54 protein-coding genes and 1 tRNA gene (1 of these 55 running past the window's edge) are annotated in these 57,189 nt (G+C 49.9%); 30 read left to right on the forward strand and 25 right to left on the reverse strand.

Translation table 11 applies throughout. The annotated features are described in order from the left end of the window. The 3 genes in view from ABD836_RS01085 to ABD836_RS01095 are tightly spaced (at most 23 nt apart) and all read left to right on the forward strand, a layout consistent with a single transcriptional unit that may run on beyond the window. Nucleotides 1-440, forward strand: partial view of a TOL_0244 family TonB-dependent receptor gene (locus tag ABD836_RS01085; RefSeq protein ID WP_344931860.1) — the 3' portion only. It extends 1,525 nt beyond the left edge of the window; the window shows 440 of its 1,965 coding nt (coding positions 1,526-1,965); its start codon lies beyond the left edge, outside the window; it ends in the stop codon at nt 438-440. Continuing rightward, nucleotides 428-1,003, forward strand: coding sequence for a TOL_0243 family YfiR-like periplasmic protein (locus ABD836_RS01090; RefSeq protein WP_344931861.1), 576 nt, complete (start codon nt 428-430; stop codon nt 1,001-1,003). Before ABD836_RS01085 ends, ABD836_RS01090 begins: the two co-directional genes overlap by 13 nt. 23 nt (nt 1,004-1,026) lie before the next feature. Continuing rightward, nucleotides 1,027-2,595: an ATP-binding protein gene (locus ABD836_RS01095; RefSeq protein ID WP_344931862.1), complete on the forward strand. Its 1,569-nt coding sequence runs from the start codon at nt 1,027-1,029 to the stop codon at nt 2,593-2,595. 70 nt (nt 2,596-2,665) lie between these two features. On the opposite strand, the gene ABD836_RS01100 is transcribed toward ABD836_RS01095, so the two are convergent. Both ABD836_RS01100 and gpt read right to left on the reverse strand, forming a co-directional pair. After that, nucleotides 2,666-2,742, reverse strand: a tRNA-Arg gene (locus tag ABD836_RS01100). 74 nt (nt 2,743-2,816) lie between these two features. Then, a complete protein-coding gene (gene gpt, locus ABD836_RS01105; protein ID WP_344931863.1) occupies nt 2,817-3,281 on the reverse strand; it encodes a xanthine phosphoribosyltransferase in 465 nt (154 codons plus the stop codon). A gap of 174 nt (nt 3,282-3,455) precedes the next feature. Between gpt and ABD836_RS01110 the strand changes: the two genes are divergently transcribed. Next, complete coding sequence (locus ABD836_RS01110; RefSeq protein WP_344931864.1) at nt 3,456-4,829, forward strand: sigma-54 interaction domain-containing protein; 1,374 nt, start codon at nt 3,456-3,458, stop codon at nt 4,827-4,829. Between the two features lie 14 nt (nt 4,830-4,843). On the opposite strand, the gene ABD836_RS01115 is transcribed toward ABD836_RS01110, so the two are convergent. Next, entirely contained in the window at nt 4,844-5,191 is a 348-nt protein-coding gene (locus tag ABD836_RS01115) for a translation initiation factor Sui1 (protein WP_344931865.1), read from the reverse strand. A gap of 91 nt (nt 5,192-5,282) precedes the next feature. On the opposite strand from ABD836_RS01115, the gene ABD836_RS01120 reads away from it, so the two are divergent. Further along, on the forward strand, nt 5,283-5,504 hold the full coding sequence (locus ABD836_RS01120; protein ID WP_344931868.1) for a SlyX family protein: 222 nt from the start codon (nt 5,283-5,285) through the stop codon (nt 5,502-5,504). Between the two features lie 62 nt (nt 5,505-5,566). Here ABD836_RS01120 and ABD836_RS01125 read toward each other — a convergent pair whose 3' ends face one another. Beyond that, nucleotides 5,567-5,827, reverse strand: a complete 261-nt coding sequence (locus tag ABD836_RS01125) for a cold-shock protein (RefSeq protein ID WP_344933549.1) — start codon at nt 5,825-5,827, stop codon at nt 5,567-5,569. Between the two features lie 384 nt (nt 5,828-6,211). Between ABD836_RS01125 and ABD836_RS01130 the strand changes: the two genes are divergently transcribed. After that, complete coding sequence (locus ABD836_RS01130; protein ID WP_344931869.1) at nt 6,212-8,917, forward strand: PAS domain-containing sensor histidine kinase; 2,706 nt, start codon at nt 6,212-6,214, stop codon at nt 8,915-8,917. A gap of 8 nt (nt 8,918-8,925) precedes the next feature. Here the strand turns inward: ABD836_RS01130 and ABD836_RS01135 are convergent, their stop codons facing one another. The 5 genes from ABD836_RS01135 to ABD836_RS01155 all read right to left on the reverse strand — a co-directional run bounded on the left by ABD836_RS01135 (nt 8,926) and on the right by ABD836_RS01155 (nt 14,770). Next, nucleotides 8,926-9,135: a cold-shock protein gene (locus ABD836_RS01135; protein ID WP_344931870.1), complete on the reverse strand. Its 210-nt coding sequence runs from the start codon at nt 9,133-9,135 to the stop codon at nt 8,926-8,928. A 308-nt stretch (nt 9,136-9,443) separates the two neighbouring features. After that, nucleotides 9,444-12,311 carry a valine--tRNA ligase gene (locus tag ABD836_RS01140; RefSeq protein WP_344931871.1) on the reverse strand — a complete coding sequence of 956 codons (2,868 nt, stop codon included), beginning with the start codon at nt 12,309-12,311 and terminating at the stop codon, nt 9,444-9,446. Between the two features lie 154 nt (nt 12,312-12,465). Continuing rightward, entirely contained in the window at nt 12,466-12,855 is a 390-nt protein-coding gene (locus tag ABD836_RS01145; protein WP_344931872.1) for a hypothetical protein, read from the reverse strand. 7 nt (nt 12,856-12,862) lie between these two features. Next, nucleotides 12,863-13,285 (reverse strand): DNA polymerase III subunit chi, encoded by a 423-nt coding sequence (locus ABD836_RS01150; protein ID WP_344931873.1) that lies wholly within the window; start codon nt 13,283-13,285, stop codon nt 12,863-12,865. A gap of 3 nt (nt 13,286-13,288) precedes the next feature. After that, nucleotides 13,289-14,770, reverse strand: a complete 1,482-nt coding sequence (locus ABD836_RS01155) for a leucyl aminopeptidase (protein ID WP_344931874.1) — start codon at nt 14,768-14,770, stop codon at nt 13,289-13,291. 203 nt (nt 14,771-14,973) lie between these two features. On the opposite strand from ABD836_RS01155, the gene lptF reads away from it, so the two are divergent. Both lptF and lptG read left to right on the forward strand, forming a co-directional pair. Next, a complete protein-coding gene (gene lptF, locus ABD836_RS01160; RefSeq protein ID WP_344931875.1) occupies nt 14,974-16,086 on the forward strand; it encodes an LPS export ABC transporter permease LptF in 1,113 nt (370 codons plus the stop codon). After that, nucleotides 16,079-17,140 carry an LPS export ABC transporter permease LptG gene (lptG, locus tag ABD836_RS01165; RefSeq protein WP_344931876.1) on the forward strand — a complete coding sequence of 354 codons (1,062 nt, stop codon included), beginning with the start codon at nt 16,079-16,081 and terminating at the stop codon, nt 17,138-17,140. The genes lptF and lptG overlap by 8 nt, the downstream gene beginning before the upstream one ends. A gap of 13 nt (nt 17,141-17,153) precedes the next feature. On the opposite strand, the gene ABD836_RS01170 is transcribed toward lptG, so the two are convergent. Together ABD836_RS01170 and ABD836_RS01175 are read right to left on the reverse strand one after the other, a co-directional pair. Then, nucleotides 17,154-17,633, reverse strand: coding sequence for an RDD family protein (locus tag ABD836_RS01170; protein ID WP_344931877.1), 480 nt, complete (start codon nt 17,631-17,633; stop codon nt 17,154-17,156). Nucleotides 17,634-17,693: 60 nt separating this feature from the next. Further along, on the reverse strand, nt 17,694-18,182 hold the full coding sequence (locus ABD836_RS01175; protein WP_344931878.1) for a hypothetical protein: 489 nt from the start codon (nt 18,180-18,182) through the stop codon (nt 17,694-17,696). A gap of 193 nt (nt 18,183-18,375) precedes the next feature. Here ABD836_RS01175 and ABD836_RS01180 point away from each other — a divergent pair, with 193 nt between their 5' ends. Continuing rightward, nucleotides 18,376-19,053, forward strand: coding sequence for a winged helix-turn-helix domain-containing protein (locus tag ABD836_RS01180; protein WP_344931879.1), 678 nt, complete (start codon nt 18,376-18,378; stop codon nt 19,051-19,053). Then, nucleotides 19,040-20,428 (forward strand): sensor histidine kinase, encoded by a 1,389-nt coding sequence (locus tag ABD836_RS01185; RefSeq protein WP_344931880.1) that lies wholly within the window; start codon nt 19,040-19,042, stop codon nt 20,426-20,428. The genes ABD836_RS01180 and ABD836_RS01185 overlap by 14 nt, the downstream gene beginning before the upstream one ends. Before the next feature lie 20 nt (nt 20,429-20,448). Here ABD836_RS01185 and ABD836_RS01190 read toward each other — a convergent pair whose 3' ends face one another. Beyond that, nucleotides 20,449-21,078, reverse strand: coding sequence for a hypothetical protein (locus ABD836_RS01190; protein WP_344931881.1), 630 nt, complete (start codon nt 21,076-21,078; stop codon nt 20,449-20,451). 121 nt (nt 21,079-21,199) lie between these two features. On the opposite strand from ABD836_RS01190, the gene ABD836_RS01195 reads away from it, so the two are divergent. The 4 genes from ABD836_RS01195 to ABD836_RS01210 all read left to right on the forward strand — a co-directional run bounded on the left by ABD836_RS01195 (nt 21,200) and on the right by ABD836_RS01210 (nt 26,402). Further along, complete coding sequence (locus ABD836_RS01195; RefSeq protein ID WP_344931882.1) at nt 21,200-22,255, forward strand: AraC family transcriptional regulator; 1,056 nt, start codon at nt 21,200-21,202, stop codon at nt 22,253-22,255. Between the two features lie 166 nt (nt 22,256-22,421). After that, on the forward strand, nt 22,422-23,621 hold the full coding sequence (locus ABD836_RS01200; RefSeq protein ID WP_344931883.1) for an acetyl-CoA C-acetyltransferase: 1,200 nt from the start codon (nt 22,422-22,424) through the stop codon (nt 23,619-23,621). An 81-nt stretch (nt 23,622-23,702) separates the two neighbouring features. Continuing rightward, nucleotides 23,703-25,865 (forward strand): 3-hydroxyacyl-CoA dehydrogenase NAD-binding domain-containing protein, encoded by a 2,163-nt coding sequence (locus ABD836_RS01205; protein ID WP_344931884.1) that lies wholly within the window; start codon nt 23,703-23,705, stop codon nt 25,863-25,865. A 111-nt stretch (nt 25,866-25,976) separates the two neighbouring features. Continuing rightward, complete coding sequence (locus ABD836_RS01210; protein ID WP_344931885.1) at nt 25,977-26,402, forward strand: gamma-glutamylcyclotransferase family protein; 426 nt, start codon at nt 25,977-25,979, stop codon at nt 26,400-26,402. A 5-nt stretch (nt 26,403-26,407) separates the two neighbouring features. Here the strand turns inward: ABD836_RS01210 and ABD836_RS01215 are convergent, their stop codons facing one another. Together ABD836_RS01215 and rlmC are read right to left on the reverse strand one after the other, a co-directional pair. Further along, nucleotides 26,408-27,379, reverse strand: a complete 972-nt coding sequence (locus ABD836_RS01215) for a 2Fe-2S iron-sulfur cluster-binding protein (RefSeq protein WP_344931886.1) — start codon at nt 27,377-27,379, stop codon at nt 26,408-26,410. Between the two features lie 42 nt (nt 27,380-27,421). Beyond that, nucleotides 27,422-28,552 (reverse strand): 23S rRNA (uracil(747)-C(5))-methyltransferase RlmC, encoded by a 1,131-nt coding sequence (gene rlmC, locus ABD836_RS01220; RefSeq protein WP_344931887.1) that lies wholly within the window; start codon nt 28,550-28,552, stop codon nt 27,422-27,424. 159 nt (nt 28,553-28,711) lie between these two features. Between rlmC and ABD836_RS01225 the strand changes: the two genes are divergently transcribed. From ABD836_RS01225 to ABD836_RS01270, 10 genes are all read left to right on the forward strand, one after another. Further along, on the forward strand, nt 28,712-29,395 hold the full coding sequence (locus ABD836_RS01225; RefSeq protein WP_344931888.1) for a class I SAM-dependent methyltransferase: 684 nt from the start codon (nt 28,712-28,714) through the stop codon (nt 29,393-29,395). Nucleotides 29,396-29,505: 110 nt separating this feature from the next. After that, a complete protein-coding gene (locus ABD836_RS01230; RefSeq protein ID WP_344931889.1) occupies nt 29,506-29,904 on the forward strand; it encodes a TM2 domain-containing protein in 399 nt (132 codons plus the stop codon). 119 nt (nt 29,905-30,023) lie between these two features. After that, entirely contained in the window at nt 30,024-31,211 is a 1,188-nt protein-coding gene (locus ABD836_RS01235; RefSeq protein WP_344931890.1) for a glycosyltransferase, read from the forward strand. A 199-nt stretch (nt 31,212-31,410) separates the two neighbouring features. Continuing rightward, the gene (locus tag ABD836_RS01240; RefSeq protein ID WP_344931891.1) at nt 31,411-32,166 is read left to right on the forward strand and encodes an amidohydrolase family protein; all 756 of its coding nucleotides are present in this window, start codon (nt 31,411-31,413) and stop codon (nt 32,164-32,166) included. A 167-nt stretch (nt 32,167-32,333) separates the two neighbouring features. Then, complete coding sequence (gene cbiB / locus ABD836_RS01245) at nt 32,334-33,272, forward strand: adenosylcobinamide-phosphate synthase CbiB (RefSeq protein ID WP_344931893.1); 939 nt, start codon at nt 32,334-32,336, stop codon at nt 33,270-33,272. Then, nucleotides 33,269-34,315, forward strand: a complete 1,047-nt coding sequence (locus ABD836_RS01250) for an aminotransferase class I/II-fold pyridoxal phosphate-dependent enzyme (protein WP_344931894.1) — start codon at nt 33,269-33,271, stop codon at nt 34,313-34,315. The genes cbiB and ABD836_RS01250 overlap by 4 nt, the downstream gene beginning before the upstream one ends. Before the next feature lie 41 nt (nt 34,316-34,356). Continuing rightward, nucleotides 34,357-34,713 carry a TfoX/Sxy family protein gene (locus ABD836_RS01255; RefSeq protein ID WP_344931895.1) on the forward strand — a complete coding sequence of 119 codons (357 nt, stop codon included), beginning with the start codon at nt 34,357-34,359 and terminating at the stop codon, nt 34,711-34,713. A gap of 79 nt (nt 34,714-34,792) precedes the next feature. Continuing rightward, a complete protein-coding gene (locus tag ABD836_RS01260; protein WP_344931896.1) occupies nt 34,793-35,122 on the forward strand; it encodes a BolA family protein in 330 nt (109 codons plus the stop codon). Between the two features lies 1 nt (nt 35,123). Continuing rightward, nucleotides 35,124-36,062 carry an oxygen-dependent tRNA uridine(34) hydroxylase TrhO gene (trhO, locus tag ABD836_RS01265; protein WP_344931897.1) on the forward strand — a complete coding sequence of 313 codons (939 nt, stop codon included), beginning with the start codon at nt 35,124-35,126 and terminating at the stop codon, nt 36,060-36,062. Nucleotides 36,063-36,297: 235 nt separating this feature from the next. Next, nucleotides 36,298-37,932, forward strand: a complete 1,635-nt coding sequence (locus tag ABD836_RS01270; RefSeq protein WP_344931898.1) for a WS/DGAT/MGAT family O-acyltransferase — start codon at nt 36,298-36,300, stop codon at nt 37,930-37,932. Nucleotides 37,933-37,989: 57 nt separating this feature from the next. Here ABD836_RS01270 and ABD836_RS01275 read toward each other — a convergent pair whose 3' ends face one another. The 6 genes from ABD836_RS01275 to ABD836_RS01300 form a co-directional block, all read right to left on the reverse strand. Then, nucleotides 37,990-39,516: a GGDEF domain-containing protein gene (locus tag ABD836_RS01275; RefSeq protein ID WP_344931899.1), complete on the reverse strand. Its 1,527-nt coding sequence runs from the start codon at nt 39,514-39,516 to the stop codon at nt 37,990-37,992. 127 nt (nt 39,517-39,643) lie between these two features. Further along, complete coding sequence (locus tag ABD836_RS01280; protein ID WP_344931900.1) at nt 39,644-41,032, reverse strand: multicopper oxidase family protein; 1,389 nt, start codon at nt 41,030-41,032, stop codon at nt 39,644-39,646. A gap of 19 nt (nt 41,033-41,051) precedes the next feature. Beyond that, a complete protein-coding gene (locus ABD836_RS01285; RefSeq protein WP_344931901.1) occupies nt 41,052-42,152 on the reverse strand; it encodes a DUF1513 domain-containing protein in 1,101 nt (366 codons plus the stop codon). A gap of 47 nt (nt 42,153-42,199) precedes the next feature. Next, nucleotides 42,200-43,330: an imelysin family protein gene (locus tag ABD836_RS01290; protein WP_344931902.1), complete on the reverse strand. Its 1,131-nt coding sequence runs from the start codon at nt 43,328-43,330 to the stop codon at nt 42,200-42,202. Beyond that, nucleotides 43,330-44,703 (reverse strand): di-heme oxidoredictase family protein, encoded by a 1,374-nt coding sequence (locus tag ABD836_RS01295; RefSeq protein ID WP_344931904.1) that lies wholly within the window; start codon nt 44,701-44,703, stop codon nt 43,330-43,332. The genes ABD836_RS01290 and ABD836_RS01295 overlap by 1 nt, the downstream gene beginning before the upstream one ends. A 3-nt stretch (nt 44,704-44,706) precedes the next feature. Next, nucleotides 44,707-45,978: an imelysin family protein gene (locus ABD836_RS01300; protein WP_344931905.1), complete on the reverse strand. Its 1,272-nt coding sequence runs from the start codon at nt 45,976-45,978 to the stop codon at nt 44,707-44,709. 81 nt (nt 45,979-46,059) lie between these two features. Between ABD836_RS01300 and ABD836_RS01305 the strand changes: the two genes are divergently transcribed. Further along, on the forward strand, nt 46,060-47,016 hold the full coding sequence (locus tag ABD836_RS01305) for an HpcH/HpaI aldolase/citrate lyase family protein (protein ID WP_344931906.1): 957 nt from the start codon (nt 46,060-46,062) through the stop codon (nt 47,014-47,016). A 7-nt stretch (nt 47,017-47,023) separates the two neighbouring features. Here the strand turns inward: ABD836_RS01305 and ABD836_RS01310 are convergent, their stop codons facing one another. After that, nucleotides 47,024-48,034 (reverse strand): YheT family hydrolase, encoded by a 1,011-nt coding sequence (locus ABD836_RS01310; RefSeq protein ID WP_344931907.1) that lies wholly within the window; start codon nt 48,032-48,034, stop codon nt 47,024-47,026. 283 nt (nt 48,035-48,317) lie between these two features. Here ABD836_RS01310 and ABD836_RS01315 point away from each other — a divergent pair, with 283 nt between their 5' ends. The 5 genes from ABD836_RS01315 (at nt 48,318) to ABD836_RS01335 (ending at nt 54,112) form a co-directional block, all read left to right on the forward strand. After that, nucleotides 48,318-48,728 (forward strand): nuclear transport factor 2 family protein, encoded by a 411-nt coding sequence (locus tag ABD836_RS01315; protein WP_344931908.1) that lies wholly within the window; start codon nt 48,318-48,320, stop codon nt 48,726-48,728. Between the two features lie 337 nt (nt 48,729-49,065). After that, nucleotides 49,066-50,508: a hypothetical protein gene (locus tag ABD836_RS01320; RefSeq protein ID WP_344931909.1), complete on the forward strand. Its 1,443-nt coding sequence runs from the start codon at nt 49,066-49,068 to the stop codon at nt 50,506-50,508. A gap of 309 nt (nt 50,509-50,817) precedes the next feature. Beyond that, nucleotides 50,818-51,705, forward strand: coding sequence for an OmpA family protein (locus ABD836_RS01325; protein WP_344931910.1), 888 nt, complete (start codon nt 50,818-50,820; stop codon nt 51,703-51,705). Between the two features lie 25 nt (nt 51,706-51,730). After that, nucleotides 51,731-53,437, forward strand: a complete 1,707-nt coding sequence (locus tag ABD836_RS01330) for a ShlB/FhaC/HecB family hemolysin secretion/activation protein (RefSeq protein WP_344931911.1) — start codon at nt 51,731-51,733, stop codon at nt 53,435-53,437. A 315-nt stretch (nt 53,438-53,752) separates the two neighbouring features. Beyond that, nucleotides 53,753-54,112: a hypothetical protein gene (locus tag ABD836_RS01335; RefSeq protein WP_344931913.1), complete on the forward strand. Its 360-nt coding sequence runs from the start codon at nt 53,753-53,755 to the stop codon at nt 54,110-54,112. A 92-nt stretch (nt 54,113-54,204) separates the two neighbouring features. On the opposite strand, the gene ABD836_RS01340 is transcribed toward ABD836_RS01335, so the two are convergent. From ABD836_RS01340 to ABD836_RS01355, 4 genes are all read right to left on the reverse strand, one after another. Beyond that, a complete protein-coding gene (locus ABD836_RS01340; RefSeq protein ID WP_344931914.1) occupies nt 54,205-55,479 on the reverse strand; it encodes an ATP-binding protein in 1,275 nt (424 codons plus the stop codon). Between the two features lie 62 nt (nt 55,480-55,541). After that, complete coding sequence (locus tag ABD836_RS01345) at nt 55,542-56,225, reverse strand: response regulator (protein ID WP_344931915.1); 684 nt, start codon at nt 56,223-56,225, stop codon at nt 55,542-55,544. Nucleotides 56,226-56,244: 19 nt separating this feature from the next. Next, nucleotides 56,245-56,550, reverse strand: coding sequence for a PepSY domain-containing protein (locus ABD836_RS01350; RefSeq protein ID WP_344931916.1), 306 nt, complete (start codon nt 56,548-56,550; stop codon nt 56,245-56,247). 21 nt (nt 56,551-56,571) lie between these two features. Next, nucleotides 56,572-57,084 (reverse strand): glycine zipper 2TM domain-containing protein, encoded by a 513-nt coding sequence (locus ABD836_RS01355; protein WP_344931917.1) that lies wholly within the window; start codon nt 57,082-57,084, stop codon nt 56,572-56,574. Between the last annotated feature and the right edge of the window lie 105 nt (nt 57,085-57,189).

Raw genomic sequence — 57,189 nt, forward strand, 5'->3', positions numbered from 1 at the left:
TGCCGGTTCGCTTTGTGAATGATGGTGCCGGTAGAGCCCACGGTGTTGAACTCACATTACGTTGGGAGCCAGCGCCTGAGGTAAAGGTTTTAGCGAGTTACGTCTATATGGATATGGATATTGCTGCAAAATTTGGTAGTGGCGATGTGAATATCGAGCAAAATGATGAAAATGACCCAAATAGTAAACTTAGTCTAAGGCTAGATTGGGATATCCGGCCTAATTGGTCTTTACAGACCCGGGCACGGTGGGTTGATAGCCTCGATGACCTCGGCGTTGACGCCTACACAGCTGTTGATCTTACCAGTATTTGGCGAGTAAGCCCCAGCGTGGAACTCTCAGTGGTGGGTAGCAATCTTTTCGATCCACAGCATTCAGAGTTTAGCGGTGGTTATGAGGTTAGTCGCAGCGTACATGGGCAGTTTACATGGCACTTCTGAATCAGGGAATCCGCTTGCGGATGCGCACAGTTAATACGGCAATTCGATCATACCTAGTCGCAATGCTAGTCGTGTTCAGTCATTCGGCCGTGAGTTATGCTGACGCTACAGAATTGGAGTACCGTGTTAAATCAGCATTTTTATATAACTTCACCAAATTTATTGAATGGCCTAGTGCTAGCCAAACGAAATCAGATTTCGTTATGTGTGTTGCAGGGAATCCGGAATTACACGAAAAATTAGTTGAAACGATCGGTGATAAACAAAATGGCGGTTTGCCGATCAAATTTAGTCGTATTCAACATCCTGGTGAAGCGCAAAATTGCCAATTGCTGTTTCTAGGGTTTTTAGAAGCGGAGCGCTTAAACGACTGGGTAGGTGCTCTCTCGGATGAAGCGGTGTTAACCGTAAGTGACGATTCTGGTTTTATTGCTATGGGCGGTATGATTCAGTTTGTAATTGTTGATGGCAAGATTCGTTTTGATATAAACCAATCTGCGGCCAACCGCTTGAGTATTAAAATGAGTTCGAAATTACTGGGGTTGGCGCGCAATGTCATTTAATTCCTGTGTAGGGAAATATCATTATGCGGGGAGCTGATCTTCCAATCCGCTCGAAATTATTGGCCGCTATTGTCGGGACCACATCTATATGCTTGGTGATCACCGGTTTGGTATTTGTTATTTATAGTTGGTTTAATGTCCGCGAGAGTTTAGATAACAATTTGTCCGCAGTTGCTGAAGTTTTTACTCTCAATACTACAGCGGCTCTTAGCTTTAATGACGCACCGGCCGCTACGGAAATCCTTTCGTCCTTGCGGGCAAAGGACGAGGTGCTGCAAGCTTGTATTTATAAACTTGAGGGCGTAGGCGCTGAGCATTTGTTTGCACGCTACAGCCGTGATGGTAGTGTACGAGAGCGATGTCCGGAAACTCCGCCAAATCAAAACACCTACAGCCATAATCATCTAATAGTAGTGAGCCCTGTTTTATTAGGTGACGAGAAAATAGGAAGCGTCTTTATTGAACGCGGCTTAAATGATCTCTGGGAGTCAACGCGGCTAGACAGTATGGTCGTTGGCTTAATGGTGCTGGCGAGCATTGCAATCGCCTCTATTTTGTCCCTTTTTTTACAGCGTTTAATTTCAAAGCCGATCTTAGGCTTACTTGAAACCACCAAAAAAATCTCGGTCGCGGGGGATTATTCTCAACGGGCAATACCCACGGGTAAAGATGAGATTGGCGAGTTGATTTCGGGTTTCAACAATATGCTAACGCAGATTGAAAGCCGCGATATTGATTTGGAAGCGGCTCGCACGGAATTGGAACTGCGTATTGAACAGGCGGATATTGCCAATGCGGAGCTTGAAGATGCGCTATCGCGGCTAAAAGAAACTCAAGAGCAATTGGTGAATAATGAAAAAATGGCGTCCTTAGGTGGTTTGGTCGCTGGTGTCGCGCACGAGATCAATACCCCTGTTGGTGTTGGCGTAACCGCCGCAAGTACCCTGCGTGAAGACACCAAGGCAACAACTGAACTCTATGAAACAGGGGAGTTAACCAACTCTGCACTCAAACGGTATTTTTCAACGTGTATGCAGGCGACCGAGATTATTTTGGGGAATTTGCAGCGCGCCGCCGATCTAATTCATAGTTTTAAGCAGGTCGCTGTAGATCAGACCAGCAGCGAATATCGCATGTTTGAACTCAAACGTTATATTGATGAAACCCTGCTGAGTCTTAAACCGAAACTGCGTAGCACCGATTTGAAGGTAGACGTTGAGTGTGATCCAAATTTGGCAATTAATTCTGTGCCAGGGGCAATGTCACAGATTATAACCAACTTGGTAATGAACTCGGTGCAGCACGGTTTTGATGAGGGTGATAAGGGCTGTTTGCGGATTGTGGTGGAAGAGCAGCCAAGCAAAATTCTTATTCATTACAGCGATGACGGCAAGGGTATGCCTCCCGAAGTTGTTAAAAAAGTATTTGAACCATTTTTCACCACCCGCCGAGGTTCTGGTGGCAGTGGCTTGGGCATGCATATTGTCTTTAATTTGGTCACCCAGCAGTTAAAGGGCAAGGTGGAGGTAAAGAGCACTTTGGGCCAGGGCACGACGGTTGAAATTGCATTTCCAAAGAAAGAGATAGATTGAACTCAAAGCAGAGCGTCGCGCTAGTTTTTGTTTATAAAGGGCGTGTGCGCGAACTGCGCTATTAGAAAAATGGTGTCCCCGACAGGATTTGAACCTGTGACCTGCCCCTTAGGAGGGGGCCGCGCTATCCAGCTGTGCCACGGGGACATCAAGTGCGCTGACGTCATTAGTCTGCGCGCCGGAGATTCTATAGTGAATGACGCTGTGAATCAAAAAAAGCCTTATTTTACCAGCGGTTCGCTGTATCTCGGCTCGCTGTCCCAAGGGAAGTGGATCCAGGTATCTTGGCTAAACTCCCGCACAAAATGCTCGGCCAAGACTTTGGCTTGGGGTTTGGCATAAATGGTGACGAAGCAGGCTTTTGGCAGAAGCTCTTTGGCTATTTTGGCCGTTCCGCCGGTGTCGACAAGGTCGTCAACAAGTAAATAGCCGTCACCGTCACCTTCGACGGTTTTCAGTATGTTGATCTGACCTTGTTGGTCGTGGTCATAGCTGGCGATACATAAGGTGTCGACCACACGCAAATTTAATTCTCTTGCCAATATCGCGCCCGGTACCAGGCCACCTCGAGCAATACTGATGATGCCTTTCCATGAGCGGTCAGTCAGTTTGCGGGCAAGGTCGCGGGTGTCGCGGTGCAATTCGTCCCAGCTTAAGTAATAGACAGGTGTATTGGTGTCCGGCATGGCGGTGACCTTTGGGCTTTAGGCAAAGGTGGCAGATTGTGCCGGATGGGCGCTTTCATCGCAAGACTTGGCTGATATACGGAGGGTTGTTATGTCGATAAATTGACAGTTTTGAGGTGAGGGTGCGCGTCATAAATGCTATAGTCAAAAAACTGACTTTTACGTGGTTTGATCATGCACTCAGAATTAAAACTACTCATCATGGCACCGGAGGAAATTGCACAGCGTGTGCAGGCGGTCTTGACGGCCTTGGGTGAATCAACGGTCAGTGCCGATTGGCGTTCAGCCAAGCTCAGTGAGTGGCATGCGGTTTTTTGTGCCGATCTAAGCTCTGAACAGCGTGATTGCTTGGCACTCGCGGCCTCGAGTTCTCTGCAAATAGTTGAAATGACTGACAATGGTATTGACGTTGCTGACGCGGAGTACGACGCGCACTTTGTTTTGGACCGCCGTTGCTATTACCTTGATGTATTAGAAACTTTGTATCGGCTTAGATCGCGGTTGTCAGTCTCGGGCGCGCTGCTAAGTGATGCGGTTTTAGGTGATGAGGTGGTCGGCAGCAGTCCAGCCATTTGTGAGCTTCGGCGTTTAACGCGCCAAGTTGCCGATAAAACAGTCACAGTGCTTATTACTGGCCCCTCTGGTGCGGGTAAAGAGCTGGTAGCGCGCAGTTTGCATAATCAATCTCGGCGTCATAATGCGCCGTTTGTGCCGATTAACTGCGGAGCCATTCCGCGAGAATTATTAGAAAGTGAGCTTTTTGGTCATGAGCGGGGCGCTTTTACCGGGGCAATTTCGAGCCGTGCTGGACGGTTTGAACTCGCCGAGGGCGGAACCTTGTTTCTCGATGAAATTGGCGACATGCCCCTTGATATGCAGGTGAAGATATTGCGGGTACTGCAGGAGCGTCAGTTCCAGCGGGTAGGCTCCGAGAAGACCCGCGCGGCCGATGTGAGGATTGTGGCAGCGACCCATCGTGATTTAGAAGCAATGATTGCGGCTGGGGAGTTTAGGGAAGACCTTTTTTATCGTTTGAATGTGTTTCCCTTGCAGGTGCCCCCGCTGGCGGCGCGTCCTGAGGACGTTCCGCATTTAGTGCGGGTACTGTGTAAGCAATTGGCAGCTGACGGCCTCGGTGAATTGCGACTGGCGCCCTCGGCGCTGGCGTCACTATGCCAGCATCATTGGTCTGGGAATATTCGTGAGTTGGCTAATTTACTGGAGCGGCTTGTAATCATGTTTCCAGACTCCGTAGTGGGACTTGCTGATCTGCCCGAAAACTACCGCTATGGCGAGGAATCGTGGCGCGACACTGGTGATGACGCAGCGCCTTCATCCGCGGCGGTTACGGAGCCCGTAGTGGGCCTTGGGCGGGAATTGCCGCCGGAGGGCATGGATATGAAAGCGCAATTGCTGGCGCTAGAGAAAACGTGGATTGAGCAAGCCTTGGCCGCGCATGGTGGGGTGGTGAGTAAGGCCGCCCAGCATTTGGGGCTGCGTCGCACGACCTTAATTGAGAAAATACGGAAACTTGCTATTCAAACTTAGTGTTAGAGCCCGAACTAACCACCAGAGAGTTTTACTTGAAAGCCTTTGGCTTCGAGCAGGCTTTTTAAGGTTTGGCGGTGGTCCCCCTGAAATTCCATCTCGCCGTCTTTGATTGCGCCGCCCGTACTGAGCTTTTGGCGTAATTCTTTGGCGAGGACTTTTAGCGCCGCGTCGTCTAAGAGCACACCGTTCACAATGCTAACCCCTTTGCCTTTACGGCCCTTGGTTTCGCGACGAATACGGGCAATACCGTCGCCCTCGGGCACCCCGGCATTGCGGGTTTTACACTGGCACTGGTCGTTTGCTTGCTGACACTCTGGGCAGAGGCGGCCTTGGTCGGTGGAATATACAAGTCGAGACACGATTTTCTCCTATTTTGCGCTGTGCTGATTATAATGGCAGCGCGCTGCAAGCGGCGCATTTCTCGTAAAATTTATCAGCGGAGTATAGGCAATGGCCAGTGATGTATCTGCCCAACTAATTGATTTGCAAAGCCAGTTTGCTTTTCAGGAAGATCTTCTTGCGGCTTTGAACGAGCGAGTGGTTGCCCAGGACCGGGAATTGCAGAATTTGCGTAATGCGATCAGCCAACTTAATGAACAAATGCGCCAGCAAAGCATGGCGTCAGACGGTGCCAATCAGGCTATTGAAATAGACCGTCCGCCCCATTATTGATGGGTGTTTAGATCAGCTAAAGAAAACCTTGGGACGTTTGGCCCCAAGGTTATTTTCGGGGCCTATTTTAAGACTGAAACTTCTTCTGCCTGCGGGCCTTTTTCGCCCTCACTCAAGACAAATTCAACGAGTTGACCTTCGTTTAAACTGCGGCGACCGCGACCTTGGCCTCGAATCGAGCGAAAGTGCACGAAAACATCCCCGCCTGCATCGCGAGTAATAAAGCCGTAGCCTTTACTTACGTTAAACCATTTTACGGTGCCGCGTTCGCGCTGACTTTTAAACTTGTCGGCTAAGTTGGGTAAGCTAGGAGATAGCAGCATGGTGAGGGTAATGCCGATGCCAACAATGGCTGCCGGTAGTACTTGCAGTGTGTCTAATCCGAGAAGTTGGAGAGCCCAAAGGCTGGCGAAACTTAAGGTGGCAATAAAAATAATTCTAATTATCAGTAACATATGAATCCAAATATAGCTGAGATGAAATGGCGTAAAGTGCTGTTTATGGGTCGTTTAAGTATAAACCCGGCGCGGATCATAGCATTTTTAGTCACTAACGTCGCGGGGTAGTGGTAGATCCTCATAAGGGCTTCCGTAGGGCTAGGATTTAGCGTGGAACCATACGCTAAAGGTGTGGATTTCCTAGCTTCTTAGGCTAGGCTTTAGGGTAGGTATTTATAGTCGAGTGCGGTGATTTAGTGGAAATTACGCATGGTGGCGAGCGCGGCTTGCGGGCATTCTTATCGGGTTATAGTCGGTTGGGGTAGTAGCGTGCGCGATTGGGTGAAATCTAAGGATGGAATAGTCGACGAGAAAAGGAATCGTGTAACTCTCAACGCGTCTATTGTTTTGCTCTTGGCACTAATGGTATTAATTACTGCGACTGAAGTCCTGCGTTTTATGGATGCAACAGCGAAAGTTGATAATACCCTGTATTTTACTTCTCAGCTCCACACTCAAGAGGATGCGCTATTCGCATTAGATGCCGCGACCAGTCGTGGCCTCATTATTAAAGAGTTTACCGAAACGATTGATACCGGTGATTTGTTTGTGGCCGATAGTATACGCACGCGCTTAGTCTCAGCGCGTCAGCTTTTGCTCAGCGAGAGTATGCTGGGCTTCCCTAAGGAGACGAGAGTTGATCTTGCGCGCTTGTTGGGGGTGTATTTAAGTTATGAGCCAAGTAGGTCTGAACTAAATCAGTTTGAAAATCCTAAAGCGAATGTCATTCCTTTAAGCCCAGAAGTCGATACCGAGACTTTAATTAGCTACTTGCAGAGTTTAAGGATATTTCAAAAAAACTGGATCGCCAATTTGGCGTCAGAAGGATTGACTGAACGCCGTTCGCTGTCGTTTCATTCTTTGCTGGTTTTGATTTTTATCCTGTTGGGTTTTATTCCCTTATCCACCGGTATTGTAACGTCGCGGCATTTTGCTCGTGAGCATAAGCAGTTGCTGAATACTCAGGGATACTTTGATCGGCTGATAAGCAGTTTACCTGGCGTTGTATTGCTAACGAATCGCAGCGGCGAAATCATTGCAGCAAGTGAGACTGCGTCGCAGTTTTTGGGACATCCCAAAGACTGGTACCTCCAAGCGACTATGGCGCAGGTGCTGCCGAAGAGATTCTTGCAGCAATATCAGCTGTACAGCCAAAATCACCTTGATTTGAAAGCTGATATGGCCAAAGGGCGCGAACTTTTAGTTGTCGATGCCAACGGCAAAGAGTTACCCGTAGAGCTGCATTTTGGCAATTTTGAAACTGAAGAGGGTGATGTTCTGGTCGTTTGCTTACAGGACGTAAGTGATCGACGTGCTGTAGACCAGCGTTATCAGCGGGTCCAACGACGCTTTGATATGGCAATGACTGCGTCTCGAGATGGCCTGTGGGATTGGGACCTTGCGAGTAATAAAGTGAATTTCAGCGAGTCCTGGTTGGAGATGGTGGGTATTGTTAATGGGCACCCCCTCGATAGTCTTGAGGTATTTGAAGACTGTGTGCTGCCTGAAGATCGTTCACATGTAAAAGCACAATTTATTACGTTTTTGCGAAGCAAGGACACTTTGCTTCGGATGGAACACCGCTTGCGCTGTCGTGACGGTCGCGTCATCGATATTTTTAGCCGCGCTTGTGCGCAGCGTGACAGCAAGGGTAAAGTTTTGCGGATTGTCGGGGTGCATTCCGATGTTACTTCCTTCAAGGTGGCCGAACGCGAGGTATTGCGCTTAAATCGTAACTTGGAAGACCGCGTGCGTTTGCGTACCCAGCAACTGGAAAATGCCTTAGCCAGTGCAGAGGCTGCGAATAGTGCCAAAGCGGTTTTTTTGTCGGTTATGGGCCATGAGATTAGAACACCAATGAACGGTGTGATTGGCATGACTGATTTGTTGGCCAAATCAAAGCTGGATGGTGAACAAAAAATGATGGTGGACACTGTTCGCCGTTCCTCGCAGAGTCTGCTGGCAACCCTCGATAATATTCTCGATTACGTAGCACTTGAGTCGGGAAGTGCGGTGATAGCGCCAGCTGAGTTTCAGCTTGTGGAATTTGTTGAAGGCGTCGCCGATAGCTTTGGTCAGCAAATTGCTCGAAATAAGCAGCGATTTATTCTGCATATCGATCCGGCGGTCCCTGCTACCGTGGTTGCTGATTCAAGTTACCTACGCAAGGTGTTATTAAACCTGCTCGATAATGCGATTAAGTTCTCTGTATACACTTCACCTCATGGCGTTATTCAATTGCGATTGGGCCTAGCTGCGGATCAGTCTGACGTAGTGGTCGGGCAGCAGCGATTGGAAATAAAGGTCATTGATAATGGTATTGGTATTTCCGGTGAAGAACGCACTCAGCTATTCGAGCCCTTTGTGCAAATTGAGAGCACTCGGGCCAGGCGTTTTGGCGGCACCGGCTTGGGATTAGCGATTACCGCAAAAATTGTCCATTTAATGGGTGGGCAAATTGCATTAACAAGTAGCTCTGGTGAAGATACCTGTTTTGCTGTGCAGCTGTTGGTTGAGGTGCCCGAAGTGTCGGCGGTAGTTCGAGAGGATCGTGATTGTGCCGTATTTACCTGTATTCCTGATAAGACCTTACGCAGTGCGGTACTCGGCAGTCTAGAGGCGAGTGGCTATGAGGTTGAGTCGTTAGAGTCAGTTTCTGAGGTAACGGCAAAAACGAAGGACATAAGCCGACCGGTGATTGTTTTGGCTATGGAGGATGACGATGAAATGCAGGATTACTGCGATAGACAAAAAATTAACATGCTGAAGCTATGGGCGCGGCCACGTGATAAGGCAATTCTTAGGGTAGACCGTGTGTATACCGATCCTCTTCTGCCTTCTGCACTTCTTCGTGCCTTGGAACGCGAGCAGCGTGTGGTCAGTCCCGGTTTGGCGGGCGGCGATACTGGTTTATAAGTGCTGTTTCAGACTTTAATAACGTCTTCAGCCTGCAAGCCTTTTGGGCCACTGATTAAATTAAACTCCACAGCTTGGCCCTCGTCTAAAGTGCGGTAACCTTCGCCGCGAATCGACCGAAAATGCACAAACACATCACTACCTTCTGTGTGGCTGATAAAACCAAACCCTTTGGCGTTGTTAAACCATTTAACAGTGCCAGAGACGCGTTCACTCATCGTTGTACCTCGCTGTATTGTTTGTGGCAGGGGATAAGTAATTTCAAAAATTGCGGTAAAGGATCGCGGCGTTGCCGATTCCTGGCACATATAGATCTGGGATTTATTGAAAGCTTAGGGAAAGCGGGGGCGTTGCAGCTACTGCTAAATCGGAGGCGCGCGACTAAGGGCTGCGCTTGGTAAATACGTGCAAGCATCACTATACGGCGGGGTATCGGGCCAGTGTTAGGCCCTACTATAACTGCTTCAGCGTATTTGTCTACGGTTTGCGCAGTAACGGTAGGGCTATACCTGGTTTTGCGAGCTTTCTAGAGCGCTTGGATGCTCTTTATTTGCTCCGATAGGGTTTGCTGCGCAGCTTGTTGGGCAGCGAGCTTCTCTTGCTCCTTGGTCACAACGTCGGCAGGCGCTTTGGCCAAGAACCCAGCATTGCCTAGTTTGCCTTGAATCCGCTGAATATCTTTGTCGAGCTTTTGTACTTCTTTCTCAAGGCGAGCAATTTCTGCGACTTTGTCGATTAAGCCCGACATCGGGACCAAAACTTCCATGCCGCCAACTAATTGGGTGGCTGACATGGGGGCTTCGTCACTGGCAGTTAGCCATTGGATGTCGTCTAGTTTAGCGAGTTTGGCCAGTGCTTGGCGGTTGCCGTTGAGGCGACGCAAGTCTTCATCGCCGCCGTTTTTCAATATCAAACTGAGTGCTTTACCCGGTGGTACGTTCATTTCACCACGAATATTACGGATGGCGAGAATGACACTTTTTAACCACTCGGCGTCAGCTATTGCGTCATTGTCGACTTTGTCTAATGCGGCGATAGGGTATGCCTGCAGCATAATCGTATCGTCGCTGTTTGCCTGGCTTGCCCCGGCAATTGGTGCGACTCGCTGCCAAATTTCTTCGGTAATAAAGGGCATGAAGGGGTGGGCCATACGCAAGGTGGCTTCTAAGACCCGAATTAATGTGCGGCGCGTGCCACGCTTGGCTTCAACGCTGGCATTGTCGTCCCACAATACGGGTTTAGAGAGTTCTAGGTACCAATCGCAGTACTCGTTCCAAATGAATTCGTAAATCGCTTGGGAGGCGTGGTCAAGACGGTAGGCGCTCATGGCCTCGGCGACGGTTTGCTCTGTTTGTTGCAAGCGCGAGATGATCCAGCGGTCTGCCAAGCTCAGTTCAACAGCTTCGCCATTGACACCGCAATCTTGCTCTTCGGTGTTCATCAACACGTAGCGGGCGGCGTTCCAAATTTTATTGCAGAAGTTGCGGTAGCCTTCGAGGCGTTTCATATCCCAGTTGATATCGCGGCCCGTTGATGCCAGCGAAAACAGCGTAAAGCGTAGAGCGTCGGTGCCGTGAGCACCAATGCCCTCAGGGAATGTGTTGCGCGTGGCCTTGGCGATTTTCTCGGCCAGCTGCGGTTGCATCATATTGCCGCAGCGCTTGTCGAGTAGCGCGTCCAGCTCAATACCGTCGATCATGTCCAGTGGGTCTAAGACATTGCCCTTAGATTTGGACATTTTCTGACCCTGCTCATCGCGGATCAGGCCGGTGACGTAAACGGTTTTGAAGGGGACTTGTGCCTCGCCATTTTCGTCTTTATTAAAGTGCATGGTCATCATGATCATGCGCGCCACCCAGAAGAAAATAATGTCGAAGCCGGTAACCAGAACATCTGTGGGATGGAAAGTTTTTAGGCGCTCAGTCTGTTCCGGCCAGCCTAGGGTGCCGAAGGTCCAGAGTGCGGAGCTGAACCACGTATCCAGTACGTCGTCATCTTGTTTGAGCTTAATGCTGTCGGCCAGTTGGTATTTCTCTCTTGCCTCAGCTTCGTTGCGGGCAACATAAATATTACCCTCCGTGTCGTACCAAGCGGGAATACGGTGTCCCCACCACAGCTGCCGAGAGATACACCAGTCCTGAATGTCGCGCATCCAGCTGAAATACATGTTTTCGTATTGCTTGGGTACAAATTCGATGCGGCCGTCTTCTACGGCTTCTATCGCTGGCTTGGCGAGGGCTGCCGTGGCAACAAACCACTGATCGGTGAGCATGGGCTCAATAACGAGGCCTGAACGGTCGCCGCGCGGTACTTTGAGGCCGTGATCGTCGACTTTTTCCAGCAGGCCGGCGCTGTCTAAATCTGCAACAATAATTTTGCGCGCCGCGTAGCGGTCTAAACCGACGTAGCTGGCGGGCAGGGTTTTATCAATGTCGGTATTTTCTGAGCTGTCGCTATTAAATATCTCGGCTTCTGTGCGAACGGCTGCGTTTTGGTCGAGGATGTTGATCATCGGCAGTTTATGGCGCTGGCCAACGGCGTAGTCATTAAAATCATGGGCTGGGGTTATTTTCACGCAACCCGTGCCGAATTCCCGGTCTACGTAATCGTCGGCGACAATGGGGATGAGACGACCGACCAGTGGCAGGGTGATGAATTTACCGATCAGCGAAGCATAACGCTCGTCTTTGGGATTTACCGCAACGGCGGTATCGCCAAGCATGGTTTCGGGGCGCGTTGTCGCAACGACTAAATAGGTCTTGCCATCGCTGGTGGTGGCGCCGTCGGCAAGTGGGTAACGGAAGTGCCACATAAAGCCTTTTTCGTCAGTGTTTTCGACTTCAAGGTCAGAGATGGCGGTGTGCAGCTTTGGGTCCCAATTAACAAGACGCTTGCCGCGATAAATGAGCTTGTCGTCATAGAGGCGAACAAAGACTTCTTGTACAGCTTTGTAAAAACCGTCGTCCATCGTGAAGCGTTCGTGGTTCCAGTCTACCGAAGCGCCAAGGCGGCGCAGCTGGCGGGTGATGGTGCCGCCAGACTCCTCTTTCCACTCCCAAACCTTGTCTAAAAAGGCGTCGCGGCCAAGATCGTGGCGAGTTTGACCGGTTTCGGCGGCGAGCTTACGCTCGACCAACATTTGCGTGGCAATACCTGCGTGGTCGGTACCCACCTGCCAAAGTGTGTTTTTACCCTGCATACGGTGGTAGCGGGTGAGGGCATCCATGATGGAGTCTTGGAAGGCGTGACCCATGTGCAGACTGCCGGTGACATTCGGCGGCGGAATCATGATGCTGTATGCGTCCCCTTTGCCCTGGGGTGAAAAATAGCCTTTTGCTTCCCAGTTTTGGTACCACTTGGTTTCGATGTCGGCCGGCTGAAATGTCTTGTCCATGGTGTCTCGTTAATCTGTGGTAGCGATAAATGACGCCGCCTGAGCCACGGTTTATAACACGGGCTAAATAAGGATGCGGCGATTAAAAAGGGAGCAAGTATACTGATTTTTAACCGCGCTGGCTAAAGCTCTAGGGGATTTATATAGCGGGCTTTTAGTCGTTGCGGTGTGCTTGCTCGTACCAGCGTTCGAGTAGTGATGCGTCTAGGCTGAGCAGGCGTTTGCGTAATTCGGCTTCGATGTTGGGCATCATGGAATCAATGACGTCTTGAATTAATAATTCACGTGCGTAGTCGCCGTCATCTGCGCGCGTGGGCTGTCGATAGGCTTCTGCTGTCGCAGGGGGCTGCGGTGCGCCCTGAAACGCTATGCCGGCATCGCTAAAGCGCAGTTCATCATTTTCTAGTGAGGCGTAATCCGAGCGAGGTGCTGGTTCAATGATGTCTTCTAATAAAGGTATTGACGCGGGGTCAATGCCATTGGTATCGAGCAGTACTGCTTGCAAGGCCTCGAGTTCCCCAAGTAGGGGTTTGTTTTTTTCCATAGTCTTGTCAGCTGTTAATCGTGTGAGAGTTGAGAGGGTAGCCGCGATTTTTGTAGTAGCTATAGCGTTGCCGAGACGCTTGTAAGCTGCTCTCTTCGTGGCTAACAATCTCGGCGAGGCGCTGAAAGCGACTAAAGAAAGTCGGCATTTCGCGAGCGGTGTTAATTAACACATCGCAATGCTCGCCGGCGTATTCGCCGCAGCCGACTAACACCGGATTATTGTCACCGGGATGGCAGCTGTGCGGAATAAAGCTTTCGTCGCGTAAATTCCATAACAGTGTATTAACCGCGTCTGCGGTATCGCTGTCATCGCAGTGCAGATAGACGTCGTGACCGCTTCGATAGGCTTTCTCCGCCAAGCGGCAGGCGTAGTGCATTGCCGCCGTGACGGTGTCCAATTTAAGGATGTAAAAGTCTATCTTAGTCATGTTTTAAGCGTCGACCTTGCTCATCAAATAGTGGCAAAGCAAACTCACCGGACGGCCTGTTGCACCTTTGTTGGCGCCACCGATCCACGCTGCGCCGGCGATGTCTAAGTGTGCCCAGCGGTAAGCTTTGGTAAAGCGCGATAAAAAGCAGGCGGCGGTTACGCTACCGGCTTCGGGGCCACCGATATTGGCGATGTCAGCAAAATTGCTGTCGAGCTGGTTTTGGTACTCATCCCACAATGGCATATGCCAGGCGCGGTCTTGGGCGAGGCGGCCCTGTTCGAGTAGTTCCTGTGCGAAGCTGTCCTCGTTGCTGTACAGGCCGGAAGCGTGTTTGCCCAACGCAACGACGCAGGCGCCGGTTAAGGTGGCTATGTCGATAACCGAGGCTGGTTTGAAACGTTCGGCGTAACTGAGTGCATCGCACAGTACTAAACGGCCTTCCGCGTCGGTATTGAGTATTTCAATGGTTTGGCCTGACATACTGGTCACTACGTCACCGGGTTTGGTGGCGCCACCGCTTGGCATATTTTCAGCTGCAGCGACGATGCCGACCACATTGAGCTTTAAATCCATTTCAGCGATAGCGTTCATGGTGCCAACCACGCTCGCGGCACCGCACATATCGTATTTCATTTCATCCATTTTGGCGCCGGGCTTTAAGCTAATACCACCGGTGTCGAAGGTGACGCCTTTGCCAACCAGCACATGTGGCTGTGCGCTTTTTTTGCCCCCCTTGTATTCAATAACAATCAGGCATGCGGGCTGGTCGCTGCCCGCGCTAACAGACAGCAGGGCGCCCATGCCGAGTTGCTTCATTTTTTTCTCATCGAGCACGCTTACGGTGACCGATTCAAACTTGCGGCCGAGGCTGCGGGCTTCACTGGCGATGTACGTGGGCGTGCAGATGTTTCCTGGAAGGTCGCCTAGTTCGCAGGCGGTGTTTATGCCCTTGCCAATACTGCTGCCGACTTGGATCGCCTGGCGGTTACTCTCGGTGTTTCCGCCTTGAAGGGTGACACGGCGAACCGATAGCGCAGGCTTGGGCTTGCTGACGGTGGCGGTATAACGATAGCTTGAGCTAACTAATAATTGGGCAATGCGTTGATGCTGCCAGTTTGGTTTGCGATCGCTGACGCTAATATTGTCGAGGAGGTAGCTAGTGTCTTTGCAATCTGCGGCCGCTGGCGCGGCAAAGCTGGCTTGAATGATTTTGTCGAAGTCACTGTCGCTGAGTTTGTCCTTGTCGCCTTGGCCGACAACTAGTAGGCGCCGGGCTTTAAGGCCACTGAGGCTTGGTAAGTATAAAGTTTCAGCTAACTTAGCCTTAAAATCACCGCGCTTAATCATTTGGCTGAGGACGCCACCGCTCGCCGAGTCCACGGCTTTTGCGAGCTCGGAGCTAAGTGCGGCATCCGTGATAAGAATCAGGCAATCGGTATTAACGGTGGTAACATCTTTACAAGGCTTAAGGCTAATTTGCATGGATACTCTCGCAGACAGTGGGCGGATTGATGATAATGCAGCCATTATTATGGACTGACCGCGCGGATTGGCAACAGCGCGGCGTAAATGCAGTGTTCTGGGCTTAGTGTAAAGGGTATCATCTGCGCGTGAAATACTTAGACGTAAAGACACGACGCGCTTTGTGCAATTGATGACGAGCTGGGCGGTGGAGAAATGGCTGTTTGATTTTATTTAGATACCTTGCCAGCGAGATGCTGAAGACAGTGTTTGCGGTAACGCTTACCTTGCTGGTTATTATCATGAGCGGGCGTTTTGTTAAGTACCTCGGCCAAGTGGCGTCGGGCGACTTTGCGCCAGATGTTCTCTTGTTAGTCATGCTTTATCGCTTGCCAAACTTTTTGGAAGTTGTGCTTCCTCTTGGCCTGTTTATTGGCATTTTGCTGTCATATGGTCGTCTATACGTTGACAGTGAAATGACGGTGATGAGTGCCTGCGGTATGAGCCGCCGCCGTTTATTGATCTATACCATGATTCCCGCGACATTTACCGCCGGTATAGTCGCTTATATTAGTTTGATTTTGACGCCATCGGGCATTCAGGCCTATGTTGATTTGCTGGCCGATAGCAAGTCAGAGATCGGTGTTAAAGCCGCCGTAGAGGGGCGCTTTCGTCTAGATAAAGCCTCTGGTCGGGTGACGTATATTGAAAAAGCCAATCGCGACAACCAGACAATGACCGGGGTGTTTATCGCGCAGCCCGAGCCGGTGCAGGCGGATGGTCGGCCGTTAATGTCGATTGTGACCGCCGAGCAGGGGCGTTTCCAAGTTGATGAACGCACCGCAATGCGTTATTTAGTACTCGATAGCGGGGTTCGCTATGTTGGTCAGTCTGGTGATATGGACTACCAGGTTACCAGTTTTAACCGCCTTGATCAGTTATTGCGCGACCCCGAAGAAAAGACGTATCGGCAGGAGCTGGATGGCAAAGACACTTCTGAGCTCTGGGGTAGTCCGGCATTAGAGGATATTGCTGCAGTGCAATGGCGAGTGTCACTAGGCTTGTTGGTGCCCATTGCAGCGCTGATTGCCGTGTCATTGAGTAAAACTGACCACCGCCGCGGTCGCTTCGGTAAAATGTTTCCCGCGTTTATGATTTATATGGTGTATTTGGTTTGTCTCAATGCGGTGCGTGATGCCATTGCCAAAGGCCAGTGGCCGGTATTTCCTGGTATGTGGGCGGTTCACGGGGTGTTCTTAGTTTTGGGCCTGTTATTGCTATACCGTGACAGTATGCACCGCCATTGGGTGCTTAGCTGGAGGCGTCGGCGTGGGTAAACTCAATCGTTATATTGGCCGCACCGTTGCTGGGGCTATTTTTTTGGTCTTGCTGGTGATCGTTGGCTTGGATCTCCTTTCTGAATTGGTCGACGGGCTCAAGGAAATTCGTGGTGATTACACTTTTTTCTCCGTCTTGAAATACGTGGCCATGACCTCGCCGGGCAGTTTTTACGACTATTTGCCGTTTGCAGCACTTGTTGGCTGCCTCTCGGGTTTGGGGTCTTTGGCCAGCAGCAGTGAATTAGTCGTTATGCGTGCGGCCGGAGTGTCTACTTGGCAACTGGTCGCAGCGGTACTTAAACCAACTGTTTTGTTGACCTTAGTGGGTTTGTGTGTGGCCGAATTTGTTGCACCGGTATCACAACAAATCGCTGAAAGTCAGCGAGCGGTGGCCCTACAAAAAACCGCCAGTATCCATTCGCGGCACGGTATGTGGCATCGTGAAGGTAAGCAATTTATGCATTTTAATGCAGTGCAACCTAACGGGGTGTTGTTTGGGGTGAGTATTTTCCGCTTCGATGAAAATCGGCGGCTTGAGCAAAATACTTTTGCTGAGCGCGCCTATTTTATTGATGGTCACTGGACCTTGGAAGATGCCAACGTTGTCGATTTGAATGATAAAGGCGCCAAGAAACAGCATTTTAGTCAGCTAGATTGGGACTCGGGTTTATCGCCGGATCTACTCAATATCTTGGTGCTAGACCCTCAGGATTTATCTATTACGGGCTTGTGGCGTTATGCAAGTTACTTAAAAAAGCAGGGCTTAAATGCGGGTGATTACGAACTGGCGTTTTGGAATAAATTACTTCAGCCGCTAACAATCATGGGTATGGTGTTGGTTGCAATATCCTTTATTTTTGGGCCTTTGCGCAATGTTACCATGGGCTTTCGGGTCTTTGTTGGTGTTATGGTTGGGATTGTCTTTCGTACTACCCAGGATATTCTCGGCCCTTCAAGTATGGTGTATGGATTTGACCCGATCTATGCCAGCGTGCTGCCGATAGCCCTGTGCTTTATGGCGGGCATTTATATGCTTACCCGGCGAACATAGGGCCGCCAGGCTATTATTTTTTCGCGGCTTTAGGAATTGAGCGCAGGCGCGTGTTTGATGCACGGTCATGCCATGCAAGGCCGTCTCGGTCTAGCCAAATCCACCAATACCCGAGTCCTGCCAAGCCTAGTGAAGGTATTGCAACCACGAGCCGAATCAGGCATTGCGACCAGCTGGGTTGATCACCACTGCTACTTTCGAGTTTGATGCGCCAGGCTTGCATGCCCAAGGTTTGGCCACTTTTACGCCAGAACCAGCCGTAGAATATAAAGATTAAACTCACTAGGTAAAACCGATATAAACTACCTTGAAGTGGGGAGTTTAGTTCGTGTACCACGCTATTATTGGCGGCGTCATTACTCATTATTTCCGGGCTTAGCAGGAGTGCTGGGATCAAGCTAGCCACAAATAAGATGGCGAATAACAAGAAACAGTCATAGACAATCGCGGCGAGGCGGCGAAATACGCCTGGGGCAGGGAGGTCAGTAGTCATTCAGTGGCGGTCCAAGTGAGAAACCGCCGTATTGTAGCAGAGCGAAAGTGGCTTGCCTGCTTAAAAGGCCATGGCGACGCCGAGGGCCACGGAATCACTGCGTAAGTGCAGCCTGTAATCGGTTTCGTATTTACTGAACTTGGGTACGGCGATACTACCTTCTTCGTTAGGAAGATAGCGCTTGGCGCCGCTGCTACGGGCGTAGAATGATTTGTATAAGCGTTTTATACCCATCTTGATCAGCGCGTGGACAGCATCGCTGCCTTGCTTAGCATTATTTTGGTCCATCCATACTTGGTTAAACCGGGCTTGATTGGCGTTGAACGCTTGGTAGTTACCGGTCTCGGTATCGCGTTCAATACAAAAACTTAGGGTGGGTTGGTAGCCAAGTTTCTGATCGTGGGGAAGTGTTATATCATTCGGTGTCTGCACACCCCATTCTTGGGCTAGGCAGTTACCAGAAACAATGCTTAAGGTAAGTAAAACAAGGCGATAGAAGTACGCTAAGGGCGATTTAATCTGCTGACAGGCATTTTTTATATTATTCATTGCTGTTAGGCTCCATTGCTAGCTCTGTAGCTGTTCAATTAAGTCTACTTAGCTCTGCGTTTGGGGTGAATAAGTAGATCTACCATGCGTGCTGGGGAGTTGTCGCAATAGGACTAGGCGGTGTCCGAAGCTCAGCTGCGATTGGCGGCAATAAATATCGGTAAATAATAAAATCGGAAGGGAAATAAGCTAAATGCGGGTCTTATTGATAGAAGATGATGCTAGTGTGGCTGAGTATATAGTTAAAGGTCTGCGAGAAAGTGGCTATCAAGTTGAACACGCCGCTGATGGTAAGACCGGGCTTGTTCAGGCGACGACTGAGCAATACGATGCGCTTATTGTCGATCGTATGTTGCCGCACGTTGACGGACTGACCATTATCCAGACTTTGCGCGCAGCCAATGACAGTACCCCAGCGCTGATTTTGAGTGCACTGGGGGAGGTTGACGATCGCGTTAAGGGGCTTAAGGCGGGTGGCGATGACTACTTGGTCAAACCCTTTGCTTTTGCGGAGTTATTAGCGCGTATCGAGGTCATGCTGCGCCGCCAAGAAGCGGGTTCGGCTGTGACACGTCTTAAAGTCGCCGATTTAGAAATGGATTTACTGGCGCATAAAGTTTCGCGCTCTGGTCAGCCTTTTAACCTGCAACCACGCGAATACAAATTACTTGAGTATTTAATGCGTCACGCCGGTCAAGTGGTAACACGTACCATGCTGTTAGAAAATGTTTGGGACTACCACTTTGATCCACAAACCAATGTTATAGATGTGCATATCAGCCGCCTACGTCAGAAAATTGATAAGGGTTTTGACAAGCCTCTGCTGAATACCGTGCGCGGTGCTGGATATATGTTGGATGATTCTCAGTAAAATATTCACCAGTTTTACCTTTCGGTTTTTGGTCAGCTATGTGGCTTGGCTGAGTTTAGCCGTTTTTATGGTATTAGCGCTGATCTATGCCTTTATTGCTTATGACTTCTTTGCTGAGGTGCATCACTCAGTTACTGAAGAATTGGGGTCGTTAAGCGAAGCCTATCAAGAGGGCGGTGAGTCGGCCGTCGCCGATTTTGTGAAAGTGCACAGCGGTCCAGATCGGCTGATTCGGTTTTTCTATTTTGTGGGCGACGAGCACCTCAATAAAATTGCCGGCAACCTAGAAGAGTGGCCTGACAGCGAGGAATATCGTGATGGCTGGCTGGGCTTTAATTTTGAGTCGATGTTGGACGATGCGGACTCTGTTGGTACAGAGTTTATCGCGCGCTCCAAGCAGCTGCCTGGCGGTGAACATGTCTTGGTCGCAAGACACTATGCCGATGTGCTTAACAGTACCAAACTGGTCGCGGGTGCCTTAACACGGAGTATGGTCGCGACCATACTGTTAGGTACCATCGGGGGTACCATAGTTGCTGCGCTGAGTTTACAAAGAATAGACCGTATTAATATTACGCTGCGCAGGATCATGACCGGCGACCTTACTGAGCGAATTGATATTCACAGCAGCACCGGCGATTTTTTACGCCTCTCAGAAAACGTCAATCAAATGCTCGATCGAATCGAGGCCCTAATGACCGGAGTAAGGCAGGTTTCAGACAATATTGCCCATGACTTGCGGACGCCATTAACCCGCTTGCGCAATAAGCTGAGTAATTTACATGAGAATTGCGCAGACCCGAATAATAGGGACGAAGTCGAAGCACTCATTGAAGAGGCGGATGGTCTCCTGGGCACCTTCAGTGCCTTGTTGCGAATTGCTCAGGTGGAGTCGGGGAATCGACGGTCCGGTTTCGCCAGCGTCGATCTATGCACATTGGTGTCGGACGTTATCGAATTATACGAGCCGTTATCGGCGGAAAAAAACCAGATTTTTCATACCGGTTTGGCCAAGGTCGGCAGCTTTCACGGCGATCGCAATTTACTCTTTCAGGCGGTGGCAAATTTGGTGGATAACGCCATTAAATACACCCCTGAAGGCGGCAAGGTTCAGGTAAATTTGGCGGTTGAGAAAAATGTGCTGCGCATCGAAGTTGCTGATAGCGGTATTGGTATACCAGAAGAAGATCGTGAAAAAGTATTTCAACGCTTTTTCCGTGTTGAACACAGCCGTAGCCGCCATCCAGGTAATGGCTTAGGGCTGAGCTTGGTGCAAGCGGTGGTTAAACTTCACGATGGGTATATAGATTTAAAAGATAATAAGCCCGGACTGAGAATTGTATTGCGCTTTCCGCGGACTGAAGTTCTTAGTTAGATCCGCGAGGAATCGATCGGCTACTTTAATTTTAGGTGGCTGGTGTCTGGGACTGGGTGATTGGTTTCAGTTTTTGGCGTGAGTACCGGTGTACCGGCTTCGCAGAGGCTAAGATCGGCGGTTAGCGCTTCAATGTCGACCTCAGGCTCTGGCGGCTTGCTCTCGATTAGATTGTCGCCGGCGGAACCAAGGCTAATATGTTCAGTGTTGGGAGTTGGCAGCGGTGGCATGTCGTTTTGATTGCCAAGATTCTCGCCGCTTTGGGCAAGACTGAGGTGGTCGGTGTCGGGCGCAGAGGCATTTACTATTTGGCGCTCATCGTCGCGTAGAACGGGCGTGCCGGTAGGGCTTAAATTCAAACTTTGCCCAGTCGCGGCGACTTCGCTTGGGCTGGCCGCTGGCGTCGGAACTGGGGCTGTACTGGGTTTGCTAATGGCGATAACCCCCATTTTCACAAACACCTGCTGGTAGCGCTGAACTTGGCTTAAATCGAGATCTTTACGAATGCGGTTGGCTTTGCCACTGAGAAGCTTCTCAACTTGGTCTACCGGGCGCTTAAATAGTGCAGCGAGTTGCTGTAGAGCAAGGTCGCGAGGTTGGCCTGGTGCAAGTTCACCGGTGAGGTAGAGATCGAAAAGCGGTGCAGTCATATGTCGGGTTACCTAAACATTGGCCGGTAGTAAGACCGTTTTATTTAACTTAGCAGAGATTATACTGGGGTGTTAAGGCTTATGCGGTTTTTTTTGGTATGCGTGGTAAGGGCATTAAAGAATGGATCTTGAGGCTGTACCAACGCGATTTGCGTGCTCGCTATTAAATTTGGCGGCAGAGCGAGGCTATGAATATAACAATGTACTTAGCAATGCCGGTATTGGCTTTAATCCGCTGAACAAGCGGTCACCGGGATACCAGACGACGATTTCCGCAATGCAGTACACCAAGCTGTATCAGCAAGTAATGAGCCTGTTGCAAGACGAAGCATTTGGTTTGATGTTTGGTAAAAATTTGACGCCCGGCGCTTTTCGTATGATGTGCTATTGCATCATCGGCTGCGAAAACTTGGGTAAAGCGATCAAACGGGCCTGTGAGTTCTTTCGTACTTTTTATGACGCCGATGCCCAAATATACCTTGATACCCGTAAAGATAGTGCGATCGTCGGTTATGGCAGTGTTAAAAAGGGCTTTTCTGGTCAACAAGTTGATGCTTCCGATCTCTATGGTTTATCAATTTGGCACCGATTTTTTTGCTGGTTGGTTGGTAGCAATATTGAGCTAAAGGAAGTTCGTTTTGCGGGACAAGCGCCGGTAGGAAAAGGCCGAGTTGCTAAGTATCAGCAGTTGTTTGCTTGCCCGGTATACTATGGCCAACTGCGCGACGAATTTGTTTTTGATACGCGTTATATGAGCTACCCCTTAGTACACAATGAACGGACCTTGAAAGATTTTTTGCGGGCTGCACCATACCCGCTTATGGTAATGAGTGGTGGTCGCGATGACGGCAGTTTGGTTGCTCGCGTGCGAGCGATGATCGGCCATGATTTTTCTCAGGGCTTTCCGAGTTTTGAGCGTATTACAGCGGCACTGAATATGTCGGCGCCAACTCTGCGGCGGCGACTGAAAAAAGAGGGCACCACCTTTCAACAATTGAAAGATGAGTGTCGTCGCGATGCCGCGATGGCTTACTTGGGTAATTCCGAGTTATCCATTAATGCTGTTGCAGCATTAATGGGTTTTACGGACCCGTCTGCCTTTCACCGCTGTTTTAAAAAATGGACGGGTATCACGCCCGGTGAATACCGCGTAAACGAGCGCGAAAGCCATAGTTAGCTAGCGCTATAAATTTCTAAGTTGCTGATATAAAAAACTTTTTTAAATTTCTGTCAGTGTGTTGACCGAAATTGTCATTGTCTCTAAGTGGCGCTGCAGTCCATTGTGGCGACCGTGAGCACAGTGGTGCCACAGTGAATTCACCCTAAGTTCGGTAGGATAAGCCATGGCAGAAGCATTTATTTATGATGCGATTCGTACTCCCCGCGGTAAAGGTAAGCGCGGCGGTTCCCTCTATGAGGTCAAGCCCATTGATCTAATTACTAATTTGCTTGAGTCGCTTAAAGCGCGTCATGATCTCGATACCAGTAAGGTCGAAGATTTGATCTTGGCCTGCGGTGAGCCCGTGAAAGAGCAGGGCCAAAATATTGCCAAGGCCGCATTAGTGTATTCAAGTTGGGACGACGCCACTACCGGCGCGCAATTGCATCGCTTTTGTGCTGGTGGATTGGATGCGGTCAATATGGCTGCCGCCAAGGTCGCTGCTGGTTATGAGGACCTGGTGGCGGCCGGTGGCGTTGAATCGATGTCCCGGCTTGGCATCGGTGCCAGTGGCGGCGCTACTGGTGACCCTTGGGTGGCAATGAAAAGCTACTTTATATCCCAAGGTTTAGGGGCGGATATGATTGCGACCATGGATGGCTTTAGTCGCGAAGATCTCGACCGCTACGCTGTTATGTCGCAGCAGCGCGCTGCTCATGCTCGCGCGCAGGGCTATTTTAAGTCGATTATCCCGGTGAAGGATTTCAACGGCGTTACCATTCTTGATCACGATGAGTTTATTCGCGGCGATACCTCGATGGCCGGTTTAGCTAAATTAAAGCCGGCTTTCCAAATGTTTAATGACTATGGTCATGGTGGTGTGGCGCGCCTTAAATACCCGGAGCTTGAGAATATTGAGTGTGTGCACACCCCGGGTAATTCATCGGGCATCGTCGACGGCGCTGGCTTGGTATTGGTGGGCAGTGAACGCGCCGGCAAGGAACAAAACCTCACACCCCGTGCCCGTATTGTAAGTTGTGCCTTGGTGGGCACAGAGCCGACAATTATGTTGGCCGGCCCCGCGCCAGCGACCCAGAAAGCCCTGCAAAAAGCCGGTCTTAGTGTCGACGATATCGACCTATTCGAGTTAAACGAAGCCTTTGCCTCGGTGGTGCTGCGTTACCAGCAAGTGCTGGGTATCCCCAACGAGAAAATCAATGTAAACGGCGGTGCTATCGCCATGGGGCATCCGATTGGTGCGACCGGTGCAATGATTCTTGGCACCTTATTGGATGAGCTTGAGCGTCGTAATCTTAAACGCGGTCTGGTGAGTTTATGCGCCGGTGGCGGTATTGGTATCGCGACGATCATCGAGCGAGTGTAAGGCGCGCTGACTATTTGGATATTCAAGTTGCTGGCATCGAAGTTCCGGTGCCAGCGCTTTTAAATGAAAGAGATTAAGGTAATGGCATATATACGCTTGGAAAAAGACAATGACGGCATTGTTGAACTCATTTTTGACCAGCCCGGTAAGTCAGTTAATACCATGGGGCGGGAGTACGACGAGGCAATGCGCGAGGCGGTGACGCAGTTACAGGGCATGGTTTCAGAGGGTGGTGTTAGCGGTATTTATGTTCGCAGCGCCAAGCCCGGTCAGTTTTTTGCTGGCGGCGATATTAATGAAATGCTGGACATGGATTTAAACCCCAGCGAAGCCAAGAAAACCGAGATGTATGAAGGGCTAATGGCAACGAAAGCCCCATTGCGTATTCTGGAAACACTCGGTGTCCCGGTTGCGGTCGGCCTTAATGGTCCAGCATTGGGTGGCGGTTTTGAAATAGCGCTCGCATGTCATTACCGTGTGGCAATTAAGGGCGTGCAAGTTGGTTTGCCTGAAGCCATGATCGGTTTGATGCCGGGTGCGGGTGGCGTAGTGCGCATGACCTACCTGCTCGGCATGCAAGAGGCCATTGGCCTTATTAGTCAGGGCAAACGCCTAAAGGCGGATCAAGCGTTAGAAAAAACTTTGCTGCATGAATTGGCGAATGACGAAGCGGATATGCACGCAAAGGCGAAAGCCTGGATCAAAACCAATGCGGGCGCAACGCAACCTTGGGATCAAGACGGATATCAGATTCCCGGTGGCGGTCCAGACGAGGCCGCCAACCAGGGTTTAACCTTCTTTGGCCCCGCCAATGTCATGGTGCAAACTAAGAATCTAATGCCCGCGCAGAATGCGATTTTTGCCTGCGTGGTAGATTGTGCCAGAGTGGATTTTGACACTGCACAAAAAATTGAAGGCCGCTATTTTTTAAGTTTGCTGCTGGATCAAACAGCGCGCAACATGATGACTGCCTTTTTTGTGCAGATGGAGGCCTTAAATAAAGGCGCGAGTCGGCCCGATGTTGCTGAACGCTTTGTCTGTAAAAAGCTCGGTATTCTCGGTGCTGGGCAAATGGGCGCGGGTATTGCAACAGTGGCTGCGCAAAAAGGGATTAGTGTTGTCCTTAAAGATATCAGCCAAGAAAATGCAGATCGCGGTCGGGCCTATGCTCAAGCCTTTTACACTAAGGGAGTCGCTAAGGGCAAAATAACAGAATCAAAAATGGCTGAGTGCATGGCACTTATTCAGGCCAGTGCCGACTATGCAGATTTGAGCGACTGCGACATGGTGATCGAAGCGGTATTTGAAGATCGCAAAGTGAAGGCGGCGGTTACTACCGCTACTGAAGCGGTTATCTCGGCCGCTAGCGTTTACGCTTCTAACACTTCTGCCTTGCCTATCAGTGAACTAGCCGAAGCCAGTGTTCGGCCACAAAATTTCATCGGTATGCATTTCTTCTCGCCGGCAGAGAGAATGCCCCTGGTCGAAATTATTCGCGGCAAGCAAACCTCTGATGAAACCCTTGCCAAAGCCTTTGACTTGGCGCAACAGCTGAGTAAAACACCAATAGTTGTTAATGATGCACCGGGCTTTTTTACAACCCGGGTAATTGCTAAAACCATCACCCAAGGGGCAATTATGCTGGAAGAGGGTGTTAATCCAGTGCTGATTGAGTCTGCAGCGCGTGACAATGGTTCACCGGTTGGACCATTGGCGGCAATTGATGAAATAAGCCAAGCGACTGCCTATAAAAATGGCCAACAGGCCAAAGGGGATGCAGAAGCCCAGGGTAAAGTTTGGCAAGATAATGCTGCCTCGCGGGTATTGGATCGAATGGTCAATGAGTTTGAACGCTGCGGTAAAGTCCACGGCGGTGGCTATTATGCCTATCCCGCCGGTGGGCAGAAGCATCTGTGGCCAGGTTTGAAAGACGCTTTTGCGGCTGATGGCTATCAAGATATTCCCTATCAAGATATTAAAGATCGTTTGACCTTCAGTCAGTGCTTAGAAGCAGTGAGAGCAATGGAAGAAGGCGTTGTCGAAAACGTTGGTGATGGTAATATTGGCTCAATAATGGGTATTGGCTTCCCGGCACAGACTGGTGGTGTTTTTCAGGGAATCAATGCCTATGGACTGCGTGAATTTGTTGCGCGGGCCGCTGAATTAGAGGCTAAATACGGCAGCGATTTTGCTGCTCCTAAGCTATTGATCGATCGCGCTGAGCGACTTGAGCTTTTTCGGTAGGCGCTGACCCAGAACGCTACGCCCCGTAAGCATGAATTGCTATTGGCTTTATGGGGCGTTGATCGTTTAAGATTTTCGTCAGCAATATCGCTGGCGAAAATCGGGTCGGTCATGGCAGATGTTTTTACTTACGGCAGTTTGATGTGTGCGGATATCATGAGCGCGGTCTGCGGGCATGACTCTCGATCCGAGCCAGCACGGTTAGTTGCTTTTCGACGCTATGCGGTATTGGATGAGAACTACCCAGGCCTTATTGAGGACGCCGGCGCGGAGTGCCATGGCGTGCTTTACCGTGACATTTCCGAACAGGGATTGCGGCGTCTTGATGTGTTTGAGGGAGAATATTACCGGCGCCAAAACGTTGTTATAACATTCGGCAATGAGAGCAATGGTAATGCACAAACCTATGTTTTTAGACCAGAGTATCGCCATTTGTTGGCGGATTGGCCGTGGAGTTTCGAACATTTTTTAGCTGTTGGAAAATCGCAATTTACCCGTGCTTACCTCGGTTTTCAAAAGATACCAAATCAAACATAATCGCTTTAGCGCTCGGGGCTAAAATTGATGAATGCCTCGCAAATAATATCTCTTGCTGTCGCGCCCTGCATAAAACATTGTTTACGTGCTTGGCGTACAAACTCATCGCTGCCACAAATATACACGCGACTCCCGCGCAGCTCAGCAAAGTGCGTACGCAAATGAAGTTGCCAAGTATCGGTGGATGAATCCTTCGTGTCGGGTGCAGGTTCATCGCTGTTCAATGAAAAACTAAATTGCGGATATTGATCCTTTAGCTTTCGAAGTGCATCTACAGCATAAAAATCACTGGCTTGTTTGCTGCGGAACAGTAAATGAATAGGGTGCTGGTGATTTTGGCTAAGGGCGTCGCGGGCGACACCGAGTAGCGGCGCGAGACCGGTGCCGGAGGCAATGAGCAATAAATTTTGCTGGTTTTGTTTGTTGTCGTAGACACATTCACCAAAGGGCCCCTGTATTGCTAGGGCGTCGCCCACGTTTATATTGTTCGCGAGACTCGGGCTGACGGCCCCGTCGGGATAAACCTGAATATGTAGCTCTATAAAGTCGTCGATGCTGGCGACACTGGCAATGGAATAGCAGCGGGCGCTGTCATTCAGCCATAGGGTGATATATTGCCCTGCCCGCCAGCGAAGGCGGCATTGTAAGCGCAGGCTTAATGTTCGTGCGCTTAATAGACGTTTTTCAGTGACCGTCGCTAGGTGTTTTTCAGCTTTCAAATCTGGAAGCTGAATGTCCATATCTTGCTCGGGTTCACAGCAGCAGCTCAAAAAATAGCCCTGTTGAATACGCACTTTACTTAGGCCGTGCTGACAATCGTCGGGAATTTGATCAGCTTTCGCCATTAGCATACAGGCTTGGCAGGCACCGGCGCGGCAACCGTGGGCAATGGCGATATTGTTTCTTAGCAGCGTATCCAAGACGTTCTCGTCGTCGAGTACTGAAAACCTTTGCCCGTTAAAGGTGATGGTGCGCATATCGAATCTGTAAATCCAGGTTGTTGGCGGATGTTGGCGCGCTCAACCTTGGCTGAGTAATACCAAAACCTCATAGTGAGCGGTATGGGGAAACATATCAAATAGTTGTACCTGGTCAATGAGATAGCCGTCGAGCGCGCGGAGGTCGGCGGCTAAGGAATTGGCGTTACAGCTGGAATAGAGCAGGTAATTAGGTGCGATCTGATTGATCTGTCCGCAAAGTGCTTCACCCAAGCCGCGGCGAGGGGGGTTGCTGATAATAAGTTGCGGCGCAAGGAGTTCATTTGCGGTAGCAAAGGCGGTGGAGTCTAATGCTTGAAAATGCACTTGCTCGCCGAGACCTAACTCATCGGCGCTGCGCTGCGCACAAGCGATGGCTTCCGCCTCTATTTCAATACCCACGAGCTGGCGTGTTGGCGTTAAACAGTGCAAACCGAAGCCGCCGGAGCCGCAAAATAGATCCCAATAGGTATCGATCTCTAGCGCCGCTGTCCACTGATTCGCAGTAGCGTATAACTTGGCTGCCATGTCTAAATTGGTTTGGAAGAATCCCTTGGGACGTTGGTAAAGGTTTATGCTGTTTAGGCGGTGGCATAGCCAACTATCGCCACTCAAAATGTACTCGTCTGGCCCCTCAATAATCGCCATGGGGACCGATTGAATGTTGACAGATACCGAAAGAATATTAGGGTGTTGACTTAATAGCTGCGGTAGCGCGGCCTGTATTGTGGCGATGGCTGCGGTGCTGCGTAAAACTAAACGCAGCATGTATTGGTTTTCGCTGTTTCGATTAAGTAGCACAAATTTGAGTTCACCCTGGCGATTTTTAAGCTGATAGGGCGCAATGCGGAGTTGGCCTAGCCAGCTTTCTAGCTCACCAAGCAGCTTTTGCATATCTTTTGAGTAAAGCGGGCAGTTGCAGAGGCTAATGGCCTGGCCACGATGATTGATAATACCCAGCTTGGGACTTTCGGCACTGCCGAGTGCGACCATTTTAGCTTTGTCGCGAAATCCGGTGGTTTCCGAATGTGCGGTGGTGAGCAACGGCGGCGGCGAAAATTCCGCTAATAAGGCATTGAGGTGGGCTTCTTTGCGGCTTAATTGCTCTGGATAACTTTGATCTAACCAAGCGCAAGAACGGCATTGATTATTTTCATAAAAGGAACAGTGCATCGCTGAACTCAAAAATAATAATAGTGCCTGTATCGAGGCGCTAAGCTTGCCACCAGAATCTAATTAGGGCAATTTTAAATGCGGGTAAAACATCGCTGGTAAGGTTTTTTTACGCAGATGATACTTTCAATGTGTAGATAAGGATTATAGGGGCTAGGCATGGAAGACCAAGGCAAAGACGCCACTATTTTAACGTCATGGCAGAAAAATGTAGATGCCTGGACGCGTGCCGTTCGCCAATCGAAAATAAGTAGCCGGGTAGCGGTTACCGATGCGGCCATCGTCAACGCCATTGTCGCGCAGGCGCCCAAAACGGTGTTGGATCTCGGTTGTGGCGAAGGCTGGCTGGTGCGATCCTTAACAGAGTTGGGCGTGATGGCGGAGGGCGTCGATGGAATCGCCGGGCTTATTCGTTGCGCCAAGGACGGCGGCGGCAAATTTTCGCTTATGTCTTATGAAGACTTCGCTGTCGGCGCGTGGCAGAAGCACGTTGACTGCGTCGTATGCAATTTTGCACTGCTTGGCCACCAGGTGGTTGAGGATGTTTTAGCGGCTATTCCGAGTGTATTGAGCATTGATGGTAAATGCATTATCCAAACTCTGCATCCGGCGTATAGTGATCAGTCCTATTACGATGGCTGGCGTGAGGGAAGCTGGGCAGGCTTTAGCGATGACTTTTGTGACCCGGCACCGTGGTATTTTCGAACCTTGAGTAGTTGGTTTGCGCTATTTACCGCGAGTGGCTTTAAGCTGGCGGAGCTTATTGAGCCCCTTAACCCGCAAACGGGCGAACCAGCATCGATCATTTTTGTTCTCAGGCCGGAGAAAAAAGTTGCGGCTTAACATGTACTTGAACTCATGCGCTGCGGACGTTCAAATTTTCGTTTAAGGGTTTAGCTACTGGGTTGAATCAACTACACTCAAGGGCAATTTTTACGCGGAGTTGTTACGCAATGAACAATACCCACAGTAAAGCAGTTGGCTATGTTTTATGGATTTTCGGCTTTATGGGCGCGCATCGTTTTTACTTTGGTCGGCCAGTCAGCGCGACAATATACTTCTTTACCCTCGGCTTGTTCTTTGTAGGCTGGATTGTCGATTTATTTTTAATTCCCGGAATGGATCGTGACGCAGATCAGAACTACCAAAGCGGCACGACCAATTATACCTTGGCTTGGGTGCTACTGACGTTTTTAGGTATTTTTGGCCTGCATCGCTTTTATATGGGTAAATGGCTAACTGGTATTTTGTATTTATTGACAGGTGGTGTTTTTTTATTGGGGATCATCTACGACTATTGGACTTTGAATCAGCAAATTAGTGAGAAAAATGCCAATCTGTTTGGCCGCTGAATTTATTGCACGTCAAGCAAGGTCTCTGTAAGTAAAATCCCTTCGAGTTTATGCTATTGCGCGTTCTAATTATTGGTTGTGTCTGGCCGGAGCCGAATTCATCCGCTGCGGGCAGGCGGATGTTGTCCTTGCTTACTGCCCTGCAAGCCAGTGGCGGCGAGATCTATTTTGTGAGTGCCGCGGCTAAGGGCGAGCACAGTGTCGATTTAGCCGCGACTGGTGTTCATGTGCAGGGAATTGTACTGAACTGCGATAGCTTCGATACTTTTGTCGCTGAGCTACGTCCCGATGTGGTGGTTTTTGACCGATTTTTAACTGAAGAGCAGTTCGGTTGGCGGGTTGAGCGGAGTTATCCAGCAGCGGTGCGTATTCTCGATAGTGAGGATCTGCATTGCTTGCGCCATGCTCGTCATCAGGCACTCAAACAAGGGCGGAAATTGAGCCTACAAGATCTCTATGGTGAAATGGCATTACGTGAAATAGCGGCGATTTGGCGCTGCGATCTCACCCTGGTAATTTCAGAATTTGAAATGGCGTTACTGCAGGATACCTACGGTGTTCCTGGTGATCTCTTGTATTATTTGCCTCTGTTAACGGATTTTAGCGCTGATCATACGCGTGCTTGGCGCGACTTTGAAAGTCGCGAGCACTGTGTCGTAGTGGGTAATTTTCGTCACGCGCCAAACTGGGATGCGGTACAGTATTTACGTAGCGAATTATGGCCCCTGATTCGTCATATGTTGCCGAAGGTTGAGTGCCATGTTTATGGCGCATACCCGCCACCTAAGGCCTTGCAATTGCATAGCGACAAATTGGGTTTTTTAGTAAAAGGTTGGGCAAGCGACGCCGATGCAGTCGTTGGTCAAGCGCGCTTAAGTTTGGCGCCGCTGCGTTTTGGTGCGGGCCAAAAGGGCAAATTATTAGCCGCGATGGAATGCGGTACACCCTCGGTGACAACGGAAATTGGTGCCGAGGGTATGTGTGGTGAGATGCCATGGAGCGGACATATTGTTGCTGAATCCCCTGAGTTTTCCGCTGATTTTGCAGCCGCAACGGTGGCCTTATATCAAGATGCTGAAGGCTGGGCGGTGATGCAGCAGCGCGGTGCGGCGCTCTTGTTACAGCGCTTTCAGGCAAGTGATTACATCCCTGGTTTTATTCAATGCGTGGCTGCGCTCGCGAAGGATGTGACCGCTCACCGCCTTAAACATTTCAATGGTTTGATGCTTCGGCATCACACAGTCAAGAGTCATCAGTATATGTCGCAGTGGATAGCGGCTAAAAATAGGCTGCCTAAGGGCGAATAAGCGTCAACGGGGCGGCGGTGCACTTAGCAGGAACGTTTATGTGTCTACAGGTGCTGTGTGTCATAGCGGGCGGCCCTGCGATTGCATTTAGCCTGTAAATCTGCGAATGTTGGGAGGATTGGTGTACGTCGGCCAACGTTAACAATAATAAATAGACATTACGCAGGCAAAATTTATGGCTGGCGGAGGTGAGAGCGGTATGCAGCACATGATTTTTGATGCCCATCTGCACATTATTGACCCCGCGTTTCCGCTCGTCAGTAATGATGGTTTTTTACCCGATGCATTTACCGTCGATGATTATGTTGGCCAAACAGCAAGTCTTGGCGTAGGTGGTGGCGCCGTTGTGTCGGCCTCTTTTCAGTCTTATGATCAAAGCTATCTAATTACAGCATTGGCTGCCCTGGGCCCGACGTTTGTTGGGGTAACTCAGGTTCCCTGTAATATTAGCGACGAAGACCTGTTACTGCTTGCCAATCAAGGCGTGCGCGCTGCTCGTTTTAACCTTCGCCGGGGCGTATCGGAATCATCTGAAAACCTTATTCAATTCGCTCACCGTATTTATGATCTGTTAGGTTGGCATATTGAAATCTACGCTGACTGCAAATCATTGGCGGATCTCAGTAGTGAGCTTTGCCGGTTGCCAGCGGTCAGCATTGATCACTTGGGCTTGTCTAAAGAAGGCTTGCCAGTTTTGTATCAGCTAGCGGAGAGCGGCGCGCGGGTTAAGGCGACCGGTTTTGGCCGGGTCGATTTTGCCGTTAGTCAGGCCATTCGCCGCTTGTTTGAAATTAATCCTGATGCCTTGATGTTTGGCACCGACCTTCCCTCTACTCGGTCGCCGCGTGCTTTTAATCCGGTGGATATAGAAATTATTGGCAATGCCTTGGGCGACTCGGCAACCAAGAAAGTGCTTTGGGATAATGCCGCCGCTTTCTATCGCCTTGGTGTTTAGATCCTCCCTAGACTAATTGACCCTTGTCACTGCATTTATTAAAGTGCCCCGCCAGTTGGTTTATGACTGTCTTTTTGCTGCTTGTTCTGTACACCACGATGGAGTTGCCTGTTTTATTCTAGGGCGGCACTGAATTTTGCCCTGTTTTTGACTTGCCGAGATTGCTCTTGACGCCATTTTTACTGATTAGCTTCGTATGGTTCCTGGCCCTTGCCTTGGATCGCGTGTTCGGCGAGCCTCAACGATGGCATCCCTTAGTTGGTTTTGGCAGGGTCGCATCTGGCATCGACGCGCGATTTAATCGGCAGGGTAGCGCCTTTGTGCTACGCATAGCCGGTCTGGCGTGCTGGCTGGTCATTGTTTTACCCCCGGTTATCGCGGTATACCTTGTTGATTATGCGATTAAGCAATATTCGCTAGTACTTAGCGTGCTCTGGCATATTGTGGTGTTGTATTGGGCAGTGGGTTGGCAGAGCTTATGTGAACATATTCGCCCTGTTGCGGAAGCGCTGAAGATGGGCGATTTGGAGAAGGCGCGCCTGAGGATTAGCTATTTGGTCAGTCGTGATACCCGCGACCTAGACGCGGAACAAGTATTAACTGCGGGATTAGAAACAACGCTCGAAAATAGCAGCGACGCGGTATTTGCGTCGCTATTTTGGTATGCCTTAGCTGGACCCAGTGGCGTGGTATTGCAGCGTTTAGCAAATACTTTGGATGCGATGTGGGGTTATCGAAATTCGCGCTACCGCTATTTTGGCTGGTGGGCGGCGCGCTGCGATGATGTTTGCAACTTTGTGCCTGCTCAACTGACTGCGCTCGGGTTCAGTCTATTGGCGTTTTCTGGTGAAGCATGGCGCTGTTGGTTCAAGCAGGGTTGGTCCTGGAAAAGCATTAATGCGGGGTCTGTAATGGCGAGTGGCGCCGGGGCCTTGAGGATCCGTTTAGGCGGTTCGGCACGTTATCATGGCGAGTTATTAGAGCGTCCAGCGCTGGGTGCAGGTCGAGCGCCGGTGGTTGGGGATTTAACGCGGAGTATTAATTTGGTGAACTATCAACTTGCCGTTTGGCTTGGGATTGCGCTCCTGCTGGGATTTTTTGCATGAGCGACGTAGGTGTTGAGCCGCCCCGTCACGGTGGCGACCCGCGGACCTTGTCGGCGGTGGCCGCTGGTTTGCCCATGATTGATTTGGCGACGGGGGTGAACCCGTGGGCTTGGCCGGTGCCGCCGCCGCCAGCGGAGTGTTATCAGCGGCTTCCCTATCCCTGTGCCGATTTGTTACGCGCCGCTGCAACCTATTACGGCGTGGCGGAGGATGTGATTTTGGCGACGGCGGGAAGTCAGCCAGTAATTCAATTATTGCCCACCATTTTTGCGCCGGGCCGGGTATTGATGGCTGACGTCGCCTATGAAGAACACCGTTATCGCTGGTCCCGCGCGGGGCACCATATACACCATTTCAGTGACTATTCCCGAGAGTACATTGCCAAGCGTATCCTTCGTGAGCAAATTCAATATTTAGTCATTATTAGTCCAAATAACCCAACCGGCGATGTGGTGACCGAGGCTGATGTTCGTTACTGGCGCTCACTGCTACCAAGCGATGGTGTCGTGGTGATTGATCAAGCGTTTGCTGATGCCATGCCGACAAGTGATTTGAGCGTATTGGCCGCCGAGCCGGGTATTGTGCTGCTGCGATCGATAGGCAAATTCTTTGGCCTACCAGGTTTACGTTTAGGTTTTGTTATTGCCTCGCCAAATGTCTTGGCCACGCTTGACGAGCGGATAGGTCCATGGGCGGTTTGTGGCAGCGCACAATGGCTGGGGCGACAAGCATTACAGGATCGCCGGTGGCAGAATGCAACGAAAATTCGCCTGGAAAACGCGGCTGCTCGCCAGGGGGTGTTGCTTACGGAACGTTTCGAATTTTGCTTCCAAAAGCTCATTGTTACGCCACTTTTTATTACTATGGTGTTGCCATTGGCGAGCGCAGAGCGCTTACAGGCGCGCTGTTATGCCCAAGGTCTTTCGGTACGGGTGTATCGCTGTGGGGAGAATACAGCGTATATGCGCTGGGGTTTGGCCAGTGATCAGGCAATACTCGCTGAGCGGTTGGCCGCAATTTCCCTTGCTGATTTAGCCGCATAATTGGAAACAGGATCGGTGGGTGGCTGTGGGAGCGACATATAATGGCAAAAGACACTGGATTTACCGCATTTTTGCTGGAGCAAATGCAATGGCTGGGACCGGTTAACGCGCGGAGAATGTTTGGCGGTAGCGGTTTTTTCTTAGAAGGCCTGATGTTTGGTTTAGTGTTCGATAATACTTTGTACTTGAAGGCCGATGCGCAAAATCGCGGCGATTTTGAAGCCTTGGGGTTACAGCCTTTTACCTACCCTCGTGGTGATCGCGAGGTCGCGCTTTCGTACTTTCAGGCGCCTGAAGAGGCACTGGATGATAAGGATATACTGATTGACTGGGGTAACCGGGCTTACGCGGCGGCGATGCGTGCGGCTGCCGCCAAGCACCGGCCGGCGCGAACTTAGTCGTATTTAGAGGCGGTGCGCGATGTGCCTATAGTCAGTGTATAATGTGCGCCGTTGTGACGATTGGAAGGTCTAGTAAATGTCAGTACAAGAAACAATTCAGGGAAAGTTGCAGGCGGCATTGGCGCCTAGTCACCTTGAAGTGATTAATGAAAGTCATATGCACAGCGTGCCCGCCAATTCAGAAACGCATTTTAAGCTCGTTATTGTTGCCCAAGATTTCGCTAGTCTTCGTAAAGTCGCGCGGCAGCAGCGTGTTTATCAACTTTTGGCTGATGAGCTTGCAGGCCCAGTTCACGCCTTAGCGATGCACACATATAGCCCCGACGAGTGGGCACTCCGCGCAGGGGCAGTACCCGCGTCACCAGACTGTCTGGGTGGTAGCAAAAAGGAGCAGGGCGCGAAATAGTATGAATCAGTTCGTTGTAGCCGCATTGTATAAATTTGTTAGTCTCCCGGATTACCAGGCGCTCCGCGAGCCGCTGTTGGAACAGTGTTTGGCGGCGGAGGTAAAAGGTACCTTGCTCCTCGCAGAAGAGGGTATTAACGGCACCATTGCCGGTTCACGCGCCGGTATAGATCAGGTACTAGCTTTTTTACATGCCGACCCGCGTTTTGCTGATCTTGGGCACAAAGAGTCCTATGACAAAGAACAGCCTTTTTATCGAATGAAGGTAAAGCTCAAGAAGGAAATTGTGACCATGGGTGTTGATGGTATCGATCCTAAGGATATCGTGGGCACCTATGTTAAGCCCAAGGATTGGAATGCCCTCATTGCCGACCCGGACGTATTTCTGATCGATACTCGCAATGACTATGAAGTTGAAATTGGCAGTTTTAACGGCGCAGTAGACCCGAAAACGACCAGCTTCCGCGAGTTTCCCGAATACGTTCGGGCGAATTACGACCCCGCCAAACACAAGAAAGTCGCCATGTTTTGCACCGGAGGTATACGCTGCGAAAAGGCATCGGCCTTTATGAAACACGAGGGCTTTGAAGAGGTATACCATCTTGAAGGCGGTATTTTAAAGTACTTGGAAGAGGTCGACGAGACCGAAAGTCAGTGGCAGGGCGAGTGTTTTGTGTTCGATAATCGTGTAGCTGTAACCCACGGTTTACAGCTTGGCAGTCATGAGCTTTGCCACGGTTGCCGACGGCCTATTACGGCAAGTGATAGACGCAGTGAAATGTTTGAAGAAGGTGTGACCTGCCCAGCCTGCTATGTGCATATCACTGACGACCAAAAAAAACGCTTTCGAGACCGCCAAAAGCAGGTCGAACTCGCTCGGCAACGCAATGAAAGTCATGTTGGTGCGCCGCCACCGGCACGTCAGCGTAAACCGCGCTAAACAGGTTTATCCAAATACGCGATGAACCGCTGCTGGCTATCCCTTAGCGGCCCATATACGCATACTTCTCGCTAAGCCCTAGGCATAGATCTCAATTTCGTCGACTTATGCACTTAGCATTTGGAATATTTAATGTACTATGGGTAAGCTAGGCTTACGCGCGGCAACCGGTGATGATCGCGACCTAGTGTTCAGCCCCCTGGTGGGGGATATTAAAATAAAGAGGTTAACTTGCATGAAGCAGTTAGGTGTACTTGATACCGCATTTATTAATCTTGAGCATGCCAATACGCCTCAGCATGTTGGTGGAATGGGTATTTACGACCCATCAACGGCACCGGGTGGCGCGGTACGCTTTAAAGGCGTAATTGCCAATTTTGAGCGCCGACTTCATAAGCACACGATTTTTCGGTCGCGTCTGGTTAAGGTGCCGGGTAACGTTGATCGGCCTTATTGGGTGCAAGACGCTAACTTTGATGTTGAATTCCATATTCGGCATATCGCATTGCCGCAACCGGGCGATTGGCGCCAGTTGTGTATCTTGGTCGCCCGACTCCACGCGCGTCCACTCGATATGAGCAGGCCTCTCTGGGAGGCCTATATTATTGAGGGCTTAGATAATATTCCTGGGGTTCCTAAAGGCGGCTTTGCGATATATACCAAGATGCATCATGCCCTCGTTGATGGCGCGGGTGGCTCATCGATAATGTCGGTTATCCATGATTTGGAGCCCGACCCTGCCGCGGTCCCGCAAGCGGAAGCTGTGGTGACTGCTGATGTAATGCCAAATAGCGTTTATTTGGCGAGTTCGGCGGCGGTTAACAATATTAAAAACACGGCGAAAATGGTCAGCGGTGGCGTCGGTGTGTTGCGTGATTTGGGGAAAATGGCCATTGGCATGGCGCAGAAAAAAATACCAATGCCGTCAATTAAGTCGCCGCGCACCCGATTTAATACACCTGTTGGACCGCATAGAGTTTTTGAAGCGGCGGAGTTTCCTCTCGCTGATATCAAAGCGATAAAAGACTTATGTGAGGTGAAAATAAACGATGTGGTACTGGCTATTATTGCCGGTGGACTGCGCCATTATTTGATCCATCACAAGGAACTACCCGACGAAAGTCTGGCGGTATCGATTCCCCTGGATATGAGAACGCGTAGGGGGATGACGGATGAAAATAATCAGGTTGGCTCAGTCTTTGTGGAGCTCCATACCAATATTGCTGATCCACTTACACGGTTGGCTGAGGTGTATCGCAGCTCTCAAGAAGCAAAAATTTATGGCGAAAACTCGCCATTAGTGGATGTTTTACGCCTCGCTGGCGTTTTACCTCCGGCGCTGACTCGGCCCTTAGTGAATACCTATGTTAATAATCAGCTTACTCAACATTTGCCTCTTGGCATTAGTTCAGTAGTGTCTAATGTTGCTGGCCCAACATTTCCCTTGTATTCGGCCGGTGCACAGATGGTGCGCTATTACGGGCTGGGCCTGTTAACCCCAGGCGTAGGTTTGTTTCACTTGATCTTTAGTTCGAATGGGATCATGACCCTATCGATACTTGGCGATCGGGATTCCATGCCGGACCCCGCGTTTTATCGTGATTGTGTTGAAAAGTCATTTAATGAATTGTTAGCGGCAGCGAAAGCTAAGCAAGCAGAAAGCCTTGCGGTTGCAAGCAAACCAAAAGCCAAAGCTAAGCCAGCGCGAAAGCTTAAATCGAGCAGCAGTAGCGCCATGCCAAACGTGGAAAAGCCGGTCGCAAAAAAGGCACGTTCGGCCGCAAGTAGCAGTACCGCTAAGTCTGCGTCGGCAAATGCTGGCGTGGCCAAGAATGGTAAGGTTGTTCCGATTAGCAATTCTCGTCCGTAAATCTTAAGCCTTAGCCGCGCTTTTATGTGGCGTCTAAGGCGGGTCCGCGGGGGGTATTTAGTGTTGGCAGGCTCGATTACGGCCTTGTTGTTTAGCTTTGTAAAGTGCGGCATCTGCATTGGTGATGAGTGTTTCCAAGCTAAGTTCACCTTCAATGCGCGCGGTGGCGACACCGGCACTGACCGTTACTTGGCCCAGCACAGGGTTGCCTATATGCGGAATTTGATGATTTAACAGCCGCTCTATAACGCGATTGGCAAGGCGTAAACTTTCGCTAGTATTCACATCTAAGACTAAGACGATAAATTCTTCGCCGCCGGTTCTGGCAACAATATCAAGGTCGCGTGTAAAACTCTTGCGCAGAATTGCAGCAAACTGCCTCAGTACCGCATCGCCGCCGTCATGGCCATAGTTGTCGTTATACTGTTTGAAAAAATCCAAATCAAAAACAATGGCGGTGACAGATAAGCTTTGGCGCTTTGCAATGCTGTAGTGATATTGTAGTTTCTCTTGGAAATAGCGTCGATTGCCGAGTCCAGTTAATGCGTCTTCGTATGAATAACTTTCAAGTCGTCCGGTGTGTTGGGAAATGTGCTTGAGCAATTCATTACATTCGTTTACCAGCTTGCCAAATTCGTCGTTATTTTTGTAAACCAAATGTCTATCAAAGTTATTGGTTTGCCGAATCAGCTGCATGGTATGGGTGATTCTGCGGAGCGGGGTGACAGTTCGGTAATACACGTAAAAAAATACCAAACTCCATGAACCTGCGGCGACAAGTATACCCACCCACACGGTCGGACTGAGTGGCTTGTCGTCAAAGCCGCGTGGTGCAGTCTGAAAGCGTAAATGCAGCACTGCCTGAGCATTGTCGCCATAAATAATGTCGTAGAGTACGCCGCGCTGGGTGCGTTGTCCGAGTTCAGACTGGGCTTCTTTTATCTCTTTACTCAGTATATTTGCGGGAACCAGTTCCGCCTCCAACCCTAGGCGCTCGGTGAATTCTTTAATAAGTGAGTCGTTAACTCGCCTGACAGCAATATAGATGGTGGGTAATTCGTTGGTACCCCACTTACTTTTGCCTGCAGCGTAGATCAATGGGCCGTCATTCCGGGACAGATAAAGACCGGATGTCGTTGAATTTGTCACGCCTTCGAGCCGTGGTATCAGGTGCGCTAGTAATTCAGTTTTAATGGCGTCGTCGGGGAGCAACGTCGCGTTATTGGCTAATTCGCCGGGGTATATTGAACTCTGGGTGCCGGCGTTGTTCGATAGAATAAAGTAGTCGAGCTCTTCATAGCCACCCATTTCAGCTAGGGGTTGAATTAAGGGTTGCCAGTGGATTTCGTTGTCGAGGCCTTCAAATAGCGCCACTGCAGAGGATATGCGCTTAATTCGCCCTTCAATAATACTGCGATAGCGGTCAATACTTTGTTCAAAACGCGCGATATCCTTTTGATCGGCGGCTTGTTCAATAGCGAGTAACTCCGGGTTTATGAGCAGATTGCGGGCCAATAGCGTGAGCAAAAAGGTAAGGACGACATTGCCCGCAATAAGGCAGAGTGCGCGTTGGCCAGTTGTCATATTCGCTACGTTTTAGTATTGAGTTTATGAATACTAGCCTTATATAGCGGGGAATCAATGGATTTTGATTAGGTAATTGCCGAAGTATGCCGCGTGGCTTGGCAGCTAAATGGCGGTTCTTTAGCAATTAAGCGATGGTGATATAACCCATTAAGCCAGTGTCCATGTGTTCTATTACATGGCAGTGAAACATCCAGCGACCGGGGTTGTCGGCAACAAATGCTATTTTGGCGCGTTCGTTTTTTTCTAATAATATGGTGTCGGTGTGGAAGGGCGTCAGTTCTCGCTTGTCGGATTCCAATACGGTGAAAATAAGGCCGTGAAGGTGGATGGGGTGATGGTGCGGCGTGGCGTTGTGCAATTCAAATATATAGGTTTTACCTAAGGTCAGCGTGGCGAGTGGGGCGGGTAGGTGCTGATGGCTATGATCAGTCCACGCGCGGCGGTTAATCAACCAAAAGCTGTGGTCGACTTGGCCATCTTTGTCGCTGGGTGACAGTGCGCCAGCCCACTCAAATACAAAGCTGAGGGTTTCGGCCTTGTCGAGTTGAGGTGTGGGTATAGGGTTGGCAGGGAGTGCAGGTAAGCCTGCTTTAGGCGTTGTGGTTTTATCATTGCTGATGGTTTTGAGTCGGCAGATCTCAATACCATAACGGCCTTTCATATCGTAAATTGGAATCTCAATGCCAGCCTTGTTCGGGCTAATCAAACCAACGTCTAAGCGCATTCCGGCGCCTGTTGCGTGGGACGTAAGAGTATAGGGCTGGGCAATGGGACTGCCGTCAATCGCAATCACCTTTGCGTCATCTTTGCGCAGACTTAGATTGTAAACGCGGGTATTGTCCAAATTCAGGAAGCGTAGACGCAGGCGCTCGCCAGCGGGTACGTCAATGACGGGCTTTTGTTCTCCGTTGACGGTGGCAAGCGTCCCTAATGTGCCTGCCCGCGCCGCTTCTCTTGGCAGTGAAAGTGGTAAATAGCTGCCATCTGGCTTCAGGCGCCAATCTTTTAAACCGATGATAACGTCGTGGTAATCGGGGCGTTCGCGTTCTTCAACGATCAATGCGCCAACTAGACCCTTGCCCAATTGCTCAACGCTGTTCATATGTGGGTGGTACCAAAAGGTGCCGGCATCGGGGCAGGTGAACTCGTATAGAAAGCTGCCGCCCGCTGGCACGGGCGCCTGCGTTAAATAGGGCACCCCGTCCATCGCGATATCGAGTCGAATACCATGCCAGTGAACGGTGCTAGGTTCGTCCAATTTGTTCACGAACTTTACCCGCAGTGGTTGGCCCTGCTTAGCGCGAATTACGGGGGCGGGGAATTGGCCATTGAAACCAAGAATTTCGGTGTCTCCGCTCTTCGCCAACTGGGCCGTGGCCGGCTCGGCGGTGAGGATGTAATCGTAGTGTGGCTCACCGCTTTTACTCGCCGAGGCCATGGCCAAGCTCAATTTGGGAAGTGAGCTTGCGAGCAGGGCAGTGGCACTACCTTTGATAAGGGTTCTACGTTTCATCGTGTTTCCTTTGGCGTATTCAGCGCAATAGCGTCAGGTGATTATCCCAATGGGTGCCAGGGGCATAGGCTAGCGGACGTAAACGTGCCTTGCCGGGTGTTAGTGCCATTAGTTGGCCATTGCCGTTGCTTAGAATAAATTGTTGGTAGGCGGCATCGTAAACGGCGCCTGCGCTGTCTCGCAAGGCATAAAGCTGCTGGAGTTTACCCGTTGCTAAGTTCCATAGGCAGACAACATTGTCGCGCGGGCAACTGGTGACGGCGTATTTGCCGTGTTCGTCAATGCTGACGCTGGCGATATAGTCTTGCTTGAACTGCAGGGGCAAGTCGCCGTAGCTCAATGGCGTGAGATTTTCGCCGCGCTTATGTCGATATACTAGTGGTAGGTGAGATGGAAGGCTGCCTTGAAATTGTGCGCCGACTATCACTTCACCGCTGCTGCTAACGTCGAGGTGGCGAAGGCTTAACTGAAAGTGCGGAGCCGCTTGCCGTTCTACAAGCTGACCGCTGGCAATGTCGAGGTAATGGAGTGCGGGTGCCATTGAATTGGGGTTAAGGGTGGTTCTGCCGCTGGCGGGCAGGGTTTTAATGCCGCCAATGGCAATGACCAAGGTCTCGTTATCAGGCATTAGAGCAAGTTCGTGAGGGCCAATACCGCCGCAGTCTAGGTGGCCAATGCATTGATAATTTTCTTGGCAATCGTAAATGCCGATGCTACCTGCGCCATCGTCGGCAACATGATTTTCGCTCGTGTAAAGGTAGCGCCCATTGGCGCTAAGGCAGCCGTGGCCATAGTAGTGGTAACCATCTTCGCTTACTACGGTATGTAATAAAGCACCTTGCTTGGCGTCTATAACAAACATTTCGCGGCCGGGGCGACGGGAGAAAAACACCAATTCCTGGCGCTGGTGGTGGAAAAGGCTGTCGTGGCCGCGGTGAGAAATGGTTTGGGATAACTGCCAGTGGTCATCATTCCACACGCCAATATGTTTGCCACTGCCATCGCTTGCGGCGCTGAGTACCGGTGTAAATTTGGCTGATTTCGCGAGCGCTGGCCGTGCGCCAATAAATGGTAGACACAGCAGTGCGCCAGAGGCGAGAACAAAGTGGCGACGTTGCATGGTGTTCCTCTAGTTCTGTGGTTTATTGCTCGCTTGCGGTTTTGAACTTAGTCGCCATCTTTGGCATTGAAGCCAAGACTGATCCCTAGTGCGTCGGGCAAGTCCGACTTTAATAGCGTAAGTAATTCGCTTATTGCCTTCTGGAAGTTCATTAATTCTATTTGGCTGCGAGGCTCTACACTGCCAAATAAGCTATTTGGCATGGCGCTGGCGGCGGTGATACTTTTGTCAATATGTTGTTGAATTTGGGTGCTGAGATCGCCGCGGTTTTTAACGTTTAATAAATAGTCGTCTAAACCATAACCGTCAGCCGCGACAAACATGGTTTTTAGGGCCTTGAGGTTGGCGATAATAGCGTCTTTGGAATACTCGCTGCGCCACCACTCCAGCAAATAGATTTGCGGTTGAGCGCCACTGCTGGCGAGCCCTAAGGGGCGTTCAAATTTGTCGCGCTTAATGAGCTCGACGCCTTCCACCAGCGTGCCGAGGAGGTTAGCGATAGCGACACTGTCGTCTGGGTATTCGGGGTTGTGTTCACCGGTTTGCGTAAACGTCGCTAAGTAATTGCCGAGTTCTGGCCGCCAGTCGTTGAATAAACCACTGGCGACGCTGTGCAAGTGGGTACTAACTGCACTAAGCAGTTCACAGCGGCGATTACCTTGCTCGCCAGTATAGCGATCGAGGACGCCAAACTTGCTGTCAAACAGTAAATATTCGAGTGACGACAAACCTTGCACAACCACGCTCGCCTCGTCGATGCGTTTTACATTTAGCGCTTCACCAGTGCGTAACAGGCTTTCTATCTTGCGGGCGATCAGGTTCTTTTTGTCGGGCCAGAATTGAATTTTCCACGCTTGATTATCGACTAACAGCGGACCGAATTGCAGGTTCTGCACGCCGGACCAGCTGTCGACATTCGCTCGCCACGCCGCGCGAACTAGGTCAAATTGTTCATCATTGGGTGCCTGACAAAAATTATCGGCGGTGATTTTTAGCTGCTGGCTGGTCTGAGAGAACAATTGGTAAGCCGGTAAAATAGCGAGCGTACTGGTGTCGATAAGCACTTTGCTCGACGGTGGCGGAGGACTGCATGCGGCCAATAAAGCTAGCACAGTAATGAGCGGCAGGTTTTTTAGGCTGGGAGTTATTTTAGTGGCAATCAGTGTTGTTAAGATCATTACAGTGCCTTCAGGAAGTTTAGCAGGGTCGTTTGCGCTTGCTCGTTAAGTTGTAGGTAGTTTTTCCGACTTACTTTGGCTTCGCCGCCGTGCCAAAGGATGGCAGTGTGTACGGAGTCAGCGCGGCCGTCATGCAGTAAACGCGTATTGTCTTCCTGCCTGCTGCGCAGACCTAAACCCCAGAGTGGTGCGGTCCGCCACTCGCTTGCTGGGGTGTTGTCGGTGTCGGCACTGTCCGCAAGCGCGCTCCCCATGTCGTGCAGCAATAGATCACTAAAAGGGTAAATGGTTTCTTTGCGGAACGTAGTATCGCCAGTTAGCGGCTGCATAGAAAACGGGCTTATTAGGATTTCAGTTGCGGGAATATGGCAGTTGGCACAGCCTATATTGATGAAAACCTGATAGCCAGCTTGCAAGTCTGGATTGTTTTGTATGCCCGGTACGGCGAGGTTGCCAATATAGGCGGTGACGGCAGCCAATAATTTAGCACTTATTTCGGGTTCTGCGTTGTGATCTTGACTGAGTTCTTTGTCGCAATTTATCGCGTTGCCAGGGCAGTTTGCGTCAGGGTAAATGGGCGAACGAATGCCGATGTCTTGACTAAATGCGAGGGCAATTTGCTGAAGAAGGCTGGGCTGACTGGCCTTCCAACCAAAGCGACCGGGGCGCATTCTTTGCCTTTGCTCATCCCAGTGCATGGCGACGCGGCCAGATATGCCATTTTGGTCTCGGTCATCAGGGTCACTGAGCGCAATGACGGTTTCATCTGGGATACCATCGAGTAGGCCCAAACCGATCAGCGCGGGCGCGAGGCGTGCAGAAACAGCCATGTCGCTGGTATTGCCGTAGCGCGGCTCACTAATAAAGTATTGGCGATACGCTAAATTAAGTGGTTCGTCGTTGACTGGACTTGACAATGAAACCTCGCGCCAGGCAATTTGGCCTTCGGCTTTACTGCTTAGGGTTGCGTGGTCTTGGAGTTGTTCGCCGTAGTTTTTGTGGTGTAATCCAACGGGGGCGATTCGTAGAATGAGCCCGGGGCCGTGGTCAGGGAGTAGGCCTTGGCCGTTGGCTTTATGGCAGGCGACACAACTATTGGCGTTAAAAATTGGCCCTAAGCCGTCACGCGCGGTGGTGCTCGCCGGTGCGCTAACCCACGCTTGCTTGGCGAAACTTTTACCAACCGCCCAGTCGAGTTGTTCTTCTAAGCTGAGTTTTGGCTGGGGACGCTCAAGCGTGCGTGATGAAATTTTTGCTTCGGTAAAACTCCCGCCGCTGGCTATGGGCAGCGGCTGGCCGTTATTACATGCACTTAACACAATTGCGCTGCCGCACAGTAATATGGCGGACAATACTGTGGAAGGCAGCGGCAAGGTTTAAAGCCCTGTGGCTGTAGGGTCTATATTGATGGCACTTGCTGCCGCTTCAATGGCGCGGGTTTGGGTAACCAAAGCATTTAAAATGGCGCTGAGGATGGCTTCGCCTTGGTCGTTGCCCTCTGCGATAAGCATGTCAAATTTCACTGGCCTTTCACTGGCTTCGGCCGTGTCGCTTAACACTTTTAAGCTGGCCATGGTTGCGCTCAGGGTCTTCCGAGTCTTGGCGTCGACTTCTGGGTTTGCTTGACGCACTAAATCACTCAGTGCCGGACCAGTTAAAAGCTGACCGTCAAGGCGTTTATAGCGGCCAAGATAGACGTTTTCTATGCCCAAGCCATTGTAGTAGTGAGACCAGTGAGTGTTGTCACTAAAGCAGTCATGTTCGTCCTCGGTGGAGTTGGCTTCTAGTGACACTTTGATGCGTTCGCCACCCAATTCTCCCAAGGACAAGGAGCCCATACCATTAAACATACGGGCTAAAACAATTTGGCTGTTTAGTGACAGTAACTCTTTGCGATAATTCTTTGCTTGGTTTGGCGCCCATTGTTTGACCATATAACTGAGGTCTTCGACAAGGATGCTAGCGGCAGTGTGCAAATAGGCTGCGCGCCGGTCACAATTGCCGTTACTGCATTGACTGCCCAGGCTGTAGTCGGTGTGGGGGCGTTCCCCGGCGCCGAGCTTGTGGCCGTGGAGGTCCTGTCCCCACAGCAAAAATTCGATGGCATGATAACCTGTGGCGACATTGGCGGCGGATCCACCAAGTTCGTGGAGGCTGCGCAGCAAATCCGAATTGATGATGCTTGCGTCGAGTATTTCACCGCCAAGGTTAATGCTGGGATTGGCAATGACATTGAGATCTCCGCCGATATTGCCAAGTGCGGCAAAATAATCGTCGGCAACATAATCGATAAGCCCCTCGTCGAGTGGCCAGCTATTGAGTTGGTACTCCCAATCGTCGATCACCGGGTTGCCAAAACGAAATACTTCGCTCTGTTGGTAGGGGATGCGGGCGGTTTTCCATGCTTGCTGTGCTGCGATCAGCCCCGCTTGGCTGGGCGCAGCTAAAAAATCATCGATTTGCATTTGAAGCTGGCGGGCACTGCTCTCTGCGTCGCTATAAACCGCGTACACGAGCTCAGCATAATGTTTTACGACCGCAGCGGCCTCTATATTTTTAGCGGGAGTTGGCTTTAACTCTGCTTGTACGAGACTGGTGAGGGTAAGGCAAGCAAGAAGGGCTACGACGTGGCGAAACAGCGCTGGCATTAACAGACTCCGCAGTGGAAACGGGCTTCTTTAGTGAAGCGGGGGGATATTCTACTGCTAATTGATAATGATTCGCAATTAATGGTTTTAAATGAAAGGGTGTTGAACAGCATGGGCGGCCTGACTCGCTGTGGTAAACTGCCTGCTTTTCAGAATTATAGAGAATTTGTTATGGCCGCTAACCCGCGTCGCTCATTGTTGTATATGCCTGGTTCGAATGCTAGGGCCCTAGAAAAAGCGCGTAGTCTTGATGCCGATGTACTTATTTTTGATTTGGAAGACGCGGTAGCACCGGGTCAAAAGAAACTGGCGCGTGAGCAAGTTTTGGCGGCGGTCAATGCTGGCGGCTACGGTCGTCGTGAGCTGGTGGTTCGGGTAAATGGCTTTGATACTGAGTGGGGTCGGAAAGACATTGAGGCATTCGCAACCGCGCCGATATCGGCTTTGTGTTTGCCCAAAGTGGAGTCTGCTGCTGAAATTCAGGCGGTTGTCCAGGTCCTAAATCAAGCCGGTGCCGCGGCGAGCTTAAAATTGTGGGCTATGGCGGAAACGCCGCGGGGTATTTTAGCCGTAAATGAAATAGCCGGTGCGCACTCTCGTATGGGCGGTATTGTGCTCGGTACGTCTGATCTCGCAAAAGATCTTCGGGTGCCGCACACGCCGCAACGTTTGGGAATGTTAACGTCTCTGAGCTTGTGCGTATTGGCCGCCCGCGCAAATGGAATCGACGTTTTTGACGGTGTGCATCTTGATTTAGACGATGAATCCGGTTTAGCTTTGGCTTGTGAGCAGGGTGTAGAACTTGGCTTTGACGGCAAAACCTTAATTCATCCCAAACAGATTGCACTGACTAATCAGCTATTTGCACCATCACTAGAATCCTTGGCTAGGGCGAAAAAAATCCAAATGGCTTGGCAGCAAGCTGAGGCCGAAGGTAAAGGTGTTGTTTTGGTCGATGGCCGTCTTGTGGAAGCGCTGCATGTTGAAGAGGCCGTGCGTGTATTGGCAATTGCGGAACAAATTGCCAATACGCGATAGATTGAATTTAGCCCTGCTGGGTTTTTGCCGGATCACCAGTGGGGTAGCGCCGCAGATTGATTAGCTCAAGTAGGCGCTCATCTAGCCAGCTGTCGAGCTGGTAGTTTTTGACAAAACCACAGTGGCCGCCGTAGCGCTTGGTTTCTATGCTCAAGTGTTGATTTTCAGCTAGGCGCGCAAAATCTTCTGCCAAGATAATAGGATCATCTTGGGCTGCAATGATGTGCGCAGGCGAATTTAGCGTTGTCAGTCGGTCGTCGGCGATCGAATAGGCTTGAAAGTACGCGTCGGCATCCGAGAACGCAGTGTGATTGGGAATAAAATAACTGTTCATATCCCTTAGCGTTTTTAGTTTAAATAAACTGTCTTGGTAGCCAAGCTCCGGATATAGATTGATTTTTTTACGCAGTGACTTTTGCCATTTACGCACAAAGTATTTTTCGTAAACCCACCAGCCTTGCTCTAGTGCAATCATGGTTTTTGCTGGGTCGACCACTGGGCAAATAGCGACAGTTTGATCAAGTTTTAAACCGGCATTTGCCGCCTCTGCTGCGATGCGCAACGCGAAGTTACCGCCAAGCGAAAATCCCGCTAAAAACTGCCATTGCTGAGGGTAGGTTTGATGGATTGCTTTTACCGCGCCAATCACCTCGTCGAGCCGAGCGGAATTGAATAATTCACGGTTTAAATGGTGGCTTGGTCCGTGGTCACGTAGATTGAGTCGAAATACGTCGTAGCCAGCGGCAAATAATATACCCCCAGCAGAAAGCAAATAAGTTGATTGGGAACTGCCTTCCCAGCCATGAATTAAGGTAATTAGACCTTTGCTGCGAACGTCGTGAGCAGCGTGTTCGCCCATTAGCTGCTGCCCGTTACCACAATCGAGAACTACTGTTTTACTGGCGTTGAGCATGGCACGAGAACGTGGGTAGCTTCGAATTTTTCGCAGTCGCGTCGATGCCAGAATGGATTGAGCGTGTGGGTTTTTTAATAGCCCATTTGGGGCGAAATCATTCATGACAAATCCTATAAAAAAGTCGGCTCTTAGTCTGCTAGTGCTACGTCGAACGGATGATGTCTTCGTAGGTCATTTTATTGCGACTATCTGTAGAGTTCGAAGATTTACGAATGCGCGTGTCGGCTAAGGCACCAGTGAACACTATGCCATGGGTGGACGTGGGGTAATTTGGTGTGGCATTACGCAGTTCGCGATCCTTGTTGGATAGTACAGACTTATATATGACAGCGCATTATTAGATGTAAATCGCTGAAAATTGAATTAATGATGACAGGAGAAAAAAATGGGAAACGCACAAGCAGCATTGGCGGCAAGTCGTTTATCCGGCCAATACGTGGAGCAGGGCAATAAAGAGGCGTGGCTGGGGTTGTTTTCTGAAGAAGCCATTGTCCAAGATCCGGTCGGTAAATCACCGCTTGACCCCAGCGGGGAGGGGCATCATGGTAAAGTCGCGGTTGCGGGGTTTTGGGATTTGATCATTGCGCCGGGCCAAATTAAATTCACCATTTTGTCGTCGTTTCCCGCAGGTGACGAATGTGCCAATGTCGTTCGACTAGTAAACAAATTACCAGGTGATATAACAATGCAAATGGAGATGGTGGTTGTTTATAAAGCAGATGACGCAGGTAAAATTTCGTCACTAAAAGCCTATTGGGATTTTGATACTGTTCAAGAGCAAATGGCATCCGCGTGAGATAGCCTCATCGTTGGAAAATTTTTCAAATGTTAATTGATATGTCATTAGCATAAATAATCAAAAACACTATTACTCAATATATATATTCTGAGCTTTAGTGTTGTTTTGGTGCGGTATGTTGTTGTTTTATAATGGCATATTGTTATTTTTTTTAAAAATAATCGCCCGTTAGTTTATCTGTTAGTCTATCAATGATGTGACGACAGTCACTAAAGTCTATGCGTGTTTTCACGTACTATCAGGCTATAAGAGATCACTCTTTGACTACGTCCGATGTAATGACTAGGCCGTGGCGAAATAACAATTAAATAAGAATTTATTTGAGGTATACATCATGAAAACACCGTCGATGAAGAAAATTGCGCTGGCAGCCGCTATCGCGTCAATTGCATCTGCCTCTATCGCAGGACCAATCGCTCCTGTTGTTGATCCAATCGCTGGCGCTTTGGCTGGAACGCCATTGTCTGTGTTGGGTGATCAGTTGGGTAGTTTGGATGCTCAATTAGAAGCATTGGCAGGCGGTGGCGCGCCTGGTTTAGATAGTTTGCCTGGCTTAGATGGATTGCCAGTTGATCCTACGTCCTTGGCTGGCGGTGGGTTGCCCGGCTTAGATTCGCTGCCAATCGATCCAACTTCACTGGGGGGCGGCGGCGGCGGTGCTCCCGGTTTGGATTCGCTACCTATAGACCCGAGCTCACTGGCTGGTGGCGGTGTTCCTGGTTTAGATGCGCTTCCGATTGATCCGACTTCACTTGCAGGTGGCGGTGGCGGTGCTAACCCATTAGCAGGCTACGTTACCCAGCTTACCCACGCTGTAGATACCCTGTCTGCCGATATCGGTAGTACTGATGGCACGGTAGATGCGCTGACAGATGTGGTTGATACCTTGGCAATTGATCCAGCAATGCTGCCAGACAGTCTTCAGCTCGTTCCGGCGACCCTGCAAACCGCAGTTTCGAATTTACAAGCCAATTTAATGGCTATGTCTGGTGGCGGCAGCGGTGGCGGCCTTCCTGGATTGGATGCATTGCCAATTGACCCTACTTCTTTAGCGGGCGGTGGTCTTCCTGGATTGGATGCATTGCCAATTGATCCTACTTCTTTAGCGGGTGGCGGCGCTCCTGGATTGGACGCGTTACCAATTGATCCTACAGCCCTGTTAAGCGGTATACCCGGTTTAGACGCACTGCCTTTACCGAGTAGCTCAACGTCTTCCGATGGTGGCGGTGTGCCGGGCTTAGATGCATTGCCAGTTGATCCTACGTCGCTGGCTGCCGGTGGCCTTCCTGGCTTAGATGCCCTGCCAATTGACCCCACTTCTCTTGCCGGTGGTGGTATTCCAGGTTTGGACGCCTTGCCGATTGATCCCACCTCTTTAGCGGGTGACGGAATCCCTGGTTTAGATGCGCTGCCAATTGACCTCGCGTCATTAGCTGGCGGTGGTGATGGCGCGGGTGCTAACCCTATCGCGCCTTACGTGACGCAGTTAACTTACGCCGTTGATGAATTTTCTGCCGACATTACCGGTAGCGATGGTTCCGTCGATGCGGTGACCGATGTGATTGACGTGCTAGCGGTTGATCCGACTGCAATTCAAGCGAGTCTCGAAGCTATTCCTGGCACGCTAGAAACCGCTGTAACAGGTCTGGTTGCGAATTTATCAGCTTTATCTGGTGGTGAGAGCGGCGGCAGTGCACAGCAAGACCAGTTTTCTATGGTTTTAACGACTCCAGCAGGCGTTTTAACAGTAGATAGTAACGGTCCATCATTTGAGTAAGTGGTAGCCTGAAATAGCTTCTAGCGATCAGATGGTACAGTCGTATCGCTAGAGTTTGGCTTTTAGGTGTTTCTATTCATCTGTATTGCGCTTATAAAAGCCAGCCCTTTAATATAAAGGACTGGCTTTTTGCTATTTGGTAAAGCTGTGATGTTATGCCACACTACAGATATATTGTGAATAACTTGAAAATAGCGACGATAGTTCTGCCAATACAGCGTGTTATCAGTGTGTTATTTGTTTTAAATGCGGAGTGAACCCCCCCTTTTGGCTCGATTAGCGCGGTTACTTTTATTAACAATTAGCGTTGTGGCCATATCGCCTATTTTGCGTGCGCAATTGGTTAATGTTGAATTGCTTGGATCCTCACTTACGGCCCCTGTTACCGGTGCTTTGTCTGATGTTGATCTTTTAGGCGGTGATGCGGGCGGTCTTGATAATTTATTGGGTGTCGAGGCGCTCGGTGATGATGGCCTGCTAAACGTGAGCGTAAGTGGCCAAGATATATTGTTATTGGGTGCACCCGCAGGCGATGCACCAGTGGGCGGGGCGTTGACGCCATTGTTTGGTTTAGGTGACTCCCAGGGCGCTGTGCTTGAATTTTTACAGGACACTGCCAGTGACGGTGATGTTAATCCAACGGTATTGACCGTTGAGCTGTATAGCGAAAGCGATGGCTCGGTAACCGATAGAAATAAACGAAAAAACGGTGACTATCAGTGCGTGGATAAAGATCGCGACAGTGTCTGTGATAGCCACGATCAGTGTCTAAATTCTCCGCCTAACGCAATGGTGTTGCCGTCGGGCTGTCACTTTGAAAAGGGAAGTCCGTTGGTGTTGCGTGGAGTCAGTTTTGCGGTCGACACTGCTTTGTTAACTGCGTCTTCTAGCGCGACACTTCGTCAAGCTGCCCGGATTATTAAAGTGAATCCAAAGTTAAACATTGAAATTGCCGGGCATACTGACGACTTGGGAAGTGATAGCTATAATCAGCGGCTGTCGGAACGTCGAGCACTTGCCGTTAGAAACTATTTTCTCGCAGAGGGCGTTCCCGCTTCAATGATGCATGTCCGAGGCTATGGCGAGCGGCAACCTATAATTAACATTAGCAACCTTAGTGGCGATGACTTAGTCGCGGCTCGAGCGCAAAATCGACGGGTCGAGTTGTTTGTGAATCAGGGCAATTCTCAGCACTGAGTAAAAATTACGTATTGGAGACATTATGGCAATCGATTTACCGCCGGTGATACCACCACAGGCCTCTACGGCCGAGCGTATTGAACAATATGCTGCTTTACAGTCTGACAATATTGTTGATGTAAATGTTGGCGACTACGCTTTGAGAATATCCGGTAATCGTTACCTTAGCTCTGAACAACTGCAATTGATCGTTAATGCGGCAAAGACACCAGCTCAAGCAGTGAATGCGCTCAATCAGGCTTATTATCAGTTGGGTCATTTATTAGTAACGGTCTATTTTGCGCAGCGCGATAATACTATTTTTGCCCATGTAATAAATGGGAAATTGTCGGAAATCAAAGCGCCAGAGACTATTTATCCTTATTTTTCCGGTCTAATAGGCGACGAGGATTTACAAAAATCAGAGTTTGGTAGCAAACAGGTGCTAGCAAGTTTGAGAAGCGACCGCGCTGGCGTGGATTACACTGTTAGCTACCAGGTAGCGGCAGACCCTGAAGCCTATATTTTGGTGTTTACTGAAAGACCCAAAATAGATCACGACAGCACCGAATTCAATCTTAGTGTTAATAATTTCGGCAATCGTTTTCTCGGCCGCTACTTTGCCAATGCGAGCGTTAAACATGATTTTCAGTCGGGAATTGAAGCCTCACTCTCCTATGATCGTGCATTAACGGAATTTGGCGAGGTCAATGGCGGTGATTACTATGATGGATATACCTTTAGGCTGAACTACCCAAGTAGTTATGGCTTGTATGGTCTAGAGGCGCGGTATGTCGAGTACGCTCGGGATGTGGTTACCGGTGATGAAGCCGCATCGGGAGATGCCAGTGGAGGCTTATGTTCGGCATTACTAGCAGTTTGTGATGTCGTTGACGGCCTTACGGGTATTGATTTAGGCGGACTTTTACCTTCCGGGGCATCAACGAACACTGTACTTCATCTGTATTCTGAGACAAAGACTATAGCGCTTACTGGCGAGCAAGTGATTTCCAGTGATAGTTTTCAGCGGCTGACAACGTCGCAGCGCCTAGAAAAAGTGGACAGCTTTATTGATGCGCAGGAATTCGGTTTAGCCCTTGATGAGCCCCATACAACTCTAGAGCTGGGCGTGAAATACAATAAATTAATGCGCTTGTTTGGCGTGGGCACGCAACTAACGGGACAGGGCTTGCTGGAAGCTGGATTGGAGGGCGACGGCGGTACGCTAGGGACGGATACTCGTGACGGTGTTGTTGCTACTGGGCGCAGAACAGGTGAATTTTTAATTTTCAAACCACGCGGCAGTATTAAAATGGCGCTTGTTGACTGGGCAAATATTAAATGGGATGTCATCAGTCAATTCTCAGATAATAAGCAGCTACCCCTGCAACAGCAGTTTTTCTTAGGAGGCGGCAGTGGGCTGAGTGCCTATTTGCCAGGTGTATTGGTTGGTGACTCCGGTGTGTACACTAAATTTGCGCTCGAAAGCACCGGTATTCCTCTGGCAGGTTTTAATTTTAAACCTGTTCTTTTTGTTGAGTATGGTCACGCGTGGCATGAAGATGCTGTGGGTGCCGCTGGGGAAATTCGCGCTATCGCTGACGCTGGCTTTAGCGTAAAGCTTGAATTTGACAAGTACCTTGAGTCGGAGCTCGTTGCGGCAACACCGATCTATGATGACAATCTTGACGAAGCAGCCTTGTCAGATTTAGAGGTCGACTTTTTTTGGCGAATAAAGCTTAATTTCTAATATTTTGATGCGGCATCTTAAGCTTTTCGGGTGCCGCGAATGACTAAATCCTTCCTTAGCTCGTGTTCCCTTATACTACAGAAATTTTAATATATTCGTACCAATAATGCTCAGTGGCTTGCCGCCGTGTCGTAGCGCCTTGTTATTCAATTCTCTTTAATATTTTTTGTGATCTGCGTCACATATTGGTATAGGTATAAGTCCGTACTATCGAATGGCAGTGGTGGCTAACATCGCAGTTTAGCTTCCGGAATAAATACGTGTCGTTTTGATAATAAGTAATATTGGTTAACGGATTAATATCTAGGGGAAATCATGAAAAAAACACACTTTAAAAAATTAGTACTCGCGGCAAGCTTTGCCTCGGTTAGCGCGCTTAGTCTTGCGGGGCCATTGGCGCCAGTGATCGATGTCTTGACTACTATTGATAGTCAGTTAGGTAGTTTGCCAGGGTTGCCGGGTGGTGGTTTACCAGGTTTACCTGGTTTGCCGTCGGATCCATTGGCATTGCTTGGCAGCTTGCCGAGCCTTCCACTTGACCCGCTAGCGATGCTCGGTGGTGGTGTGCCTAGTTTGCCGGGTGGTGGTTTGCCGAGCCTACCCGTTGATGTACTGAGTTTGTTAGATGGCGGCTTGCCAGCACTACCACTAGATCTTCCTGCCGCGCCTATTTAACAAATCGATGAAATTTTTTTACGTTGCTTGATAACGTAATTGAAGGCCAGTTTGCGACGATGCAGACTGGCCTTTTTGTTTGGTGTAATAACCTATAATTTTGCCAGTGTAAGTTTGACGTGTAATCCGCCGAGTGATGATTGAGAAAAGCTAATGTCACCTTCATAGCTATCGATAATGTCTCTGACTATGGCAAGTCCTAAACCTTGACCTTGTCCGTATTGATCCCCGCGAAATCCTCTTTGCAAAAGCGTTTGGCGTTGTGATTCATTGATGCCTAAACCATCGTCATCGATGAGAACGTGGCATTGATGCTGACTTTCTGTCGCACTGATTATAATTTTCTCTTTACACGCTTTGCTGGCATTGTCCAAAAGATTACCAAACAACTCCATGGCATCTTGTTCGTCAATAGTGAGTGCTAGTTCTGCATTTAGTTGGTTTTGAAATTGAATAGATTTGTCGCGATAAACTTTTTCTAGTGAGTTTGTTAGGCGGTCAATAAGGGGTTTTATATAGGTTCTGCTACTTAGGTTTTGTTTTCCGCCGCTTACGGCGCGCTTAAGTTGGTAATTTATAATATTGTCCATGCGTGCAATTTGTTCGTTTGCCGCGCTGCTGTCGGCACTGCCAGATTTTAGTACGGCCAGAGGTGTTTTAAGGCTGTGGGCAAGATCAGCGAGTGTATTGCGGTAACGCTCCCGTTGTTTCTTTTCTTTGCTCAGCAATTGATTGAGATTATAGGTAATACCTTGAAGTTCTCTTGGGTAATCGTCACTAAGTTGCAGTGTTTCGCCCTGTTCTAGTCGTAGTAGATCTTTCGCTAATTTCCTGAGTGGGCGTAAGCCCCAGTAGAGAGTTAAAGCGCTTACGAATAAAGAAATGAGCAAAACTAAGCCTAACCACAAACTTATTTGATTGCGGAAATTTTTTTGCTCGTGGAGGAGTGTGCTTTGTTGAGAGTATAAGGAGAAAAGTAGCGGAATTTCATTTTCTTCTTCAGTTTCCCAAATTGCATGGTAATAAAATGTGAAGAATGCTTCCGTATTAATTTCCGTCTCGCCAAACAATTCCCTTCCTGAGCGGGGCATGTTGTCTGGGATTGGTAAATTTAGGGTATCACTCGACACTGATCGCCAAATGACGCTGCCGTCGCGATGACGGATTTCAGCGTAGAGCCCTGAGCGAAACTGCCAGAATCGTGGCTCTTTTAAGCGGTCTCCCATCTCAATTTCGCCATCTTGCCATTCAATTGCGCCAAGTAAACCGAAAAACTGTAGGCGTAGTTGTTCCTGTTCTGCACTAATGAGACTGCTGGTATGCGCGCGGTCGATTGCCACGCCGGTAATCCCGAGGAGCACAGGCATTAGTGTAAGACTAGCTAAGATAAGGCGGCGAGTAATTGAACTCGAGCGAGTACGGGGCATCGTCAGTGCTGGGTTTCGCTAAGTTCAAACCGATAGCCCCGGCCACGCAATGTCGAAATTGGTTTCAGGGTATTGTTTGGATCAATTTTTTTACGAAGTCTGGCGATAAACACTTCAATAACATTGCTGTCACGATCAAAGTCTTGGTCGTAAAGGTGTTCGGTTAAATCTGTTTTGGACACGACTTGGCCACTGCGCATTGCCATATATTCTAAGGCGTTGTATTCGTAGGCGGTTAACTCCAAGGCTTGTTTGTTCAAGAGCGCGCGCTTTGCGCCGGTGTCGATGGTGATGCAGCCGAATTGTAACTGCGGGCTAGCAAAACCGGCAGAACGGCGAATTAGCGCATTGGCTCGCGCCATAACTTCTTCAATTTGGAATGGTTTGCCAACATAATCGTCGGCACCAGCTTCAAGGCCCTCAACTTTATCTTGCCAGCGGTCTCTGGCGGTCAAGATTAGGACTGGAAATTTGTGGCCTTCACTGCGCCACTGTTTTATTACACTAATCCCGTCGAGTATGGGTAAACCAAGGTCGACAATGGCGAGGTCATAAGGATTTTCTTGCCCTAGAAAGAGTCCTTCGCTGCCGTCGCTGGCGCAATCGCAGGCGTAGTCTGCTTTCTCGAACTGGCGGCGGAGTTGATCCAGTAGTGTCTGTTCATCTTCTATAATGAGTATGCGCATCGCTGATTCTCGTCAGTGCTCAATCGATTTTAACGTTTTTGATTTTGCCATTGTCTTGCAAAATGCGGACTTGGTAACCGGACCCTGTTTTTTTTGCGCCCACGGCACGCCCGCCGTAGCGTTTTTCGGCGATGCTAATCGCCTCATTAACAGACATGGTGGCGCGTGCCCGTGAGGAGGTATCTAGTCGCTGTTCGAGTATTGGGCGATCTTGTAGTCCTAAGTAGCCGCCAGTCGCGCCGCGCAGCGGATCACCATTGACCGAACTAGCAATTATTGCCGCACTGACAAAAGCCAGTACATTGCACCACTTTATTTTACGCATAACATTCCCTGGTATTAGCCCTTAACCGCGGGGAGTAACATTAACTTCAATCTCAATCTGCTTACCTGGATTATAGGGTAAACGGGTGTGATAAATCTCACCTTGGTAGCGATAGCTTACATTGTAAGCCACAATTTCATCTCGCCACATGCGATGGTCATGGACTTCGCAGCGGTCAACCGTTTTGTAGTGCCGGTCACCACGCTGGCGGGATATGTCGGTGGCCACGCTGGCGCCCAGTACCGCGCCGACGAGGGTGCCAACGCGCTTATTGCTCTTGTGGTGGCCAATTTCATTGCCAAGGGCGCCGCCGAGTATCGCCCCTAGGATTGGTGCGGTACTACTGTGTCGTTCATAGGCAACTGTTTCCTGCCAGCACTGTTCGCGTGGCGCTGAGTAGGCAATGCGCTCGTATATAGGCGTTACCTGCGTAACCCAGGCGAGATGCGTGGTGTTGTGGCTATAATTTCGATGGTCAGCGTGCACGACCACAGAGCAGACTAGGAACAGGGGAATTACAGAGTACTTCAACATGGCATATACTCCTTTGCTTAGTGAGTATATAGAGTAGTGTGTTGAGCCTGAACTAAAGCTGAATAAACTATGGGCACGGTGCATTTTCCGAAAATGATAAAAGAG

Source organism: Zhongshania borealis (assembly GCF_039539625.1).
Taxonomy (GTDB): Bacteria; Pseudomonadota; Gammaproteobacteria; order Pseudomonadales; family Spongiibacteraceae; genus Spongiibacter; species Spongiibacter borealis.

Coding starts and splice junctions, on each gene's coding strand:
- ABD836_RS01120 (WP_344931868.1), top strand. CDS start 5,283: ATGGCCAGTGATGTATCTGCCCAACTAATTGATTTGCAAAGCCAGTTT.
- ABD836_RS01110 (WP_344931864.1), top strand. CDS start 3,456: ATGCACTCAGAATTAAAACTACTCATCATGGCACCGGAGGAAATTGCA.
- ABD836_RS01200 (WP_344931883.1), top strand. CDS start 22,422: ATGGCAGAAGCATTTATTTATGATGCGATTCGTACTCCCCGCGGTAAA.
- ABD836_RS01215 (WP_344931886.1), bottom strand. CDS start 27,379: ATGCGCACCATCACCTTTAACGGGCAAAGGTTTTCAGTACTCGACGAC.
- ABD836_RS01210 (WP_344931885.1), top strand. CDS start 25,977: ATGGCAGATGTTTTTACTTACGGCAGTTTGATGTGTGCGGATATCATG.
- ABD836_RS01230 (WP_344931889.1), top strand. CDS start 29,506: ATGAACAATACCCACAGTAAAGCAGTTGGCTATGTTTTATGGATTTTC.
- ABD836_RS01145 (WP_344931872.1), bottom strand. CDS start 12,855: ATGGAAAAAAACAAACCCCTACTTGGGGAACTCGAGGCCTTGCAAGCA.
- ABD836_RS01155 (WP_344931874.1), bottom strand. CDS start 14,770: ATGCAAATTAGCCTTAAGCCTTGTAAAGATGTTACCACCGTTAATACC.
- ABD836_RS01195 (WP_344931882.1), top strand. CDS start 21,200: ATGGATCTTGAGGCTGTACCAACGCGATTTGCGTGCTCGCTATTAAAT.
- ABD836_RS01095 (WP_344931862.1), top strand. CDS start 1,027: ATGCGGGGAGCTGATCTTCCAATCCGCTCGAAATTATTGGCCGCTATT.
- ABD836_RS01355 (WP_344931917.1), bottom strand. CDS start 57,084: ATGTTGAAGTACTCTGTAATTCCCCTGTTCCTAGTCTGCTCTGTGGTC.
- ABD836_RS01205 (WP_344931884.1), top strand. CDS start 23,703: ATGGCATATATACGCTTGGAAAAAGACAATGACGGCATTGTTGAACTC.
- ABD836_RS01135 (WP_344931870.1), bottom strand. CDS start 9,135: ATGAGTGAACGCGTCTCTGGCACTGTTAAATGGTTTAACAACGCCAAA.
- ABD836_RS01140 (WP_344931871.1), bottom strand. CDS start 12,311: ATGGACAAGACATTTCAGCCGGCCGACATCGAAACCAAGTGGTACCAA.
- ABD836_RS01190 (WP_344931881.1), bottom strand. CDS start 21,078: ATGACTGCACCGCTTTTCGATCTCTACCTCACCGGTGAACTTGCACCA.
- gpt (WP_344931863.1), bottom strand. CDS start 3,281: ATGCCGGACACCAATACACCTGTCTATTACTTAAGCTGGGACGAATTG.
- ABD836_RS01310 (WP_344931907.1), bottom strand. CDS start 48,034: ATGAATGATTTCGCCCCAAATGGGCTATTAAAAAACCCACACGCTCAA.
- ABD836_RS01305 (WP_344931906.1), top strand. CDS start 46,060: ATGGTTTTAAATGAAAGGGTGTTGAACAGCATGGGCGGCCTGACTCGC.
- ABD836_RS01315 (WP_344931908.1), top strand. CDS start 48,318: ATGGGAAACGCACAAGCAGCATTGGCGGCAAGTCGTTTATCCGGCCAA.
- ABD836_RS01250 (WP_344931894.1), top strand. CDS start 33,269: ATGAGCGACGTAGGTGTTGAGCCGCCCCGTCACGGTGGCGACCCGCGG.
- ABD836_RS01240 (WP_344931891.1), top strand. CDS start 31,411: ATGCAGCACATGATTTTTGATGCCCATCTGCACATTATTGACCCCGCG.
- ABD836_RS01275 (WP_344931899.1), bottom strand. CDS start 39,516: ATGACAACTGGCCAACGCGCACTCTGCCTTATTGCGGGCAATGTCGTC.
- ABD836_RS01330 (WP_344931911.1), top strand. CDS start 51,731: ATGGCAATCGATTTACCGCCGGTGATACCACCACAGGCCTCTACGGCC.
- ABD836_RS01185 (WP_344931880.1), top strand. CDS start 19,040: ATGATTCTCAGTAAAATATTCACCAGTTTTACCTTTCGGTTTTTGGTC.
- ABD836_RS01335 (WP_344931913.1), top strand. CDS start 53,753: ATGAAAAAAACACACTTTAAAAAATTAGTACTCGCGGCAAGCTTTGCC.
- ABD836_RS01225 (WP_344931888.1), top strand. CDS start 28,712: ATGGAAGACCAAGGCAAAGACGCCACTATTTTAACGTCATGGCAGAAA.
- ABD836_RS01280 (WP_344931900.1), bottom strand. CDS start 41,032: ATGAAACGTAGAACCCTTATCAAAGGTAGTGCCACTGCCCTGCTCGCA.
- ABD836_RS01260 (WP_344931896.1), top strand. CDS start 34,793: ATGTCAGTACAAGAAACAATTCAGGGAAAGTTGCAGGCGGCATTGGCG.
- ABD836_RS01320 (WP_344931909.1), top strand. CDS start 49,066: ATGAAAACACCGTCGATGAAGAAAATTGCGCTGGCAGCCGCTATCGCG.
- ABD836_RS01180 (WP_344931879.1), top strand. CDS start 18,376: ATGCGGGTCTTATTGATAGAAGATGATGCTAGTGTGGCTGAGTATATA.
- ABD836_RS01090 (WP_344931861.1), top strand. CDS start 428: ATGGCACTTCTGAATCAGGGAATCCGCTTGCGGATGCGCACAGTTAAT.
- trhO (WP_344931897.1), top strand. CDS start 35,124: ATGAATCAGTTCGTTGTAGCCGCATTGTATAAATTTGTTAGTCTCCCG.
- ABD836_RS01290 (WP_344931902.1), bottom strand. CDS start 43,330: ATGATCTTAACAACACTGATTGCCACTAAAATAACTCCCAGCCTAAAA.
- ABD836_RS01350 (WP_344931916.1), bottom strand. CDS start 56,550: ATGCGTAAAATAAAGTGGTGCAATGTACTGGCTTTTGTCAGTGCGGCA.
- ABD836_RS01125 (WP_344933549.1), bottom strand. CDS start 5,827: ATGCTGCTATCTCCTAGCTTACCCAACTTAGCCGACAAGTTTAAAAGT.
- ABD836_RS01300 (WP_344931905.1), bottom strand. CDS start 45,978: ATGCCAGCGCTGTTTCGCCACGTCGTAGCCCTTCTTGCTTGCCTTACC.
- ABD836_RS01340 (WP_344931914.1), bottom strand. CDS start 55,479: ATGCCTGTGCTCCTCGGGATTACCGGCGTGGCAATCGACCGCGCGCAT.
- ABD836_RS01345 (WP_344931915.1), bottom strand. CDS start 56,225: ATGCGCATACTCATTATAGAAGATGAACAGACACTACTGGATCAACTC.
- ABD836_RS01175 (WP_344931878.1), bottom strand. CDS start 18,182: ATGAATAATATAAAAAATGCCTGTCAGCAGATTAAATCGCCCTTAGCG.
- ABD836_RS01285 (WP_344931901.1), bottom strand. CDS start 42,152: ATGCAACGTCGCCACTTTGTTCTCGCCTCTGGCGCACTGCTGTGTCTA.
- ABD836_RS01270 (WP_344931898.1), top strand. CDS start 36,298: ATGAAGCAGTTAGGTGTACTTGATACCGCATTTATTAATCTTGAGCAT.
- ABD836_RS01150 (WP_344931873.1), bottom strand. CDS start 13,285: ATGACTAAGATAGACTTTTACATCCTTAAATTGGACACCGTCACGGCG.
- ABD836_RS01170 (WP_344931877.1), bottom strand. CDS start 17,633: ATGACTACTGACCTCCCTGCCCCAGGCGTATTTCGCCGCCTCGCCGCG.
- rlmC (WP_344931887.1), bottom strand. CDS start 28,552: ATGCACTGTTCCTTTTATGAAAATAATCAATGCCGTTCTTGCGCTTGG.
- ABD836_RS01130 (WP_344931869.1), top strand. CDS start 6,212: ATGGTGGCGAGCGCGGCTTGCGGGCATTCTTATCGGGTTATAGTCGGT.
- ABD836_RS01235 (WP_344931890.1), top strand. CDS start 30,024: ATGTTGTCCTTGCTTACTGCCCTGCAAGCCAGTGGCGGCGAGATCTAT.
- ABD836_RS01255 (WP_344931895.1), top strand. CDS start 34,357: ATGGCAAAAGACACTGGATTTACCGCATTTTTGCTGGAGCAAATGCAA.